Annotated in this window: 43 protein-coding genes and 3 pseudogenes (1 of these 46 running past the window's edge); 22 read left to right on the top strand and 24 right to left on the bottom strand. The window is 73.4% G+C overall.

The annotated features are described in order from the left end of the window. Positions 1–603: the beginning of an MFS transporter gene (locus ACBR40_RS26405; protein ID WP_371250475.1), read on the bottom strand. Its footprint begins 723 nt before the window's first position; only the first 603 of its 1,326 coding nucleotides appear in the window; its start codon is at positions 601–603; its stop codon lies beyond the left edge, outside the window. Positions 604–694: 91 nt separating this feature from the next. Further along, positions 695–862, bottom strand: coding sequence for a hypothetical protein (locus ACBR40_RS26400; protein ID WP_344219486.1), 168 nt, complete (start codon positions 860–862; stop codon positions 695–697). A 439-nt stretch (positions 863–1,301) separates the two neighbouring features. On the opposite strand from ACBR40_RS26400, the gene ACBR40_RS26395 reads away from it, so the two are divergent. Both ACBR40_RS26395 and ACBR40_RS26390 read left to right on the top strand, forming a co-directional pair. Further along, positions 1,302–6,692: a type I polyketide synthase gene (locus ACBR40_RS26395; RefSeq protein WP_371250474.1), complete on the top strand. Its 5,391-nt coding sequence runs from the start codon at positions 1,302–1,304 to the stop codon at positions 6,690–6,692. Between the two features lie 107 nt (positions 6,693–6,799). Beyond that, positions 6,800–7,546, top strand: a complete 747-nt coding sequence (locus ACBR40_RS26390) for an SDR family NAD(P)-dependent oxidoreductase (RefSeq protein WP_371250473.1) — start codon at positions 6,800–6,802, stop codon at positions 7,544–7,546. Between the two features lie 102 nt (positions 7,547–7,648). On the opposite strand, the gene ACBR40_RS26385 is transcribed toward ACBR40_RS26390, so the two are convergent. Next, complete coding sequence (locus ACBR40_RS26385; RefSeq protein ID WP_371250472.1) at positions 7,649–13,990, bottom strand: PKD domain-containing protein; 6,342 nt, start codon at positions 13,988–13,990, stop codon at positions 7,649–7,651. A 509-nt stretch (positions 13,991–14,499) separates the two neighbouring features. Beyond that, positions 14,500–15,489, bottom strand: a complete 990-nt coding sequence (locus ACBR40_RS26380; RefSeq protein ID WP_371250471.1) for a BtrH N-terminal domain-containing protein — start codon at positions 15,487–15,489, stop codon at positions 14,500–14,502. An 81-nt stretch (positions 15,490–15,570) separates the two neighbouring features. Between ACBR40_RS26380 and ACBR40_RS26375 the strand changes: the two genes are divergently transcribed. Beyond that, on the top strand, positions 15,571–16,494 hold the full coding sequence (locus ACBR40_RS26375) for an NADP-dependent oxidoreductase (RefSeq protein WP_371250470.1): 924 nt from the start codon (positions 15,571–15,573) through the stop codon (positions 16,492–16,494). A 62-nt stretch (positions 16,495–16,556) separates the two neighbouring features. Here the strand turns inward: ACBR40_RS26375 and secD are convergent, their stop codons facing one another. Both secD and ACBR40_RS26365 read right to left on the bottom strand, forming a co-directional pair. Continuing rightward, on the bottom strand, positions 16,557–18,824 hold the full coding sequence (gene secD, locus ACBR40_RS26370) for a protein translocase subunit SecD (protein WP_371250469.1): 2,268 nt from the start codon (positions 18,822–18,824) through the stop codon (positions 16,557–16,559). A gap of 40 nt (positions 18,825–18,864) precedes the next feature. Next, positions 18,865–19,245 (bottom strand): hypothetical protein, encoded by a 381-nt coding sequence (locus tag ACBR40_RS26365; protein WP_371250468.1) that lies wholly within the window; start codon positions 19,243–19,245, stop codon positions 18,865–18,867. 139 nt (positions 19,246–19,384) lie between these two features. On the opposite strand from ACBR40_RS26365, the gene ACBR40_RS26360 reads away from it, so the two are divergent. From ACBR40_RS26360 to ACBR40_RS26340, 5 genes are all read left to right on the top strand, one after another. Next, complete coding sequence (locus tag ACBR40_RS26360) at positions 19,385–19,768, top strand: hypothetical protein (protein ID WP_344219502.1); 384 nt, start codon at positions 19,385–19,387, stop codon at positions 19,766–19,768. Positions 19,769–20,036: 268 nt separating this feature from the next. Then, entirely contained in the window at positions 20,037–20,789 is a 753-nt protein-coding gene (locus tag ACBR40_RS26355) for a rod shape-determining protein (protein ID WP_344219504.1), read from the top strand. A 39-nt stretch (positions 20,790–20,828) separates the two neighbouring features. Continuing rightward, complete coding sequence (locus ACBR40_RS26350) at positions 20,829–21,173, top strand: TraR/DksA C4-type zinc finger protein (protein WP_344219506.1); 345 nt, start codon at positions 20,829–20,831, stop codon at positions 21,171–21,173. Between the two features lie 40 nt (positions 21,174–21,213). Beyond that, a complete protein-coding gene (locus tag ACBR40_RS26345; protein ID WP_371250467.1) occupies positions 21,214–22,809 on the top strand; it encodes a PucR family transcriptional regulator in 1,596 nt (531 codons plus the stop codon). Positions 22,810–22,938: 129 nt separating this feature from the next. Further along, positions 22,939–24,183 (top strand): FAD-dependent oxidoreductase, encoded by a 1,245-nt coding sequence (locus tag ACBR40_RS26340; RefSeq protein WP_344219510.1) that lies wholly within the window; start codon positions 22,939–22,941, stop codon positions 24,181–24,183. Between the two features lie 10 nt (positions 24,184–24,193). Here ACBR40_RS26340 and ACBR40_RS26335 read toward each other — a convergent pair whose 3' ends face one another. Together ACBR40_RS26335 and ACBR40_RS26330 are read right to left on the bottom strand one after the other, a co-directional pair. After that, entirely contained in the window at positions 24,194–24,856 is a 663-nt protein-coding gene (locus tag ACBR40_RS26335; protein ID WP_344219512.1) for a response regulator transcription factor, read from the bottom strand. A gap of 4 nt (positions 24,857–24,860) precedes the next feature. Beyond that, positions 24,861–25,910, bottom strand: coding sequence for a histidine kinase (locus ACBR40_RS26330; protein ID WP_371250466.1), 1,050 nt, complete (start codon positions 25,908–25,910; stop codon positions 24,861–24,863). A 204-nt stretch (positions 25,911–26,114) separates the two neighbouring features. On the opposite strand from ACBR40_RS26330, the gene ACBR40_RS26325 reads away from it, so the two are divergent. Together ACBR40_RS26325 and ACBR40_RS26320 are read left to right on the top strand one after the other, a co-directional pair. Further along, positions 26,115–26,390, top strand: coding sequence for a hypothetical protein (locus ACBR40_RS26325; protein ID WP_371250465.1), 276 nt, complete (start codon positions 26,115–26,117; stop codon positions 26,388–26,390). Positions 26,391–26,620: 230 nt separating this feature from the next. Beyond that, positions 26,621–27,859 (top strand): annotated as a pseudogene (locus ACBR40_RS26320) (proton-conducting transporter membrane subunit); the annotation flags it as partial. Positions 27,860–28,183: 324 nt separating this feature from the next. On the opposite strand, the pseudogene ACBR40_RS26315 reads toward ACBR40_RS26320, so the two are convergent. Beyond that, positions 28,184–28,249 (bottom strand): annotated as a pseudogene (locus tag ACBR40_RS26315) (hypothetical protein); the annotation flags it as partial. A 249-nt stretch (positions 28,250–28,498) separates the two neighbouring features. Here ACBR40_RS26315 and mbhE point away from each other — a divergent pair. From mbhE to ACBR40_RS26280, 7 genes and pseudogenes are all read left to right on the top strand, one after another. Further along, the gene (gene mbhE, locus ACBR40_RS26310; protein ID WP_371250625.1) at positions 28,499–29,632 is read left to right on the top strand and encodes a hydrogen gas-evolving membrane-bound hydrogenase subunit E; all 1,134 of its coding nucleotides are present in this window, start codon (positions 28,499–28,501) and stop codon (positions 29,630–29,632) included. Continuing rightward, positions 29,629–29,985 (top strand): annotated as a pseudogene (locus ACBR40_RS26305) (Na(+)/H(+) antiporter subunit C); the annotation flags it as partial. The gene mbhE and the pseudogene ACBR40_RS26305, both read left to right, overlap by 4 nt. Before the next feature lie 83 nt (positions 29,986–30,068). Further along, positions 30,069–31,583 (top strand): Na+/H+ antiporter subunit D, encoded by a 1,515-nt coding sequence (locus tag ACBR40_RS26300; RefSeq protein WP_371250464.1) that lies wholly within the window; start codon positions 30,069–30,071, stop codon positions 31,581–31,583. Beyond that, positions 31,580–32,176, top strand: coding sequence for a Na+/H+ antiporter subunit E (locus ACBR40_RS26295; RefSeq protein WP_371250463.1), 597 nt, complete (start codon positions 31,580–31,582; stop codon positions 32,174–32,176). Before ACBR40_RS26300 ends, ACBR40_RS26295 begins: the two co-directional genes overlap by 4 nt. Further along, on the top strand, positions 32,173–32,442 hold the full coding sequence (locus ACBR40_RS26290) for a monovalent cation/H+ antiporter complex subunit F (protein WP_364457291.1): 270 nt from the start codon (positions 32,173–32,175) through the stop codon (positions 32,440–32,442). Before ACBR40_RS26295 ends, ACBR40_RS26290 begins: the two co-directional genes overlap by 4 nt. After that, entirely contained in the window at positions 32,432–32,803 is a 372-nt protein-coding gene (gene mnhG / locus ACBR40_RS26285) for a monovalent cation/H(+) antiporter subunit G (protein ID WP_371250462.1), read from the top strand. Before ACBR40_RS26290 ends, mnhG begins: the two co-directional genes overlap by 11 nt. A 53-nt stretch (positions 32,804–32,856) precedes the next feature. After that, positions 32,857–34,914 carry a SpoIIE family protein phosphatase gene (locus ACBR40_RS26280; protein ID WP_371250461.1) on the top strand — a complete coding sequence of 686 codons (2,058 nt, stop codon included), beginning with the start codon at positions 32,857–32,859 and terminating at the stop codon, positions 34,912–34,914. Positions 34,915–34,925: 11 nt separating this feature from the next. Here ACBR40_RS26280 and ACBR40_RS26275 read toward each other — a convergent pair whose 3' ends face one another. Beyond that, positions 34,926–35,474 carry a YciI family protein gene (locus ACBR40_RS26275; protein ID WP_371250460.1) on the bottom strand — a complete coding sequence of 183 codons (549 nt, stop codon included), beginning with the start codon at positions 35,472–35,474 and terminating at the stop codon, positions 34,926–34,928. A 136-nt stretch (positions 35,475–35,610) separates the two neighbouring features. On the opposite strand from ACBR40_RS26275, the gene ACBR40_RS26270 reads away from it, so the two are divergent. After that, positions 35,611–35,985, top strand: a complete 375-nt coding sequence (locus ACBR40_RS26270; protein ID WP_371250459.1) for an STAS domain-containing protein — start codon at positions 35,611–35,613, stop codon at positions 35,983–35,985. A 14-nt stretch (positions 35,986–35,999) separates the two neighbouring features. Here ACBR40_RS26270 and scpA read toward each other — a convergent pair whose 3' ends face one another. Genes scpA through ACBR40_RS26245 form a run of 5 tightly spaced genes read right to left on the bottom strand, consistent with a single transcriptional unit; the run spans position 36,000 to position 43,363 of the window. After that, positions 36,000–38,105 carry a methylmalonyl-CoA mutase gene (gene scpA, locus ACBR40_RS26265; protein ID WP_371250624.1) on the bottom strand — a complete coding sequence of 702 codons (2,106 nt, stop codon included), beginning with the start codon at positions 38,103–38,105 and terminating at the stop codon, positions 36,000–36,002. 26 nt (positions 38,106–38,131) lie between these two features. Further along, complete coding sequence (locus ACBR40_RS26260; RefSeq protein ID WP_371250458.1) at positions 38,132–39,817, bottom strand: methylmalonyl-CoA mutase subunit beta; 1,686 nt, start codon at positions 39,815–39,817, stop codon at positions 38,132–38,134. Further along, positions 39,814–41,562 (bottom strand): biotin carboxylase N-terminal domain-containing protein, encoded by a 1,749-nt coding sequence (locus ACBR40_RS26255; protein WP_371250623.1) that lies wholly within the window; start codon positions 41,560–41,562, stop codon positions 39,814–39,816. The genes ACBR40_RS26260 and ACBR40_RS26255 overlap by 4 nt, the downstream gene beginning before the upstream one ends. A 2-nt stretch (positions 41,563–41,564) precedes the next feature. Next, on the bottom strand, positions 41,565–41,792 hold the full coding sequence (locus ACBR40_RS26250) for an acyl-CoA carboxylase subunit epsilon (protein WP_371250457.1): 228 nt from the start codon (positions 41,790–41,792) through the stop codon (positions 41,565–41,567). A 32-nt stretch (positions 41,793–41,824) separates the two neighbouring features. Next, complete coding sequence (locus tag ACBR40_RS26245; RefSeq protein ID WP_344206426.1) at positions 41,825–43,363, bottom strand: acyl-CoA carboxylase subunit beta; 1,539 nt, start codon at positions 43,361–43,363, stop codon at positions 41,825–41,827. An 89-nt stretch (positions 43,364–43,452) separates the two neighbouring features. Between ACBR40_RS26245 and ACBR40_RS26240 the strand changes: the two genes are divergently transcribed. Beyond that, complete coding sequence (locus tag ACBR40_RS26240) at positions 43,453–44,130, top strand: TetR/AcrR family transcriptional regulator (protein ID WP_344206425.1); 678 nt, start codon at positions 43,453–43,455, stop codon at positions 44,128–44,130. Here ACBR40_RS26240 and ACBR40_RS26235 read toward each other — a convergent pair. The 5 genes from ACBR40_RS26235 to ACBR40_RS26215 form a co-directional block, all read right to left on the bottom strand. After that, entirely contained in the window at positions 44,127–44,879 is a 753-nt protein-coding gene (locus ACBR40_RS26235; RefSeq protein ID WP_371250456.1) for an enoyl-CoA hydratase/isomerase family protein, read from the bottom strand. The two genes, ACBR40_RS26240 and ACBR40_RS26235, sit on opposite strands and share 4 nt — an antisense overlap. 20 nt (positions 44,880–44,899) lie before the next feature. Continuing rightward, positions 44,900–45,931 carry a TIGR03617 family F420-dependent LLM class oxidoreductase gene (locus tag ACBR40_RS26230; protein ID WP_371250455.1) on the bottom strand — a complete coding sequence of 344 codons (1,032 nt, stop codon included), beginning with the start codon at positions 45,929–45,931 and terminating at the stop codon, positions 44,900–44,902. 27 nt (positions 45,932–45,958) lie between these two features. After that, positions 45,959–47,527, bottom strand: a complete 1,569-nt coding sequence (locus ACBR40_RS26225) for an AMP-binding protein (RefSeq protein ID WP_371250454.1) — start codon at positions 47,525–47,527, stop codon at positions 45,959–45,961. Between the two features lie 115 nt (positions 47,528–47,642). Then, entirely contained in the window at positions 47,643–48,560 is a 918-nt protein-coding gene (locus tag ACBR40_RS26220) for an SDR family NAD(P)-dependent oxidoreductase (protein ID WP_371250453.1), read from the bottom strand. Positions 48,561–48,662: 102 nt separating this feature from the next. After that, positions 48,663–49,502 carry a MaoC/PaaZ C-terminal domain-containing protein gene (locus tag ACBR40_RS26215; protein WP_364464349.1) on the bottom strand — a complete coding sequence of 280 codons (840 nt, stop codon included), beginning with the start codon at positions 49,500–49,502 and terminating at the stop codon, positions 48,663–48,665. Between the two features lie 226 nt (positions 49,503–49,728). Here ACBR40_RS26215 and ACBR40_RS26210 point away from each other — a divergent pair, with 226 nt between their 5' ends. The 3 genes from ACBR40_RS26210 to ACBR40_RS26200 all read left to right on the top strand — a co-directional run bounded on the left by ACBR40_RS26210 (position 49,729) and on the right by ACBR40_RS26200 (position 53,306). Beyond that, positions 49,729–51,372 (top strand): MFS transporter, encoded by a 1,644-nt coding sequence (locus ACBR40_RS26210; RefSeq protein WP_371250452.1) that lies wholly within the window; start codon positions 49,729–49,731, stop codon positions 51,370–51,372. After that, positions 51,369–52,526, top strand: coding sequence for a thiolase (locus tag ACBR40_RS26205; protein WP_371250451.1), 1,158 nt, complete (start codon positions 51,369–51,371; stop codon positions 52,524–52,526). The genes ACBR40_RS26210 and ACBR40_RS26205 overlap by 4 nt, the downstream gene beginning before the upstream one ends. Positions 52,527–52,673: 147 nt before the next feature. Beyond that, complete coding sequence (locus tag ACBR40_RS26200; protein WP_329578008.1) at positions 52,674–53,306, top strand: TetR family transcriptional regulator; 633 nt, start codon at positions 52,674–52,676, stop codon at positions 53,304–53,306. Positions 53,307–53,319: 13 nt separating this feature from the next. Here ACBR40_RS26200 and ACBR40_RS26195 read toward each other — a convergent pair whose 3' ends face one another. From ACBR40_RS26195 to ACBR40_RS26180, 4 genes are read right to left on the bottom strand one after another with little or no spacing between them, the layout of a single operon-like run. Continuing rightward, a complete protein-coding gene (locus ACBR40_RS26195; protein ID WP_371250450.1) occupies positions 53,320–54,081 on the bottom strand; it encodes an SDR family NAD(P)-dependent oxidoreductase in 762 nt (253 codons plus the stop codon). 31 nt (positions 54,082–54,112) lie between these two features. Then, positions 54,113–55,342 (bottom strand): CaiB/BaiF CoA transferase family protein, encoded by a 1,230-nt coding sequence (locus ACBR40_RS26190; RefSeq protein ID WP_371250449.1) that lies wholly within the window; start codon positions 55,340–55,342, stop codon positions 54,113–54,115. Then, complete coding sequence (locus tag ACBR40_RS26185) at positions 55,342–56,553, bottom strand: CaiB/BaiF CoA transferase family protein (RefSeq protein ID WP_371250448.1); 1,212 nt, start codon at positions 56,551–56,553, stop codon at positions 55,342–55,344. The genes ACBR40_RS26190 and ACBR40_RS26185 overlap by 1 nt, the downstream gene beginning before the upstream one ends. Continuing rightward, the gene (locus ACBR40_RS26180) at positions 56,550–57,632 is read right to left on the bottom strand and encodes an NAD(P)H-dependent flavin oxidoreductase (protein WP_371250447.1); all 1,083 of its coding nucleotides are present in this window, start codon (positions 57,630–57,632) and stop codon (positions 56,550–56,552) included. Before ACBR40_RS26180 ends, ACBR40_RS26185 begins: the two co-directional genes overlap by 4 nt. Between the last annotated feature and the right edge of the window lie 39 nt (positions 57,633–57,671).

The following is a 57,671-nucleotide window of genomic DNA, read 5'->3' as shown; positions in this document are numbered from 1 at the left end:
CGACGCCGGCCGGTGTCCGCGCGTCGCCAGGGAGATCACGACAGCGAGGACGAGGAACGTGGCCGCGTCCAGAAGATAGATGGTGACGAAGCTCTGGGCCGAGGAGAAAGTCACCGTGAACGCGGCCAGCAGCCCCCCGGCGCTGAGCCCGACGTTGAGGGAGGCGTGCCGGACGGCGAACACCTGCGAGCGCCGGTCGGTGGGAACCGACGTGCCGACAAGCGCCTGGAAGGACGGCTCGGTGATCGCGGCGCCGAGCCCGTACAGGCCGGCCGCGAGGAATCCCTGCCAGGCCGACCTGACACCGATCATCGCCGCCGTGCCCGCTGCCGCGAGGACGAGACCGGTCACGGCGGGCCACCGCGCTCCGAAGCGATCCGTCAGCAGGCCGCCGACGGGATTTCCGACGAGTCCCATGGCCGCGACCGTCGAGAGGATCGGCCCGGCCGTGCCGAGCTCGATCCCGCGCACCTGATTCAGGTAGATGAGGAAGAAGGGGAGGGTCAGCCCGGTGCCGAGCGCGGAGACGGCGTCGCCGCCGAGGATGAGCCACGCCCGCTGGGGAAGTTGTGGAATCAGGCCGCGCACCGGCACCGATCGCATCTGTCGTTCTCGCCTTCTCCTGGGTCCGAGGCGGGCGGGAGGCGTTCGCGCCGGAGCGCCGGCCCGCCCGCCTCGGACTGCTACATGCGGGTCAGGCGAGGACGGTCTCGTTGTGGTTGAGGCTCAGGCCAGGAGTGTCCGTCACGACGGTCTCGTTGTGATTCATGATCAGGCCGGGCGTTGCGTCGTCCTGGGGGCGGTCCTCCCGCAGGACGGTCTCGTTGTGGTTGAGGCTCAGTCCCGGCTCGATGAAGGGCATCGTCACTCTCCTTGTGAAACGGCTCGGCCCGGAGTGCCGAGCCGATCGGTTGAGACCCCGTCAGGCTGAGCCGCCGCGCTCACGATCCGCTTGTCGTCCTTGGGCGTCCTGGGATTCGTTTGCCGACGGCGCCGGGCGGGCCGGGCCTCCGGACTCGCCGCGCAGCAGCACCGTGACGTACCTGTGACCAGGTGCGCCCGGCCGCTGACAAGGTCATCTGCTTGTCCGCAAGAGCCCCAAGCCGTTTCCCTGTGCCGGCGGGCATCGTGGTCCGTGCCCGGAGGACTGCTCCAGGGGAGAGACCTCCGTCGGCGCATTGCTCGGCGGCACGACAGGCTCGCCTCGCCCCCACCCCGTGCTCTCCATGACCGCGCCGCCTTCCGGTGTGCGCCCGTGGACTCCTCAGCTTTCCGTCACCAGCAACAAAGGGGCCTCCAGGATGACTTCGATCGGCGAAGCTCAGCCCGTTTCCGAACCGATCGCCGTGATCGGCATGGCCTGCCGGCTGCCCGGCGCCCGTTCCCCGCAGGAGCTGTGGGAACTGCTCCGCCGCGGGGAGAACATGATCACCGAGGTCCCCCCGGACCGCTTCCCCGTCGAGGAGGTCTACCACCCGGTTCCCGGCACCTCGGGGAAGCTGTCGTCCCGCTACGGCGGGTTCGTCACCGGCGTCGACCAGTTCGACGCGGAGTTCTTCGGCATCTCGCCGCGGGAGGCCGCGGCCATGGATCCGCAGCACCGCATGATGATGGAGGTGGCCTGGGAGGCGTTCGAGGACGCCGGCCTCACGCTCGACCAGATGCCCGGCCTGACCGGGGCGGTCTTCACCGGCGTCATCACCAGCGACTACTGGGACCGGCAATCGGGTGTTCCCGACAAGCTGGACGTCCACACGGTCACGGGCAGCACCCGCGGCGGCAACGCCGGTCGCATCTCCTACGCCCTGAACCTGTCGGGCATGAGCGTGGCCCTCGACGCGGCCTGCTCCTCCTCACTGGTGGCCATCCAGCTCGCCGTGCAGTCACTGCGTGCCGGATCATGCGACCTGGCCTTCGCCGGCGGGGTCAACCTCATCCTCACCCCCGACCACGCGATCGGGTTCTCGCAGGGGTCGATGATGGCGCCGGACGGCCAGTGCAAGACCTTCGACGCCCGCGCCGACGGCTACGTCCGCAGCGAGGGGGCGGGAGTCGTCGTGCTGAAGACCCTCACGCGGGCGCTGGCCGACGGCGATCGGATCCATGCCCTGGTGCGTGGCGGCGCCGCCAGCAACGACGGCCACGGGGAGAGCTTCATGGCCCCCCAGATCGCCGGGCAGTCGGCCGGGCTGAAGGCGGCCTACCGCGACGCGGGGGTGGACCCGCTGAGCGTCGCGTACGTGGAGGCGCACGGGACCGGCACCAGCGCCGGCGACCCGGTGGAGATCACCGCTCTGGACGCGGTCCTCGGCCGGGGCCGGCCGGCCGATCGGCCGCTCCTGGTCGGCTCGGTCAAGACCAACCTCGGCCACACCGAGGGCGCGGCCGGCGTGACCGGTTTGATCAAGAGCGTGCTGTGCGTCAAGCATGGCTGGCTCCCGGCCAGCCTCAACTTCACCATCCCCAATCCCGCGATCGATTGGGACCGCCTGCGGGTGCGGGTCTGCGACACGGGCCGGCCGTGGCCGGAGGGGTCCGGCCCTCGGCGGGCCGGGGTCAGCAGCTTCGGCATCACCGGCACCAACGCCCACATCGTCGTGGAGGAGCCGCCGGCCACACCTCAGGCGCCCGCCGAAGGCGACGACCGCCCGGTCCTGCTGCCGCTGTCCGCACGCAACCCGAAGGCGCTGGCCGCCCTGGCCGGACGCTACCGCGACCTGCTGCGTACCGGCTCCGCGCCGCTGGAGCAGGTCGCCGCCGCGGCCGGCGTACGGCGCACCCACCACGACTTCCGGTGCGCGGTGGTCGCGGGCACCCGGGAGGAGGCCGCCGCCAGGCTGGACGCCTTCGCCGCGGACGGCCCCTCGGACGGGACGTACAGCGGCGAGACCGAGACCGGCCGGACGGCGGAGCGGCGCCGGACCGCCTGGGTGTTCCCCGGGCAGGGGGCGCAGTGGGCCGGCATGGGCCGTGACCTGCTCGACAGCGAACCGGTCTTCGCCGAGACGATCGCCTCGTGCGAGCGCGCCATGCGGTCGTACGTCGACTGGTCGCTGACCGACGAGCTCACCGCGGCTCCGCAGACCTCCCGGCTGACGAGGGCGGACGTGGCCCAGCCGGTCATCTTCGCGGTGCAGGTGGCGCTCGCCCGCCTGTGGCGCTCCTGGGGCTTCGAACCCGACGCGGTGATCGGGCACTCGATGGGCGAGGTGGCCGCCGCGCACGTGGCCGGGATCCTCGACCTCGACGACGCCGCCCGGATCATCTGCGGCCGCAGCGGGCTCGCCCGCTCCATCGCCGGTGGGCACGGCGCGATGGCCGCCGTCGAGTTGCCGTACGAGCGCGCCCGGGAGCGGGTGGCCGGGTACGGCGGCAGGGTGGTCGTGGGGGTGAGCAACAGCCCCACCTCGTGCGTGCTCGCCGGCGAGCCGCGGGAGATCGACGCCATCCTGCGCGACCTGGACGCCGAGGGCGTGTTCGGCAGGCGGGTGCAGGTGGACTTCGCCTCGCACAGCCCGCAGATGGATCCGCTGCGCGAGCCCCTCCTTGAGCTTCTCGCCCCCCTGCGCCCCCGAGAGGGCGACATCCCGCTGTGCTCCACGGTCACCGGCCGCTTCCTGCGGGGAGGGGACATGGACGCCGCCTACTGGGTCGACAACCTGCGCGAGCCGGTGCTGTTCGCCGACGCCGTCCAGCAGCTGGCCGAGGCGGGGTTCGACACCTTCGTCGAGTTCAGCCCTCATCCCCTGCTGGCCAGGGCGGTCCGGCAGAACCTGCACCACACCGGCCGGGACGGGATCGTGGTCACCGCCCTCACCCGTGACACGCCCGGCCGTACTTCCCTGCTGGAGGCCGCGGCCGAGCTGTACGTCGCCGGCCGCAAGGTGGACTTCGCCCTGATGCAGCCCTACGGCCCGCACCACGTCGCCCTGCCGGGCTACCCGTGGCAGCACCGGCGCCACTGGAGACACGCCGACCCGGCACGGGCCGCACGTGGGCCCGCCGGCCCGGACCGCACCGGCCACCCGATCACCGGCACGCCGCTGCGGCTGGCGCCCGACGACCACCTGCTGTGGGACCTCGAACTCGACCTCGATCGGCTGCCCTACCTGAACGACCACCGCGTGCACGGGATGCCGATGCTGTCCGGCACGACCTACCACGAGCTCGCTCTCGCGTCGGGCCAGGACGCCTGTCCCGACCAGCCCTTCCAGGTGGAGGACCTGCTCATGGAACGCGCGCTGTTCCTGACCGCCGACACCCCCCGCCGCCTGCAGGCCCGCCTGGACGCGGCGGCCGAGGACGGGAGCCGCCGCTGGGCGTGCTTCGCCGCCGAACCCGGCTCCTCCCCCGGCGCGCCCGCGCAGTGGATCCGGCTCGCCGCCGCGCTGCTGCGCCCGTGCCCGCCTGACCCGCGGGACGGCGTGGCCGACGTGCCCGACCTCACCGGTCACTCCGAGCCGGTCGACGTGGCCGCGCACTACGCGGCCCAGCATGATCGTGGCATCGAACAGACCGGGCCGTTCGCGGGCGTGGCCGCCCTCCGCCGGGCCGATGGAGCCGTCGCCGCCGAGCTCACCGTGCACGACGACATCGCGGGCGACCTGGAACGTTACGTCTTCCATCCGGCGTTGCTGGACTCGGCCCTCCAGCCGGTGATGACCCTGCTCGGCGACACCGGCGCCGCACAGGACACCTACCTGCCGGTGCGCACCGCGCGCTGCCGCGTGCACGCCCGGCCGGAGGCGGGCCGCCGCCTGTGGTCGCGCGCCGTGCGGACGTCCGCGCCGCTCGACGACGACCTGGTCGAGTTCGACGTCCTGATCGGAGACGAGACCGGCCGGCCGCTCGCGACCGTCGAGGGCTTCCGGCTCAGGAGGCTGGTCACGGATCCGCCCGAGGTCGCCGAGCAGAAGGCGCGGCGGCTGCTCCACGGGGTGGAGTGGACGGAGCTGGAACCGCTCACCGGCCCGGCGGCGGAGCGGGCGAACTGGCTGGTCGTGGCCGACGGCTCCGCCCTCGGGGCCCGGCTGCGCGCCACTCTCGCCGCACGCGGGGATCACACCGTCCTGGTGCAGCCGGGCGACGGCTACCGGCGACTCGGCCCCGACCACTACCAGCTGGATCCCGCGTCGGAAGCCGACTGGAAGAGGCTCGTCGAGCAGCGGGAGCTCGACGGCCTCTGGCCGCCGAAGGCGTTCGTGCACCTGGCCGCCGCGGACGCCCCCGGCTGGGGAACGGGCTCCCTGGAGAGCTCTTTCGACGTGCTGTGCCTGGTCAGGGCCATGACCACCTTCGGCCTGCAGCCCGCTTCCCGCCTCTGGCTGGTCACCACCGCCGCGCAGGCCCCGAACGGGACCGGCGACGTCGACCCCGGACAGACGGCCGTATGGGGCCTCGGCCGCGTGGTTCCCTACGAGCACCCCGAGCTGCGCTGCTCGATGGTCGACCTCTCCCCGGACCCGGGCCCCGACGAGCTTCGCGCCCTGCACGCCGAGATCAGCGCCGACGGGGCGGAGACCGAGATCGCCCTGCGGGGCGGCCGCAGGTACGCCGCGCGGCTCCGGCACCGGCCGCTGCCCGCCGCGCGTCAGGTCCCCGTCCGCTCCGACGCGACCTACCTCGTCGCCGGCGGGTTCGGCGGCGTCGGTCTGCTCACCGCCGAATGGCTCGTCCGGCACGGCGCCCGCCACCTCGTACTCGTGGGCCGGACCGGCGCGCCGGCCGAGGCCGCCGATCGGATCGCCGCGATGACCGACCACGGCGTGCGCGTCCACCTCGCCGCGACCGACATCACCTCCCGGGCTCGGCTGGCCGGCCTGCTCGACGAGATCGGCCGGACCATGCCGCCTCTGCGCGGAGTCGTCAACTCCGCCGTCGTCCTCGACGACGGGACGCTCGCGCAACTCGACCGCACCCGCTTCTTCACCCCGATGCCGCCCAAGGTGGACGGGTCGTGGAACCTGCACGAGCTCACCCGCGACCTGCCCCTCGACTTCTTCCTCCTCTATTCCTCCGCGGCCTCCCTGATCGGTTCGCCGGGCCAGGGCAACTACTCGGCCGCCAACGCCTACCTCGACGGGCTGGCATGGCATCGGCGGGCGAACGACCTGCCCGCCCTCAGCGTCAACTGGGGGCAGTGGAGCGGCACGGGACAGGTCGCCAAGGCCGGCAAGGACCTCCGCCTGGATCAGCGCGGTTTCGCCGGGTTCGATCCCGCAGACGCCCTGACGGCCCTCGAGCGCCTGCTCACGGACCCGCCCGCCCAGGCGGGCGTCATGTCCTTCGACCCCGTCATATGGACGCACTACTTCCCCGCCCTGCGCTCCTCCTCTCTCTTCAGCGAACTCGTGGCGGACTCCACACCGGACGCCGCCGACGCATCCCGGCTGACCCGCGGCATGCTCGCCGAGCACGACGCCGCAGCCGCGGCACGCCTCGTCACGGCCTATCTCTGCGCCCAGATCGCGGACATCGTCCAGCTTCCCCGGGAGCAGGTCGGCCCGGCGCAGCGCCTGCACCGGCTGGGCCTCGACTCCCTGATGGCGGTCCAGTTGCGCAACCGCGTCACGCTCGACCTCGACGTCACCCTGCCGACCGCGGTGTTCCTGCAGGGCCGCTCGATCGGCGACCTCGCGGCGGTGGTCCTCGACCACCTCGGGTCCTTCCCGGCCCGGCCAGAGCACCCCTGAACCGGCCGGAGGAAGCCGGGCGCCGGGTCGGCGCCCGGCTTTCCCGTCCCGGCACCACCGTAGGAACCAGCCTCCCGCGAGCAGACCGGGAGAAAGGCAGCAGCAGCATGAACGGACTCACAGGCAAGGTCGCGCTGGTCACCGGTGGATCGCGCGGCATCGGCGCAGCGACGGCCCGCACGCTCGCCGGCGACGGCGCGGACGTGGCCGTCAGCTACACGACCTCGGCCGGCAAGGCCGAGGCGGTGGTGGGCGAGCTCCAGGCCAAGGGCGTGCGCGCGGCGGCGTTCAGGGCCGACCAGGCCGACCCTCGCCAGGTGGAGACACTGATCGGCGCGGTCGTGGAGCGCTTCGGCCGGCTCGACATCCTGGTGAACAACGCCGCCGTCTTCGTGCTGGGCCCGGTCGGCGGGCCCGCCGGCGACGCCGCCGCGTACGCCCACCAGGAGGCGGTCAACTACAGCGGCGTGGTCGCGACCATCCGCGCCGCGACCAGGGTGATGGAGGACGGCGGCCGGATCATCACGGTCGGCTCCGTGGTCAGCGTGCGCGCCGGATGGCCGGGCGTCGCGGACTACGCCACGACCAAGGGCGCCGCGGCGGCCTACACCAGGGCGGTGGCGCGGGACCTCGCGCCCAGGGGCATCACCGCCAACGTCGTCCAGGTCGGCTGCGCCGACACCGACATGAACCCCGCCGACGGCGTGTACGCGCCCGGGTTCCTCCCGGGCATCGCCCTCGGCCGTTACGCCCGTCCCGAGGAGATCGCGGCCCCGATCGCGTTCCTCGCCGGTCCCTCCGCCTCCTACATCACCGGGGCCGTGCTCAACGTCGACGGCGGCTTTCTCGCATAGGCGAGGACGCTGCGGCGCGACCCTCACCACATCACGAAGACCCCGGCGGGTTCGCCCGGCGGGGTCTTCGTGGTCTGCGAGAGCGGCGATGGGGCGGGGCTGTCAGTTCCGGCCGCTGATCCGGATGATGCCGGTCACGGTCGGCGGCGGGCCGGTGCGCTGGTTGTCGTAGACCAGCTCGCCGTTCTTGCGCCACGCCCTCAGCCTGAGCTGGTCGGTGCGGTCGAACGGCTTGCCGGAGTCGACGGCTGTGATCTCGAACGTGACGTCCGTGGTGCCGTTGACTCTCCCACTGCCGCGCACGATCGCCTTGCCGCCCCCGGCCGCGAGGACCGTGAAGGCGGTGTCGCGGAGATGGAACCCCGGAGCCTGGTAGCTCAGCTCGCCGGCGGGCGTGGTCGTCTTGCGCGGGTAACCGGCGGCGACGGCGAACGCCGCCGCGCCCGCCCTGTCGCAGGCGGAACTCAGCTTGCAGGAGCCGCCCGGCGAGGCCACCACCCCCGCGCCCACCAGCGAGCCGGCCGGGTCGTACACGATCACGTACGCCTTGTCACCCCCGGCGGTGTCCACCGTGGTGGTGGCGCCGTCGTCGTCGGTGACCGTCACCGCGATCGGGTGACGCCCGGCCTTGGTGAAGGTGTGCGTACGGGTGACCGTGCCCTTGCCCTCGTGCTCGGCCACCGCCGCGTCCACCGTCTGGCCGTCGACGGTCCACGTGGCCGTGTGGGTGTCGGCGGTGCCCTGGTCGGTGAAGGACGCCTTCAGCGCGATCGGGGCGCCCACCGCGACGACGGCGCCGGCGGCCGGTTCCTCCAGTTTCACCTCGGGGGCGGCGTTGGCGGCCTTGACCTTCAGCTGCGCGGTGCCGGTGGCGCCCTTGTCGTCGGTGACCGTCACCGTGACCGTGCGCTCGCCGTCGTCGGCGAACACGTGCTTCAGCCCGAGCTGCTCGCCGTCCACGGGCAGCGCCTGGGGTCCGGTGCCGTCGCCGTGGTCGACGCTCGCGCTCCAGGCGGCCGAGTCCGGGTCGGTGACGGTCGCCTCACCGGTCCACGCTGCCCCCTCCGTGATCGTGCCGGGCCCGGACAGCTTCACCTGAGGGGCCTGGTTGGGCGTCTGCGCGGGGACGACCGTGGCGGTGAAGCTCGCCGAGGTCTGCAGGCCGCCATTGTCGCGGACCGTCACGGTGACCGAGTAGGTCCCGGCCGTGGCCCACTGGTGCTCCAGGGTGATCTCCTGCCCGGCCGGAGTCACCGGCACCGCGCCGTCGCCGTAGTCCACCGTCGCCGTCCAGGAGGTGGAATCGGGGTCGGAGAAGGACACCGTCCGGTGCAGCTTCTCGTTCACCGTCAGCTTCACGTCTCCGCCCGCGGTCACCACCGGCGCGGTGTTGGCGGCCGGTTCGTCGTCGATGACGTAGTCGATGCCGCCGCTGTCGGTTCTGTCGCCCTTGCTGTCGACGACTCCGATCATCGCGATGCCCACGAACGGTTCGTCGAAGGTCCTGGTCGCGGTGACGGTGCCGCCACCACCACCGGCCTTCGGGGTCACCTGGGCCTTGACGACGGATCCGTCGCCCCACTCCACCACCGCGGTATGGGTGTCGGTGGTGTCGGCGTCGGTGAACGGCACGCTCAGGGTGAACGGCTTGCCCACCTCACCCCGCAGCGGGGTCGTGGTGTCCGGGGTCTCGACGACGGGGGCGTTGTTGGCCGCGATGCCCTGGCCGGACAGGGTCACCACATAGGACGGCTGGCCGCCGTCGGTGGTGATGGTGAGTTTCCCGCTCGCCGCTCCCACGTGGGTCGGAGCGAACGTCACCCCTATCGTGCACTTGTGCGCCGGCTCAAGCCGCACCGGGCAGTCGTTGGCCTGCCGGAAGGGGCCCTCGGTGGCGACGGCCGTGACGGGCATGGACTCGCCGCCGCGGTTGGTCAACGTCACCTCCACCGGGTAGGCGCTGGTCGCGCCCACCCGGACGGGATCGGCGAAGTTGATCCCGGAGCGGTTCAGCGCGTGCAGGACCGTGGCCGTGGCCTCGGCCTGGTTGTCACCGAGCTCGGGGTCGGTGACCGCGAGGCTGGAGGCGCGGGCCCGCGTCGCGAGTGCGGTGCCTTCGGCGGTGCCGGAGGGGATCGTGGCGGTCACCGTGACGGTGGCGCTCCAGCCCGGCTCCAGGACCTTGACCGTGTCGCGGAATCCGCCGCCGCCCTTGAGAGCGGTGCACAGGCCCCGTGAGGTCTCGCACGCCGCCGTCCCCGCGGCCGGAGGGACGAGCACGTCCAGCCGGACGTCGGTCGCGGGGTCGGGCCCCTTGTTCGTCACCGTGCTGCTCCACGTGACGGTCGCACCCGGACCGGGCTCGGCCGGCGAGACCGTGTGGGTCACCTTCAGATCCGCACGGGCGGTGGACGGAGTCAGCAGGAACGACCGCTCCTCCCGGCCGGACTCCCCGCTGAGGACGCCCCGCGCCAGGATCTGGCCCGAGGAGTTGACGTCCCACACCGACGTCACGGTCATGCACGGGTCGTTCAGATGGGCACACTTCGGCAGGGGAAGCAGGTCCTCCAGGTTGTAACGCCGCCCGTCCAGCCAAAGGGTCGGTATGTCGGTCTTCGGCGCACCGGTGAAGCCGGCCACCAGACCGTGGTCGTTGACGGCCAGGGCTATGCCTTCGCCGAGGTCCGTGCGCTGACCGTCCTTCCAGGCATAGGCGTGCGTGGTGCTCCCCTCACGCGTGCTGCAAGTCGCCTGGCCGACCACCTGGCCCGTGGCGTTCACGTCGTGCGCGCTGCCGCTTTTGTACTCGCACTCCGGAAGCTCGAGCGGCGTGGTCCCGCCGTTCTGGAAGAGGGCAGGTTGCCACCTCACGGGGATGCCGAGGCCGTCCCGTGCCGTCACGTACGCGCCCGCGACGGCGCCCTTGCCGTTGATGCGGTCGCTCCCGCCCTGGAGGGCGGAATACGCCCCGTACGGCGGCGTCGCCGGCAGTTGCTTGGCGGTCCCGTTGGTCCACATCACATGGTCGGCATTCCTGTTCCACCTGTCCGTCCAGCCGAACACCTGACCACTGTCGTTCAGGTCCGCGGCTCCGCTGTTGGGCGACGAGTCGTGCCCCGGATGCAGGTCCGTGACCGAACCGCCGCGATAGACCACCGCATGCCGCCAGGACCCGTTGTCCTCCCACTTGTGAGCCCAGCCGGACACGTCGCCGGCCTCGTTGATGCCCGTGGCGCCCGACGGGCAGCGGGCCTTGCCCGAACCCTCACACGACAGGCCGCCCAGGTCGGTGAACACACCGGCCTCCCAGCGCACGGCCCGGTCGTCCTCGTGCCCGATATAGCTCTCCACCGTGGCGGCGACCTGACCACGGTCGTTGAGCGCGACCGCCTTGGTCTGATCGGCCTTGTAGCCGGGCAACGCGCCCAGCTCAGTCACCGCGTACGACCCGAACTTGGCCACCACCGTGTGGGCGCGGTCCATGGTGATCGTCAGCGTCCCGGGGGGCCGCTCCCTGCCGTCGACGATCCATCCCAGTGGGATGCGTCCGGCCTCGGCGGTGGCGGTCACCGTCACCACAGTCCCGGCGCGATAGGCATCCCGCGCCGGCGACGCGGTCACCGAGCCACCCGGCTGCGCCGACAGCTCCAGCTCGAACTCGCGCGTGTCGACCTTCTGGATCTTGACGGCGTCCTGCGCGGTGCGCATGCCGGCGGGCGTGCCGGCGCGGACGCCGACGCTGTACCCGCCGTCCGGGAGCGCGTCGGTCGTGGCGCCGTAGACACCGTCGCCGGCCGCGCCGTCATCGCTTCCTCCGTCGTCCTTCAGGATCACCTCGTGGCGGCCGGAGTCCTCGTCCATCAGGACGGCCCGCACGTCGGCCCCGGCGACCGGCTTCCCGTCATCGGTGACGGCGGCCTTCACCTGGGCGCGGCCGTCTTCCGACGACTGCCGGGACTCGACCGTCACCTTCACCGGGTTCCCCGCGACCCAGGCGACCAGGGCCGCCTCGACCGGCCCTGCGGCCGTATTCGTGATCTCCAGCTTCCACTGGCCCGCCGTCGGCCTGGAAACGCTCAGCCCCTGGACGGGCTGCTCGGCGTCCTCGCTGCCGGCGTCGTACCGCGCGGCCGGCTTCCCGGACGGGTCGCGCAGCAGCAGCCCGACGGTCGGCGGCAACGCTCCGGTGACCCCGAACCCCGTGCCCGCCGGGACCTCCAGCGGCACGGTCGCCGTCGTGCCCGCCTCCACCCTGACCGAGGGCGCGGCGAACGTCGAAGCCGCACCGGCGCCGGCCTCCGTCCCGGACCGCGCGGCGACGCCCTTGCGCAGCGACTCCACGCCACCCGGATTGCCGGTGTTCACCAGCGTCGACGAGAGCCGCGGGACGACGTAGTCGCGGAAGTCCGGCCACGATTCGGTCATTTCCGTGTGAGCGGTCTGGGTGTAGGGGATGTCGGTGTAGGTGAACTGGGCGCTCGACTCCGGGACGTACCGGTCGCCGTCCTCGCCGTCCTGCCAGGGGAGGTAACAGGGCACGGGCCGGCCCACACCCACGAGGTTGGAGGCCGTGACCCCCTTGAGGTCGTTGACCTTGCGATTGAAGATCTCGTCCACGTACGGCACGCTCACCTGCTGCGTGGCCGGCATGAAGGGGACGGGATAGTTCCACAACGCCAGATCCATGAGCCTGTCCGCACAGGGCGACCCCCTGTTGGGGGTGCCGAGCTGGATCATCCGGCTCACCACCGGCTTGCCGTCCGGCGAGTCGGGCATCTCGGTCTGGATGTACTGCCGGGTGATCAATCCGCCCATGGAGTGGGCGACGACATCGACGTGGAAAGCGCCCGTCCCCCTGCGCAGGGCCTCGATGTAGACCGCCTCCTGCACGGCGTTGTCCCTGAGGGTCCCGGTGCGTTCAAGGGGGTTCGACGCGTTACCGGTGTGAAGTTCGCCGGGAATTCTCCCGTCGCCGACCGCGTACCCCTCCAGCAGGGGACTCACTTTCTTCATGAGCGCCGGATAGGTGCCCCATGCCTTCTGCGCGTCACTCATGTAGCCGTGCACCAGGGCCACGGGTTTGGGCCGGACCTTGTAGGGTTCGGTGCGTCTGTCGTGAACGAAGCCACCGGCGACGAGCGTCGCGGTCACTCTTCGCGATGAATTCACCTGGCCCTTGTGCCAGGCGAAGCCCGCGGTGTCCCAGATCACCTCTTCCGTGACGGACTCTCGAGGATCGAGGATCTCGTCGATCTCCCCGCCGGGCAGAGTCTTTCCGGACACCTCCTCGACCAGGCGAAGCCGTGTGGACACGGGGCGGTCACCGCGGTTCAAGATCGAGACGGAGACGCGGACCCGGTTGCCGTCGATCGTCTCCGCCTCCGGCACCTCGACCCACTCCTCGGACGGGTAGATCTGCGTCGCGAAGGTGAGCGAGTGGATGACGGGGTCGGCGTCCCCGAGGTCGAGCAGGAAGGCGTGGTCGAGGCTCTCTCCCGGAGGTATCCCGACGCCGGTGATCTGGCCGAGGTCGTTGATGTCGGTGGCCCTCTTCAGGGTCCAGCCCGGCACCAGGGTGTGCAGGTAGATTCCGACATTGTTCTCGAACAGGCCGGCATGGAGCCAGCCCTGCTTGTCGTACATCCTTCCCACGCCGGTGCCGGTGTTGTTGAGCGCATCCACCATGCCGCCGAAGGGTGTGTCCATCGGCTGAGCCCTGCCGTTCTCGTCCCAGATGAGGGGGACGTAACCGCCGTTCTCGTCCGTCCCGTAGCCGGCGACCTGACCGCGGTCGTTGATGTCGAAGGCCACGGTGGAGTCCTTGTACTCCAAACGGTCCCGCCTGACGTCGATGGGCTCGCCGGGCCTGGTGCGAAAGGCGCGGTACCTTTTGTCGTACTTGTCGGTGTTCGTGTCCATGCCGCCGGCAACCTGCCCGCGCTCGTTCAGCGAGGAGGCATCCACCCTCTGGTCTTTGTACGCCGAGAGTCTCAGTACGGAGCCGTCCGGGTCGCGGATCCAGTCGGGGCCGACGACCTGCCCCTTGTTGTTGATGGCCCTGGCCAGGCCCGGTTCGATGCGGGTGGCCTTGCCGTCCTTGAAGAGGAAGGACGGACGGCCGTCGAAGGTGCCGACCACGGCGCCGTCGTCGTTGACGTCCATGGCGACGCTGGAGCGCACGTCGGCGCCGAGGCTCGCGTGGACGTCGACGACGGACCCGGCGCTGTACAGGGCGGCTCTGCCGCCCCCGTTGGTGGGCTCCCAGGGAGCCGCGGCGACCTCGCCCTTGTTGTTCATCGCCGTGACGACGCCCATGTTGCTGTTGAGGGGGCCGAGGTCGATGATCCTGGCTTTGGAGGCGGTGTGCGCCGCCTCGCTCGTGGGGGACGGTGACGGCGCGGGCGCGGCGACCGCGGACGGGGGCAGGGCGAGGGGACCGAGCAACGCGATGATCGCGGTAAGCGTTATCCGACTTGCGCGAGCACGGCTGAGCGACCAGGTCAAGGAAGACTCTCCGAAGCTGCTGCCACGCGCCGGGCGCGGCATGGGACGAGGACGGTGCGCGCATCCCTGGGGCCAGGTGGGCCACGACCGGCCGGTTCTCCAGGAGGAGGACGAGCGTGTCCCGCCCTTCTGGGACTGTTGGGGTGAGAGTGGCGCATCGCCCTTGTGGATCGCCTGATCCGCTTGGATGGCCTCGGTCCGGCTTGCCGCGCAGGTCACAGACATGTCCGAAGTCGCGGGAACCCGGGCACGACCCTGCGCGACCCGGCCCTGCTCACACAGCCGCAGCACCCTCAGGCCGCGGCGGCGCCGCCCCGGCCGGCCAGGGCGTCGCGTGCGCCGGGAAGGCCGGAAGCGACGGTACCGCGCGTCATGTCCGCCTTCGGCAGGCCGCCGGTGCTGGTGGCGCCGCCGGTACTGCTGCTGGGACGCACGGGCGGGCCACGGCCTCAGCGGCCGGCCTGTGACAGTGCCGTCATGGCGTCGTGTTCGATGCGGGCGAGGTCGCGCAGGAGCGCGGCGGCCTGGTCCAGCGGGCCGGTGTCGCCGCTCTCCCCCGCCTTGGTGATCAGCGCGGCCACGTCCGTCCACAGGCCCGCAGCGGAGGCGTACAGGTCGTGCCCGGTGCGGAGGCGGGCGTCGCCGGTCAGCAGGACGCACTCGCCCAGGAAGTCGCGGTAGAGGGCGCGGAACAGCGCCCCGCCGGTGCCGGCCCCCTCCATGAGCAGGGCGGCGCGCGGAAGGTCCTGTCGCGGGTCGGCGGCGCGCCGCAGCCAGCCGGGCACCCGCTCGGCCGTCTTGGCGATGCCGCGGTGGCCCAGGTTCGCGATGGGGGCGGCGAGGAAGGCGTCCGCGCACTGCCTGACGGCGGGGAGGATCTGGTCCTGCCAGCGCGGGGGACGCGCGGGCAGGGCGAGGGTGAAGGAGCGGTTCCTCGCGGTCATCGGGCCGCGTTCGGCCCGCGCCCGCGCCAGGCTCTCCCTGCCGGTACGCACCGCGCCCCCCTGCTGCCCGGTGTCCACCAGGAAGGCGTCGTGCTCGTCGTAGCCGTACATGGCGACGACGTGGCCGCCGAAGTGCACCTTCGTCCGGAAGTAGTCCAGGTGGTAGGAGTCGAGCTGGAGGCCGACCGGCCGGCCCGCGTCGACGACGGCCGCCGCGTTCTCCCACGCCTTGCGCGGCGAGGCCGTCTCCTTGACCTCCAGCGCCAGCCCCAGCCTGGCGGCCAGGTTTCTGGTGAGTTCGAAGGGTTTCACCCGCCCCGCTAGGAACGGGAACGGCATCCCCTTGCCGTCCCAGTAGAGGAAGGATAGGCCGGAGCCGAGCCCGAACAGCATCGGCTCGCTCAGGTCGAGCCCTTCGTGCCGCAGCAACACCCCGAGCGTCGTCGTCTCGCAGTGGTGCGTGCCACGGGCTTCGATGTCCTGCAAGATGGTCATGTCTCTCCTTGGCGCTCAGCGGTAGCTTGGGGTCTCCCACGGGGGGAGAGTCCAACCGCGCCGCCCGGAGGAGGAGGACCCATGCGGGCCGTCACCGTACGAGATCGATCGGCCGGTCCTGCGGGGCTCCGCCTCACGGAGGAGCCCTTCCCGCACGCCGCCGAGAACGACGTCATCGTACGCGTGCACGCCGCCGGCTTCACCCGCGGCGAGCTCGACTGGCCGGCGACATGGCAGGACCGGGCGGGCCGCGACCGCACGCCGAGCGTGCCGGGGCACGACGTGTCCGGCGTCGTGGCCGAGCTGGGTTACGGCACGACGGGGCTGACGGTCGGCCAGCGCGTGTTCGGGCTGACCGACTGGGCGCGCAACGGGTCGCTGGCGGAGTACGTCGCCGTGGAGGCCCGCAATCTCGCGCCGCTGCCGGCGGACGTCGAGCACACCGTGGCCGCCGCGCTGCCGGTGTCGGGGCTGACCGCGTGGCAGGGGTTGTTCGAGCACGCGCGCCTGGCCGCGGGCCAGACAGTCGTCGTCCACGGCGCCGCGGGCGCGGTCGGCTGCCTCGCGGTGCAGCTCGCGCGCGAGGCGGGCGCGCGGGTGGTCGGCACCGGCAGGGCCGGCGACGGTGATCTCGTCCGCAAGCTCGGGGCGCACGCCTTCGTCGATCTGGACGGCGGCTCCCTGGAGGAGGCCGGTCCTGCCGACGTGGTGTTCGACGTGATCGGCGGCGACGTGCTGGACCGCTCGGCCGCGCTGGTCCGTCCCGGCGGCACGCTCGTCACGATCGCCCGCCCGCCCACGGTCCGGCCGGAGGACGGCCGGGCGATCTTCTTCGTCGTCGAACCCGACCGGGCGCGGCTCGCGGACCTGGCCCGGCGGGTCCGGGACGGGCGGCTCAGCCCGGTCGTCGGAGCCGTACGCCCTCTGGAGGAGGCGCCCGACGCCTTCGCGCCCGGTCGGCGCGTCCACGGCAGGACGATCATCCGGGTCGTGGAGGGCTGGTAGCCACTCCCCTGTAAGGGGAAGCCGCGCCGTCACGGACGGCGCGGCTTCGTGCTGCGTGGCTGTTACAGGACGGCGCCCGTGCCCTCGCGCCGGCGGGTGCGCGGCGCGGGCGGCTGGGGCGGGGGCTGCTTGCTGAAGCGCTCGAACTCGATCGCGAGCGGCCCGGCCACCAGGGACGACGACGCCGTGCCGACCACGATGCCCACGATGAGCGCGATGGCGAAGTCCCGCAGCGTGTCGCCGCCGAAGAAGGCCAGCGCGGCGAGGATGAACAGCGCGCCGAGCCCGGTGTTGACGGTCCGCGGCACGGTCTGCAGGATCGCCGTGTTGACGATGCCGGCGAAGCGGCCCTGCCGCTTGCCCTGCCACAGCTCGCGGACCCGGTCGAAGACCACCACCTTGTCGTTGATCGAGTATCCGATGATGGTCAGCATGGCCGCCAGGAAGACCCCGTCGATGGGCTTGCCGAGCCAGGCGAACAGGCCGAGCACGGCGAGGGTGTCCACGACGAGGGCCAGCACCGCGGCGGCGCCGAACGTCCAGCGGAACCTGAAGGCCAGGTACACGAGCTGGGCCGCGAGCGCCACGGCGAGCGCGATGAACGCGTTGCGGCGCAGCTCCTCGCCCAGGCTGGGGCCGATGAGCTCGTCGCGTTGCTTGGTCACCTCGCCGAAGCGGGACTCCAGCGCCTGCTCGATCGCGACGACGTCGTCCGCGCTGACCTGGCCGGCCCGGATCGACACGGCGTCGTCGGAGACGGTGACGCTCGCTCCCGGGTGCCCGGCCCCGGCCACGGCCTGCCGCGCCGCGTCGGCGTCCACCGCCTGGGTGGTGGTGAACTCGACCATCCGGCCGCCGGTGAACTCGATGCCGAAGTTGAGCCCGTGCGCGACGAGCCCGGCCACGGCGGCGGCGACCAGGAGCGCGGCCCCCGCCAGCCAGCGCCGCCCGGCCCCCATGAGGTACGGGTTGCGGCGCGTGATCCACGTCCTGACCCGGCCCTGCGTGGTCAGCCCGGACAGCCGGGCCAGCCGCGGCCCGGACCGGGCGACGAGCAGGTGGGTCAGGACGCGGGTGATGAGCATGGCCGAGGCGAGCGAGGCGAGGACGCCGACGGCCAGCGTGACGCCGAAGCCGCGCACCGGTCCGGAGGCCAGCCAGAACAGCAGCCCGGCGGCCAGCAGCGTGGTGATGTTGGAGTCGGCGATGGCGCTCCATGCGCCCTTGAAGCCCCGGTCGAGGGCGTGCCGCAGGCCCCGGCGCGGCGCGCGGGCGTACTCCTCGCGGGCCCGTTCGAAGACGAGCACGTTGGCGTCGACCGCCATGCCGATCGCCAGGACGAACCCGGCCAGTCCCGGCAGCGTGAGCGTCGCCCCCAGGGCGAGCAGGGCGGCGTAGGACAGCAGCCCGTAGGCGGCCAGCGCGATCGTCGCCATCAGCCCCGACAGCCGGTACATGACGGCGATGAACAGCGCGGTGAGCAGCACGCCGGCGATGCCCGCCTTGGCGCTGGCCTCGATGGCCTCGGCGCCGAGGGTGGGGCCGACGGTCCGCTGCTCGATCAGGGTGAGCGGGACGGGCAGGGAGCCGCCCTTGATCAGCACGGCCAGGTCGGTGGCCTCCTGGAAGGTGAAGGAGCCGGTGATCTGGGTGCTCCCGCCCGGGATGCCGACCCGGCAGGCGAGGCCGGTGTCCACCTGCGGCGAGGAGATGATCTCGTTGTCCAGGACGATGGCGACGCGTCGCCGGGGGTCGCCGGGGGCGTGGCAGGCGGCGTCGCCGGTCAGCTTCTGCCAGGCGTCGGCGTCGCGGAAGTCGACGTTCACGGACCAGGCCGGTCCCTGCTGCGGGTCGTTGCGGGCTTCGGCGTCGGTGACGCCGTCGCCGGTGATCACGGCGGGGCCGAGCCGCAGACGCTGCCCCGACTCGTCGGGCAGGGCCGGTCCGGACTCGCCGGTGTGCGGGGCGGGCTCGCCGGCCTCACCGGACACGGAGTGGAAGGCGAGCTGGGCGGTCTTGCCGATGACGGCGGCGGCCTGGCGCGGGTCGAGCACGCCGGGCAGTTCGACGATGATGCGCCGCTCGCCGGAGCGCAGCAGGGTCGGGTCGACCACGCCGAGCGCGTCGGCACGCCGGCGCAGCACGTCGAGGGCGCGGTCGGTGGACTCGCCGTCGGCCTTGACCGTGGGCGAGTCCTGGGTCTCGAAGACGAGCTGGGTGCCGCCGCGCAGGTCGAGGCCGAGGCGTGGCGAGTTCATCACCGTGAGTAGTGATGCGGTGACGACGAGAACGAGCGCCGCCACCGCGCGCCAAACGGGCGCGCGTGACATGAAAGCCTCCACGGGCTGTCGAAAAAAGGGAAAAAGGACGTCAGCGCGTCGTGGAGGGCGGCGCCCGTGCCGGAGCGAGGCGACCGGCCGGCCGTGGCTCCGGGGCGGGCGCGTCGGCGGGGCCGGCCATGGGCAGCGCCCGCGGGCCGGGCTGCCCGCCGGTGGGCAGCACGGCCAGCCACAGCGGCAGCACGGCCGCCGCGCCGCGCAGCGGGTGCGGGCGCAGCAGGGCGGGCACGCCCCGGGCCTGGTGCGGCCCGAGCAGCACCAGGTCCTGGTTGTCATGGGCGGCGGGGCTGCCCCACCACCACCCGGCGGAGGCCACGGCGGTCGCCGCGGACGCGGGCGGGTGGATGCCGGGCCCGGGGCCGAGGAGGAAGGCCGACAACAGGAGCAGGACGGCGGACAGTCTGCTGCGCACGTCTCCTCCTGTCCGGGCATGAAGGGGTAAGGGTAATGAGTGGGTAAGGGGTAATGCGTGGGTATTGCGGGCCACGCTACCCGCAAGCCGCCGGGACGGGAAATGTCATTTTCCTGTGGCGTGGGCTATGGTCGGGCCTGTGAGGGGACCGTGGAGAGCATCGCGAGGGTCCATCGCGCCGACCGGCGTGATGGCCCTGGTCGTGCTGTCCTTGGTCGCCCTGTCGCTGCTGCCCTCGGGCGTCCTCGGCTGGGCGGGCGGCTCGTCCGCCGCGCAGGCGGCCGCCGCTCCCGTGTGGAGCGTGGGCGGCCTCGACGCCGACCCCGAGGGCCTGCCCCCGCAGGGCAACAACGTGTGCGAGCACCACGTGCTGTCGCTGTGGCCGCCGCTGCGCGGCGCGAGCCAGGACACGCTCGCCCATCTGGCGCTGTCGCCGTCGCCGGGCTCCGACGCGGACGCCTTCCGCGATCCGCAGCAGCTCGCGCACCGCACCGCGGGCTCGCGCAGCCCGCCGGCCGTCTAGCCGACGTCTTCCCCGACGGGCTCCACGGCCACGTACGCCGCGGAGCCTGACCGCGCGTCCACACATCCGCCCGTCGCGTCCGTCCCCGTGCCTGTGCCCACCCGGTGAAGGCGGCGGGTGCCGTCGCGCGTGCCTGTGAGGCGTTCTCCGACCGTCCGTCCCCAGGGCGGCCGGCCCCTGTGCCGGACCGCCGTTCTCCACCGACTTCGCCCAGGAGCGGATCATCGTCATGCCTGTTGTCAGTTCAGCGCCCGCCGGAATGAGCGCGGTGCGGCGTTTCCTGGCGCTCGATCTCGGCACCGCGCGCACCCGGTCACTGGCCGTGGGCGGGCACGCCATCGCCGACCGGGCGTCGGCGGTCATGGGGCGGCCGTCCGGTTCCGGCTCGCCGGACGTGGTACGGCCGCTCCGGCACGGCATGGTGGCCGATCCCGGCGCGTGCCTGCGGCTGGTCCGCCTGGTGGTGCAGGACACCCGGCTCTACGACGGCCGGCCGCCGGCGCGGGTGCTGGCCGGGGTGCCGCTCGCGGCGTCGCCGAGCGACCGCCGGGCGGTGCGGGTCGCGGTGTCCGAGGCCGCCGGCTGCGAGGTGACGCTGGTGGAGGAGCCGCTGGCGGCCGCCGTCGGCGCCGGCCTGGACGTGCTCGACCCACGGCCGTGCCTGGTGCTGGACGTCGGGGCGGGCATCGTCGAGGTCGTGGCCATCAGCGAGGGCGTCGTCGTGGACGCGGCCGCCCTGCAGCTCAGCGCCACGACCGGGCTGGGGCTGGCGGCGTACGCGCTGGAGGGCGTCGTCGACATGACGGCGGGCCTGGTGCGCAGGCTGCCGGCCGTACGCGCCCGCGGCCTGCTGGTCACCGGCGGCGGCGCGCGCGAGGACCTGCTGCTGCGCCGCCTGCGCGGCACGTTGCGGCTGCCGGTCGAGGTGGCCGCGCAGCCGCAGTACGCCACCGTCCGCGGCCTGATGCGGCTGTGCCTGCAGCCGGACCTGGCGGCGGGCCTCGCCTCCGCCGCCCACTGATCTCCAACGACGAACACGTCATCGAAGAAAGGACCCACCATGATCGAGAACGTGCTCCCGGGGGCCCACCTCAGCACCGTGCAGCTCCAGTCGCTCCGCGAGGACCTGCAGGAGCAGCTCGAACAGCGCAGCCGGCAGCTCGACGCGCTGCGCGAGCAGGAGCGCGACGGCAGCGGCGCCGACGGCACCTGGCAGGAGCTGCTCGCCTCCATCACCGCCGCCGAGCGGGCCGTCGCCGAGCTGTCGCAGGCCTACGACCGGCTCGCGGACGGCACCTACGGCCGCTGCGCCCACTGCGAGCGGGGCATCCCGTTCGAGCGGCTCAAGGTCCGCCCGCTGGCCCGCACCTGCATCGACTGCCAGCGCAGGCACGAGGCCGCGTGACCTTCGGGAGCGCGGCCCCTTCCACCCATCGGAGGTGATCATGATCACGCTGGACCGCCTGGTCAACGTGCTCGGCGGGTACGGGGTCCGGCTCTGCGGCCGCCCCGAGGCCCGTTCGGCCGTGCTGCGCAGCGTCGCCATGCCGGACGCCACGGACCGGCACGTCACCGGCGACCTGCTGCTGGCCGTCGGCGCGTCCTCGCCCGCGGAGGCGGTGCGGTGGGCGGCGGCGGCGCAGGCCACGGCGGTCCTCGTACGTCCTCCCGAGGGCGGCGGCGCCGAGCAGGACGCCGCCGCGCTCGGGGACCGGCACGGCGTGGCGGTCCTGCTGGCCGACCCCGCCGTGTCGTGGAGCCAGCTCGCCGGCGTGGTGTACGGGCTGGTCCTGGAGAGCAGGGAGACCGCCTCGGGGCGGGGCCCGACGGACCTGTTCGCCCTCGCCGACAGCCTCGCCGACGTCATCGGCGGGGCGGTCACCATCGAGGACCGGCACTCGCGGGTCCTCGCCTACTCCCGCAGCCAGCAGGCGGGCGACCCCGCCCGGCTGGCGACCATACTCGGCCGGCGCGTGCCGGAGCGGCTGCGCGAGCGGTTGCAGCGGCGCGGGGTGTTCGCCCGGCTGGCGGCGACGGACGAGCCGGTGTTCGTCGCGGCCGACGACGAGCAGGGCCTGACCGGGCGCATGGCGGTCGCCGTGCGGGCCGGGCGCGAGCTGCTCGGCTCGGTGTGGGTGAGCTGCGCGGCCCCGCTGACCGGCGAGCGGCTGCGCGCCCTCGCCGACGGCGCGCGCGTGGTGGCGCTGCACCTGCTGCGCTCGCGCGCCAGCGCCGACCTGGAGCGGCAGGTGGAGTCCGACCTGGTCGGCCGGCTGCTGGAGGGCGGCGCCGACGCGGCGACGTCGGCCAGCAGGCTCGGCCTGGCGCCGCGCGCCATGCGGGTGGTCGCCGTGCGCGCGTTCACCCCCGACGACCGTCACGCCGCGCTGCTGCTCGCCTTCGAGCAGGCCACGACCGGTTTCGGCTGGTCCAGGCCGGGCCGCAGCGCGCTGCTCGGCGACACGCTCTACACGCTCCTGCCCGGCGAGGAGGCAGAGACGGCCCGGCAGTGGGTCAGGGACCTGCAGGCGGAGTTGCCCGCGCCGGTCCGCGTCGCGGCCGGGATCGGTGCGCCCGCCGAGGTCACGGACCTGCCCGCGGGCCGCCAGGAGGCCGACGAGTGCCTGGCGCTGCACGAGGGCGCGGGGGCGGGCGGTGGGCTGGGTGCCGGGCTGGGCTCCGGCCCGGGTGCCGGCCTGGGTTCCGTGCCGCCCGCCTACGACGAGTCCTGGGACGAGATCCTGCTGCTGCGGCTGCGCGCCGCCGCGCGCGGCGGGCGGACCCCGGCGCGCGGCCCGGTGAGCACCCTGCGCCGGCACGACACGCTGCACGGCACGCGGTTCGTCGCCACGCTGCGGGCCTGGCTGGAGAGCCAGGGCGACCTCGCCTGGACCGCCGAGCGCCTCGACGTGCATCCGAACACCGTACGCAACCGGCTGCGCAAGATGAACGAGCTCACCCCGCTGGACCTGGACGACCCCCGCCAGCGCCTGGCCATGACCATCATGCTGGCCGCGTCCGGCGACGACGACCGGCCCTGAGACGCCCCCTTCCGTTGTGCGCGCGCCACAACGGGAGCGCCGAAATTGTCGTCCGGCCACAACGCCGCAGGTCGCCGCAGGGGCCATCCTGGCTGGGACAGCGAGAGTCGTTCTACGTCGGAGGGTGGCATGGTCGGCAACTGGCCGCGTTCGGTGATCGTGGTGGGCGCGGGCATCGTGGGCCTGTCCACCGCGTGGTTCCTGCAGGAGCGCGGTGTCCAGGTCGACGTGGTCGACCGCGGCGGCCTGGCGGCCGGCGCGTCCTGGGGCAACGCGGGCTGGATCGCGCCGGGCCTGGCCATCCCGCTGAACGAGCCGGCCGTGGTGCGCTACGGCCTGCGCTCGCTGCTCGACCCGGCCGCGCCGCTGCACGTGCCCGCGACCCTCGACCCTGGGCTGTGGACGTTCCTGACCCGCTTCGCGGCCAACAGCCGCTGGCGGTCGTGGACCCGCGCGGCCCGCGCCAACCTGCCGCTCAACGACGAGTGCGTGGAGGCGTACGAGGTGCTGGCCGGCAGCGGCGTGTCCGCGCCCGTGGTCGCGGCGCCGATCACCGCCGCGTTCCGCACCCGCGCCGAGGCCGAGGGCCTGCTGCGCGAGCTGCGCAGGCTGGAGGCCATCGGGCAGCGCGTCGAGCACGCCGTGCTGGACGGCGAGCGGCTGGCCGAGCAGGTCCCGCTCGCCGGCGAGGCGCTGACCACCGGGGTGCGGATCGACGGGCAGCGCTACGTGGACCCGGGCGCGTTCGTGCACGCCCTGGGCCGGGCCGTGATGCGGCGCGGCGCGACCGTGTACGCCGTCGAGGTCGACGACGTGCGCACCGACGGCAGGAAGGCGATCGTCAGCTCGGCCAAGGGCACGGTGCTGTCCGCCGACGCGGTGGTGCTGGCCACCGGCGCGTGGCTGCCCCGCCTGGCCGGCAAGTGGGGCGTGCGCGTCCCGCTGCGCGCGGGCCGCGGCTACTCCTTCACCGTGCCGGTCGAGCGTCCCGTCCACGGGCCGGTCTACCTGCCCGGCGTGCGCGTGGCGTGCACGCCGTACCAGGGCGGGCTGCGGGTGGCGGGCACCATGGAGTTCCGTGACCCGGACGCGCCGCAGGTGCCGGCCCGGCTGGAGGCCCTCATCGCCTCCGTACGGCCGCTGCTGCGGGGCGTGCGCCTCGACGAGCGCAGCGACACGTGGGTGGGGCCGCGCCCGGTCACCGCCGACGGCCGGCCGCTGGTCGGCGCGACGACGGCCCCCACCGTGTACGTGGCGGGCGGCCACGGCATGTGGGGCATGGCGCACGGCCCGATCACCGGGCGGCTGCTGGCCGAGCAGATCACCACGGGCAAGCAGCCCGGGGCGCTGGCCGAGTTCGACCCCCTCCGCTGACCGGCAGGGGTCAGGGCTCGACCAGGCCCGCCCTGATGGCGTGCCTGGTCAGCTCCAGCCGGTCGCGCAGGCCGAGCTTGGCCAGGATGTTCGCCCGGTGCCGTTCGACGGTCTTGACGCTGATGACCAGGATGCCGGCGATGTCCTTGGAGGAGTGGCCCTCGGCGATGAGCTTGACGATCTCCTCCTCGCGCGGGGTGAGCACGGTGTCGGGCACCGGCTCGCCCTGCCGGTGCCGCTGGAGGTAGTCGCGGATGAGCGCGGTGATCGCCCCCGGGTAGACGAACGGCTCGCCGCGCATGGCCGCGCGGCACGCCTCCAGCAGGTCGCGGTCGGCCACCGACTTGAGCACGTAGCCGCTGGCGCCGGCCTTCAGCGACTCGAAGAAGTACTGCTCGTTGTCGTACATCGAGAGCATCAGCAGCCGGACGCCGGGCGCGCGGCGGGAGATCTCGCGGGCGGCCTGGATGCCGGTCATGCGCGGCATCGCGATGTCGAGGATGGCCAGGTCGATCGGGACCTGGCCGCGGGTGGCCAGCTCGACGGCCTCGGCGCCGTCGCCCGCCTCCGCGACGACGGTCAGGTCGGGCTCGGCGTCCAGGATGAGCCGCAGCCCGTGGCGTACGAGGGCGTGGTCGTCGGCGAGCAGGATCCGGGTCGGCTGCGCTTGCATGCACTCACTCTCGCGAATCGGCGGCTTCGGGGACGGGGATGGGCACCGTGAGGCGTATGCGGGTGCCCCGCGTGGGCGCGCTCTCGATGGCGAGGTCGGCGCCGATGAGCATGGCCCGCTCGCGCATCCCGCGGATGCCGGCGCCCTCGCGGATCGGGCCGCCCACGCCGTCGTCGGTGATGCGCAGCACGACGGCCCCGTCCTCGGCGCGCAGCGACAGCTCCACGTGGGTGGCGCGGGCGTGCCGGGCGATGTTGGTCAGGCACTCCTGGGCGATGCGGTAGATGACGAGCTCGGTGTCGCCGCTCACCTGCGGCAGCCGCGAGTCCAGCAGCCGGGTCACCGTCGCGCCGCTCAGCGCGGAGAAGTCGGTGGCCAGGGAGTTCATGGCGCTGATGAGCCCCAGGTCCTCCAGCGGGCCGGGCCGCAGCCGGCGGGCGACCCGCCTGACCTCGTCCAGGCTGGAGCGGACCGTCTCCTGCGCCGCGCGCAGCTCGTCGCACAGCTCCGCGGGCGCGCGGTCCACGACGCGCTTCAGGGTGAGCAGGACCGCGGTGAGGCTCTGCCCGATCTCGTCGTGCAGCTCCCGCGCGATGCGCTGGCGCTCGCCCTCCTGGGCGGCGAGGGCGTGGGCGGCGCTGGAGCTGCGCTCGGCCTCCAGCCGGTCCAGCATGGCGTTGAAGGTGTCGATCAGGTTGCCGAGGTCGCCGTTGCCGCTGGAGGCGATGCGGTCGCTGGAGCGCACCAGGTCGACCCGCTCCATGAGGACGGTCAGCGCGCCGAGCGGGGCCAGGCTGGTGCGCAGCACCAGCGCGTTGGCGGTGAGCATCGCCGCGAGGCCGACGGCGAGGATCGGCAGCTCGTTCAGCAGGACCGGCGAGGACACCGTGGCCGGCGACAGCGCCAGCGCGGTCAGCCCGGTGGCGAAGACGAGCCCATTGAACAGGAACAGGCGCCGGAACAGCGCCGACGCCGGCGAACGCGGCGCACGCGGCGGCGTCCCCCGGCGCGTCTCCCGGTGTGCCTCCTGGTTTCCGCTGGTCGGCGAGCTCATGTCTCCAGCCTCACCGACGCCGCCGGGATCTGTCCAACCAGCGGCCGCTTCCGTGGCCAGCTACATGGTGGCCACCCCCGGAAATGGGTGTTGGACCCGATGGTGCCGCCGACGGCCCGCGACGACACTGGAAGCAGGGCGGATCCGCCCACGCACGCTGCCGAGGCGGCCGCACGACCATGCGACGAAAGGAGCTGTTCAACCGTGCACATCACGCACGCTACCGTCCCGGGCATCGGAACCGTCCACCACCTCGACACCCGGGAGGGCGACCGCCTCGCCGTCATCGTCTCCCGAACCGGGCAACACTCCCTGGTCCTGTACGACCGAGCCGATCCCGACACTCCGGCCCACACCGTGGATCTCGACCAGCAGGAGGCCGACCAGCTCGCCGACCTGCTGCACAGCCGCCCGCTCACGGACCGGCTGAGCGAGATCGAGCGGCGCCTGGCCTCCCTCGTCCCCGAGGCCCGCTCGTAAGCCGGCAACACGTCATCTGAGGATCGGAGACCGAGGATCTACCCCGAGCGACGCCTTCCTGCCCGGATTCCGCCGCCCGCCATCGCCGCACCCGCCACCGCCGCACCCGCCACCGCAGCACCCGCCACCGCCGCACCCGCCACCGCAGCACCCGCCACCGCCACCACTGCCGCACCCGCCGCCGCCCTCTCGTCCGCCGGAACGCCTTTCGCCGCCCTGACGGAGCCCCCATGAGCGCACCGCACCTGCTGCTGGGCGCGCCGGGAGCGCTCCTGCTCGTCGCCGCGCACGCGCTCGCCGCCGTGGCCGCGCCCCTCGCGGTCCGCCGGCTCGGCCGGCGGGCCCTCTACCTGCTGGCGGCGGTCCCCGCCGCGTCGCTGGCGTGGGCGCTGGCCAACACCGGCCCGATCCTCGCCGGCCGCGCCGTCGCCGGAGCTTATCCGTGGGTGCCGGGGCTCGGCCTCGAACTCGCCGTCCAGGTGGGCGCGCTCGGCTGGCTGATGATCGTGCTCGTCGGCGGGGTCGGCGCGCTGGTCCTCGCCTACAGCGCCCGCTACTTCGCCGCCGGGGACGACCGGCTCGGGCGCTTCGCCGCGCTGTTCGTCGCGTTCGCCGGCGCCATGCTCGGGCTGGTCGTCAGCGACAACCTGCTCGTGCTGTACGTGTTCTGGGAGCTGACCACCGTCCTTTCGTACCTGCTGATCGGCCATGACGCGGCCCGGCGGGCGAGCCGGGCGGCCGCGACGCAGGCCCTGCTCGTCACCACGCTCGGCGGGCTGGCGATGCTGGCCGGTTTCGTCATGCTCGGGCAGCACGCCGGGACCTACCGGTGGTCGCAGCTCGCCGGGGCGCTGCCGGACGGCGCCTATCTGACGGTGGCGCTGCTGCTCGTCCTGCTCGGCGCGCTCAGCAAGTCGGCGATCTTCCCCTTCAGCTTCTGGCTGCCCGCCGCCATGGCCGCGCCCACCCCGGTGAGCGCCTACCTGCACGCGGCGGCGATGGTGAAGGCCGGGGTGTTCCTGACCGCGCTGATGACGCCCGCGTTCGGCGAGGAGACGGCGTGGCGGGCGGTGCTGCTGGTCGCCGGCACGCTCACCATGCTCGTCGGCGGGTGGACGGCGTTGCGGCAGCACGACGCGAAGCTGCTGCTCGCCCACGGGACGGTCAGCCAGCTCGGGCTGCTCATGGCGGTGTTCGGGGCGGGGAGCCGCGACGCGGCGCTCGCGGGCACGGCGATGCTGCTGGCGCACGCGCTGTTCAAGGCCACGCTCTTCCTCGTCGTCGGCGTCGTGGACCGCTCGACCGGCACCAGGGACCTGCGCGAGCTGAGCGGCCTCGGCCGGCGTGCGCCGTGGCTGGCGGCGGTCGCCGTCCTCGCGGGGGCGTCGATGGCGGGGCTGCCGCCGACGGCCGGGTTCGTCGCCAAGGAGGCGATCTTCGAGGCGCTGCTGCACGGCTCGGCGGTGGAGCGGGTCGTGCTCGGCGGACTGGTGCTCGGCTCGGCGCTCACCGTGGCGTACACGCTGCGGCTGCTCCGGGGCGTCTTCGCCACCAAGCCGGCGGTGACGCCCGCCCGGCCGCGCCGGATCGGGTGGGCCTTCGCGGGGCCGGCGGCGGTGCTGGCCGTGGCCGGGCTCGCGGTGGGCGGGTTCGCGCCGGCGGTGGACCGGATGCTGGCGGTGTACGCCGACACCGTGTACGCCGGCGCTGTGTACGCCGGCGCCGCACAGGCCGGCGCCGTCGGCGATGGGCAGGCTGACGCCGCGCAGATCGGCGCCGCGCAGGCCGGCACAGCGCAGATCGGCGCCGCGCAGGCTGACGCCGTGCAGATCGCTGCGGCGCAGAGCGGGGACGGGCACGCGATCGTGGTGCCGTACCAGCTCGCGCTGTGGCACGGGTTCACGCCCGCGCTGGGGCTGAGCGCGCTGGCGCTCGCCGTGGGCGCCGGGCTGTTCCTGCTCGCCGCCCGCTTGCCCGGCGGGGTGCGGTCCACCGGCGCCCGGGCCTACGACCGGGTGCTGACCTGGGTGGGCCGGCTCGCGGTGGAGCTGACCGGGGCCACCCAGCGCGGCTCGCTGCCGTTCTCCCTCGGCGTCATCCTGCTCGTCATGGTCGCGCTGCCCGGCGGGGTGATGCTGGCCGGGCGGCCGTGGTCGGCGGAGGGCCGCGCCTGGGACACGCCCGCGCAGGCGGTCGTCGCCGCCGGGGTGATCGTCGCGGCGGTCATCGCCGTCCGCGCGTCGCGCCGGCTCACCGCCATGATCCTGGTCGGGGTGACCGGTTACGGCACCGCCGTGCTGTTCGTCCTGCACGGCGCGCCCGACCTGGCGCTGACGCAGTTCCTGGTGGAGACCGTCACCATCGCGATGTTCGTGCTCGTGCTGCGCCGCCTGCCGCCCAGGTTCTCCCGGCGGCCCAGCCGGCGCGGGCGCGCCGCGATCGGCGTGGCCGTGGGCGTGGTCGCCGCCGGCATGGCGTACGCCGCCACGAGCGCCCGGCAGGCGGAGCCGATCTCGTCGGGGTTCGCCGACCTGGCGGTGTCCTACGGCGGGGGCGACAACGTCGTGAACGTCATCCTCGTCGACATCAGGGCCTGGGACACCATGGGCGAGATCGCGGTGCTCGTGGCGGCCGCGACCGGCGTGGCCAGCCTGATCTTCCGTGGCAGCGCGGCGCTGCGCCGGCGTACGGGCAGCCCGGGGCCGGCGTCCAGGACGCCGGTCGCGGGACGGTGGCTCGCCACCGCGCCGCGCCCGGCGACCGAGGGCACCTCGATCATCCTGCAGGTGGTCACCCGGCTGCTGTTCCACGTCATCGTGCTGCTCTCGGTCTACCTGCTCTTCTCCGGCCACAACGCCCCGGGCGGCGGGTTCGCCGCCGGGCTGGTCTGCGGGCTCGCCCTGACCGTGCGCTACCTGGCCGGCGGCCGGGCGGAGCTGAACGCGGCCGCGCCCGTCGACGCGGGCGCCGTGCTCGGCGCGGGCCTGTTCGTCTCGGTCGGCACGGGCGCGGCGGCGATGCTGCTGGGCGGGGACGTGCTGCAGAGCGCGACGCTGGACCTGAGCCTGCCGGTGCTGGGCGAGGTCCACCTCGTCACGTCGGTCTTCTTCGACATCGGCGTGTACCTCATCGTCGTCGCCCTGGTGCTGGACATCCTGCGCAGCCTCGGCGCCCCGATCGGGGCCGACGACATCTCCATGGACGACTCCTCAGTGAAGACGATGAAGGAGGAACCGGTGTGACCCCGAACCTCACCTACGTGGTCACCATCGGCGTGCTGTTCGCCGCCGGGGTGACCCTGCTGCTGGAGCGCAGCCTCACCCGGATCCTGCTGGGGGTGATCCTGCTCGGCAACGGCGTGAACCTGCTGATCCTCACGGGCGGCCAGGCCGGCACGGCGCCCATCGCCGGCCTCGCCGGGCAGGAGGGGATGAGCGATCCGCTGCCGCAGGCGATGGTCCTCACCGCCATCGTCATCACGCTCGGCATGACCGCGTTCCTGCTCGCGATGGCCTCGCGCACCTGGCTGCTCACCGGGCACGACGAGGTGCAGGACGACGTCGAGGACCGCCGGATCGTGCGGCTCGCCGAGCAGGACGCGGACCTTCCCGACGGCATCGGCAGCCTCAACAGCGTCAACGGCGGCGATCCGCGGCGCGGCCACGTGACGGAGCCGCCATGACGACCGCCCTCGTCCCCCTGCCGGTGGTGATGCCGCTGCTCGGCGCGGCGCTGACGCTGATGCTGGCCCGGCGCCCGAACGCGCAGCGGGCCGTCAGCCTCACCGTGCTCGGCGCGGGCCTGCTCGTCGCCGCCGCCCTGCTGGTCCTCACCTCGCTCCACGGCCCGCTCGTCGTGGAGGTGGGCGGCTGGACGGCGCCGCTCGGCATCGTCCTGGTCGCCGACCGGTTCGCCGCGCTCATGCTGGTCGTCTCGGCGGCCGTCACCCTCGCCGTGCTGGTGTACTCCATCGGCCAGGGGCTGGCCGACGGCGACGAGGAGACGCCGCTGTCGGTGTACCACCCGACGTATCTGGTGCTCACCGCGGGCGTCACCACCGCGTTCCTGTCCGGTGACCTGTTCAATCTCTATGTCGGTTTCGAGATCCTGCTGGTGTCCAGCTACGTGCTGCTCACCCTCGGCGGCACGGAGAACCGCATCCGGGCCGGCACGACGTACGTCGTGGTCAGCCTGCTCTCCTCGATCATCTTCCTGACCGCCATCGGGCTCGTCTACGCGGCCACCGGCACGCTCAACCTCGCGCAGCTCGCCGGGCGGCTCGACGTGCTGCCGGACAACCTGCGGCTGATGCTGCAGGGCATGCTGCTGCTCGCGTTCGGCGTCAAGGCGGCGATCTTCCCGCTGTCGGCGTGGCTGCCGGACAGCTATCCCACCGCTCCTGCCCCGGTGACCGCGGTCTTCGCCGGTCTGCTGACCAAGGTCGGTGTGTACGCGATCATCCGTACCGAGACGCTGTTGTTCCCCGGCGGGCGGACGGGCGGCCTGCTGCTGGCGGCGGCGCTGCTGACGATGCTGGTCGGCATCCTCGGCGCGATCGCGCAGTCCGACATCAAGCGCCTGCTGTCGTTCACGCTGGTCAGCCACATCGGTTACATGTTGTTCGGGGTCGGGCTCACCACCGTGCTCGGCCTGGCCGCGGCGATCTTCTACGTGGTGCACCACATCCTGATCCAGACGACGTTGTTCCTCGCCGTCGGCCTGGTCGAGCGGCGCGGCGGCAGCACCGTGCTGGACCGGCTCGGCGGGCTCGCGCGTGTCTCGCCGCTGCTCGGGGTGCTGTTCCTCGTCCCCGCGCTCAACCTGGCCGGCATCCCGCCGTTCTCCGGGTTCCTCGGCAAGACCGGGCTGCTGCAGGCCGGGGCCGCGCAGAGGCACCCGATGGCCTGGGCGCTGGTGGCGGGCGGGCTGCTGACGAGCCTGCTCACCCTCTACGCCGTCGCCCGGGTGTGGAACCTGGCCTTCTGGCGCGCCCCGCGCACTGATGAGGACGGGCGGAGCTCCGTCGTGACGCTTCCCGCGCTGATGGTCACCTCCACGGCCGCGCTGGTGGTGCTCGGCGTGGGGCTCACCGCGGTCGCCGGGCCGCTGTTCGACCTCAGCGGCGCGATCGCCGGCGACCTGCTGGAGCGGGTCCCGTACGTGCGGGGCGTCTACCCGGGCGGCGCGCCATGAGCCCCGCGCCGCTGAGCCGGCGCGACCGGCTGCGCAACCGGGCCGTCGCCGTCGCCGTGCTGGTCACCGTGTGGTGCCTGCTGTGGGGCTCGTTCACCTGGGCGAACGTCCTCGGCGGCCTGGCCGTCGCGGCCGTCGTCCTCGCCGTGTTCCCGCTGCCGCCGGTGACGTTCTCCGGGCGCGTCTCCCTGCCGGGGGTGCTCCGTTTCGTCCTGCGGTTCCTCCTCGACCTGGTCGTCTCCAGCGTGCAGGTGGCGGCGCTGGCGTTCCGGGTGGGGCACCGGCCGAGCAGCGCGGTCATCGCCGTGCCGCTGAAGGTGCGCTCGGACCTCAACCTCACGTTCACGTCCGTGGCCCTGTGCCTGGTGCCCGGCAGCATCGTCATCGACGTCGACCGGGCCACCGGCACGCTGTACGTGCACGTCCTCGGCGTCCGCGACCGCGCGGAGGTCGAACGGTTCCGCCGGAGCATCTGGCGGCTGGAGGAACGCATCATCGCCGCGGTCGGGTCCGCGGCCGAGAGGCGGCTCGTCGCCGCGCCCGACCCCGTCAGCCCGCAGTCGTCCGCCGACAAGAAAGGCACCCGCGTATGACCGTCGTCGCCGTCATGGCCACCGTCCTGCTCGCCTGCGCCGGGGTGCTCGCCCTGGCGCGGATCGTCCGCGGCCCGTCCGTGCTCGACCGGATCGTGGCCACCGACGTGCTGCTGGCGGTCATCGTCGCGGCCGTCGCCACCGCCGCCGCGGCCGGGCGCGACGCGACGACGCTGCCCGTGCTCCTCGTGCTGTCCATCCTGGGCTTCACCGGCTCGGTGAGCGTGGCCCGCTTCGCCGTGAGGAGCCGCCGCGATGAGTCCTGACAGCCTGCTCGACACGGCGCTCGACACGGTGCTCGACACGGCCGCCGTGGTGTGTCTCACCGGGGGCGCGCTGCTGTGCCTCGCGGCCGGGGTCGCCCTGGTCCGCTTCCCCGACCTGCTGTCGCGCATGCACGCGGCCACCAAGCCGCAGGTGCTCGGCCTGCTGCTGGTGCTGCTCGGGTGCGGGCTGCGGCTGCGTACGGGCGTGGACGTGACGACGCTGGTGCTCATCGGCGCGTTCCAGCTCGCGACCGCCCCCGTGGCCGCGCACATGGTGGGCCGGGCGGCGCTCAGGGAGCGGCGGCCTGACCCGGAGCTGCTGGTGACGGACGAGCTGCCCCCGCGCGAGGACCCATCCTGACCTGCGTCTTCGCCGCGTCCCCGGGTAGGTGAATCCGTCGGGGGGAGGTGGTCATGGGCGCCGTCGACGAGCGCGAGGACAGCGGGCTGGGGTTCGAGATGCTGGACCCGGCGCCGGTCGGCGTGGCGGTGACGCGCGGCCCGGAACACCGGCTGGTCTACACGAACGCCCGCTACCGGTCGCTGTTCGGCGGGCCCGGCGGCGCGGCCGAGATGGAGGACGTGTTCGCCGACTTCATGCGCCGCTACTACCGCCCGCAGTTCGACGAGGTCTACCGCACGGGCGAGCCCATCGTGGCCACGGCCGAGCCGGAGCTGCCGATGGTCAGGCGTCCCGGCTCCGAGCAGCGGTACTTCACCTCCAGCCTGTCGCGGATCGTCTTCGGCCCCGGCGACCACGGCGTGCTGGTGGTGGTGCTGGAGGTGACGGACCAGGTCGCCGCCGACCGCGAGATGGCGCTCCTCGCCGAGCAGCGCCGCCGCGTCCTGCGCCGGTACGAGAGCCTGATGCGCATCAGCGCGGAGGTCTTCTGGGTGACCGACAGCGACGGCAAAGTGAGCGAGCGGAGCCCGAGCTGGGAGCGGCTGAGCGGCCAGACGTGGGAGGAGTACCGCGGCGACGGCTGGCTGCGGACGATCCACCCGGACGACCGGCCGGACATGGAGCGGTCCTGGAGCGAGGCGGTCGCCTCCTCCAGCGCTCTGTGGGAGCACGTCTACCGGCTGCGCATGCCGAGCGGCGGCTACCGGCACTTCCAGATCCGCGCCGTGCCCGTCCGCGAGGACGGTGAGGTCGTGGAATGGGTGGGGTCGAGCACCGACATCGAGGAGCAGTGGAACGAGCAGCGGCGCAAACGCCTGCGGGACCGCGCGGCGGCGGCCACGGTCCGGCTGCGGAGCCTGCAGGAGATGCTGGGGGCGCTGGCCGAGGTGATCGTGCGGGAGATCGCCGACGGGTGCGGCGTCTACCTCGTCACCGACCTCACCGACCAGCGGCACGGCGGCGCGCCGTTCGTCGTCGAGCGGATGGCCACGGCCGCGCGTCCCGGCCTGGTGCGGCTGCCGCCGTACAGCGAGGAGCGGCTAGGCGGGGGCAACGCGTTCGTGACGGCGGTGCGCCGGCGGCGGCCCCTGCTGAGGGCCTTCCCCGCCGGAGCGCCGCCGCCCGACGTGGTGCCCGGGGGCACGCTGCCGTGGCTGGTCGCGAACGACGCCAACAGCGTGCTGATCCTCCCGGTCGTGGTGGACGGGACGGTGCCCGCCGTGGTCGCCGTCGTGATGTGCGGTGACCGGCCGCCGGTGAGCCCGGACGACATCTCGCTGCTGCTGAGCATGTTCGACCATGCCCATGACGCGCTGAGCCGGGCGATCCGGTTCCAGCGGGCGCAGCAGGTGGCGCTGGCGCTGCAGTACAGCCTGCTCGCCGAGCCGCCGCACGCGGACGACCTGCGCATCGTCGCCCGCTACCGGGCGAGCCCGAGCGCGGCGGAGGTGGGCGGCGACTGGTACGACTCCTTCCTCCTGCCCGACGGCGTCCCGGTGGTGGCGATCGGCGACGTGGCCGGGCACGACCTGAGCGCCGCCGTCTCGATGAGCCAGATCCGCAACATGCTGCGGGCGCTCGCCATGGACCGCTGCGAGCCGCCGGGCGAGATACTGTCCCGGCTCAACCTCGCGATGGACTCGCTGGTCGGCGAGGTGATGGCGACCTGCGTGTACGCCCGCGTCGAGCCTTCGGGCGACGCCTACCGGCTGCACTACGCGGTGGCCGGGCACCCGCCGCCGCTGCTGGTCACGCGCGACGGCGAGGGCCGCTTCCTGGAGGGGGGCCTCAGCCCGCTGCTCGGCTTCCCCCACGGGGAGCCGAGGCCGTCGCAGGTGGAGCCGCTGCCGCCGGGGAGCACGCTCCTGCTCTACACCGACGGCCTGGTCGAGCGGTCGGGCGAGCACCTGGACCGGGGCCTGGAACGGCTCAGGTCGGCCGCCGCGTGCGTCGCGGAGCAGCCGCCGGACAAGTTCTGCGACCATCTGCTGAGCGCGTTGCCGACGACCGGGCTCGACGACATCGCCGTCATCGCCGTGCGGACGCCGCACCCGGACGTCCGGCAGTGAACCGGCGGCCGCTAGCGCCGCCCGCCGAAGTCCCAGTCGTGGACCTCGACGTCGGCGTACCGGCCGGCGGTCAGGAGGGCGCGGGCCTCGTCCGGGCCGGCCGCCCGGACCAGGGCCGCCGTGCCGAGCCAGAAGGCGCCGTCGTCGGACAGCAGCGGCCCGTACGCGATCAGGTCGTCCTCCCCGGCGGGCGGGTCGAGGTCGGCGGGGCGGCCCGAGCCGAGGCCCAGCACGAGATAGCGGTCGCCGCTCTCCCGCCCGCCGGGGAACTCCCACATCGTGCGCCCCAGCACGTTGCGCCAGCGCCGCAGCAGCACGTCCCGGTAGACCCCGGCCTGGTAGTTGGGCTCGTCGAAGGCGAACGCGCGGGCGGCGACGGGGTCCGGCAGCTCGACGATGTGCACGCTGCCCGTCGCCGTCTCACCGCCGGGCGCCAGGGTCGGGCCGCGGGCGATGAGCTCCGCCTCGTACCGGTCCATGTAGGACCAGTGCTCCTCCGTCAGCTCGGCGCGCAGCGCGGCGGAGCGGGGACGATCGCGGTGGTAACAGAAGAACTCCATGGGACGAGTGCCTACCACGAGCAGGACGGAAGGTGCATTCTAGAAGAATCTATGACGAAGACTCTTTCGTGCATCCGGCTTCGGGCGTAGTCTTCGGTTGACGAAGGTTGAACCACCCCCTGCGACAGGCCGCCTCATGCCTCTTCTGAACGTGCATTGCCGGCCACTCCCGACCGGGATCCTGGTCACGGTCACGGGTGAGCTGGACGTCACCAACGCCGCCGAGCTGGAGTCACTTCTGGAAGGGGCGACGCCGCCCGGCGAGCCGATGGTCCTCGACCTCGGCGGGCTGACCTTCATGGACTGCGGCGGCCTGCACCTGCTGATGCGGCAGCAGGACCGGCTGCGCCGGCAGGCGGCGCGCCTGCACGTGGCCGCCGTCCACGGCTCGCCCGCGGTCCTGCTGCGGATCACCGGCGTAGGGGACGCCCTGACCCTCCATGCCAACCTGGGGCAGGCGCTCGACGCGGTGCGCCGCGAGCGCCCCTCCCCGCTCCGGGAGTCGTGCTGACTCCGCTCTGATCGTCACGCGGGCTGGTGCCCGAGGCGGGCGGACAGCTTGCCCAGCAGGCTCAGGGCCGCGTCGGCGATCACGGTGCCGGGCAGGAACACCTCCGCCACGCCGGCCTCGTGCAACGCCGGCACGTCGCCCGGCGGGATGACGCCGCCGACCACGATCATGATGTCCTCGCCACCGGCGGCGGCCAGCGCCTCGCGCAGCGCGGGCACCAGCGTCAGGTGCCCGGCGGCCAGCGAGGACACGCCGACCACGTGCACGTCGGCGTCCACGGCCTGACGGGCGACCTCCTCCGGCGTCTGGAACAGCGGGCCGACGTCCACGTCGAAGCCGAGGTCGGCGAAGGCTGTCGCGATCACCTTCTGGCCGCGGTCGTGCCCGTCCTGGCCCATCTTGGCGACCAGGATGCGCGGCCGGCGGCCCTCGTCCCTGGCGAAGGCGTCGCTCGCGGCGCGGACCGCGTCGGCGCCGGAGCCGAGCTCACTGCGGTAGACGCCCGAGATGGTGCGCACGCCGGCCTGGTGGCGGCCGAAGACCCGCTCCAGGGCGTCGGAGATCTCCCCGACGGTGGCGTGGGCGCGGGCGGCGTCCACGGCCAGCGCGAGGAGGTTGGCGTCCCCGGCGGCTCCCGCCGTGAGCGCGTCGAGGGCGCGGCGGACCTCCTCGGGGTCGCGCTCGGCGCGGAGCCTGCGCAGCCGTTCGATCTGGGTGGCGCGCACCGCGGTGTTGTCGACCTTGAGCACGTCCACGGGCTGGTCGCTGGCGGGCCGGTAGGTGTTGACGCCGATGACCGGCTGCGTGCCGGAGTCGATGCGGGCCTGGGCGCGGGCTGCTGCCTCCTCGATGCGCAGCTTCGGCAGCCCGGCCTCGATGGCCCTGGCCATGCCGCCGGCCGCCTCGACCTCCTCGATGTGCTGCCAGGCCCGCGCGGCGAGCTGGGCGGTGAGCGTCTCGACGTAGTGGGAGCCGCCCCACGGGTCGATCACCTGGGTGATGCCCGACTCGTGCTGCAGGACGAGCTGGGTGTTGCGGGCGATGCGCGCGGAGAAGTCGCTCGGCAGCGCGAGAGCCTCGTCCAGGGCGTTGGTGTGCAGCGACTGCGTGTGGCCCTGGGTGGCGGCCATCGCCTCGACGCAGGTGCGCACGACGTTGTTGTAGACGTCCTGGGCGGTCAGGGACCAGCCGGAGGTCTGGCTGTGCGTACGCAGAGCCAGCGACTTGGGGTCCTTGGCGCCCATGTCCCCGACGATGCGGCTCCACAGCAGGCGGGCGGCCCGGAGCTTGGCGACCTCCATGAAGAAGTTCATGCCGATGCACCAGAAGAACGACAGTCGCGGCGCGAACGCGTCGATGTCGAGCCCCGCCGCCGTGCCCGCCCGCAGGTACTCCATGCCGTCGGCCAGGGTGTAGGCCAGCTCCAGGTCACAGGTGGCCCCGGCCTCCTGGATGTGGTAGCCGGAGATGCTGATCGAGTTGAACTTCGGCATCTTCTCGCTGGTGTAGGCGAAGATGTCGGAGATGATGCGCATCGAGGGGGCCGGCGGATAGATGTAGGTGTTGCGGACCATGAACTCCTTGAGGATGTCGTTCTGGATGGTCCCCGTGAGCTGCTCCGGCTTCACCCCCTGCTCCTCGGCCGCCACGATGTAGAGGGCGAGAATGGGCAGGACGGCGCCGTTCATGGTCATCGACACCGACATGCGGTCCAGCGGGATGCCGTCGAAGAGGATGCGCATGTCGGCGATCGAGTCGATCGCCACCCCGGCCATGCCGACGTCGCCCGCCACGCGCGGGTGGTCGGAGTCGTAGCCGCGGTGGGTGGCCAGGTCGAACGCGACCGACAATCCCTTCTGCCCGGCCGCGAGGTTGCGCCGGTAGAAGGCGTTGGAGTCCTCGGCCGTGGAGAAACCCGCGTACTGGCGGACGGTCCACGGGCGGGTGACGTACATCGTCGGGTACGGCCCGCGCACGAAGGGGGCGATGCCGGGGTAGGTGTGCGGGTCGTAGCCGTCCGCCTCCACCGACGTGTAGACCGGTTTGACGGGGATGCCCTCGGGGCTGTCCCAGGCCGGCGCGCCGGTCGAAGGCGGCGCGTGGCGCCGGGAGCCGGTCAGGCCGAGGCCGCGGAAGTCGGGGATCGTCACGCGGTCACCTCCGAAAGGGTCGTGCGGAGGACGTCGAGCACGTCGCAGCCCGCGTACAGGTGGGCGTCCACGCCGTCGTGCCGGTCGCGTCCGGCCAGCCAGATCCAGCGCGCGCCCGCCCGGCGGAGCAGCGCGGCGGCGTCGGCGGCCTCGGCGGCGTACCGGCGGTCGGCGGCGCACAGGCAGGCGACCACGGCCCCGCTGGCGGCGAAGTCCCCGGGCGCGCCGGTGACCGTCTCGACGCCGCCGGCCTCGAACAGGCCGCGCGCGAACGCGAGCCGCGCGGCGTGCTCGGCCGCCGGGCCGAGCGTGGCCAGGAACACCCGCGGGCGGGCCTCGCCGGCCTGGTCGAGCAGGTCCTCGAAGTCCTGGGCGTGGCGGACTCGCGGCAACGCCTCCGCCGCCGGGCGTGGGGTGTGCGTGCGGGCGGGCGGTCTCCACGCCGGGTCGGGGTAGCGGCTCACGCCGACGATCGGTGGCCTCAGCCGGGCGAGGTCGCGGGCGCGGCGGGCGCGGGTGGCGGCCAGCCGGTCCGCGACCAGGGTCCGGGCGGCGGTCATGCCGCCGGCCTCCTCGATCTCCTGGAACCACTCCCACGCCTTCTCGGCCAGGTCGGCGGTGCGGCGCTCGACGTACCAGGAGCCGCCCGCCGGGTCGAAGGTCCGCGCCACGTGGGCCTCCTCCACCAGCAGCGTGGAGGTGTTGCGGGCGATGCGGCGGGAGAAGTCGTCCGGCAGGCCGAGCGCGTCGTCGAACGGCCGCACCGTCACCGCGTCGGCCCCGCCCACCCCGGCGGCGAAGCAGGCGAGGGTGGTGCGCAGCATGTTCGTGTACGGGTCGCGGCGGGTCATCATCGCGGCCGAGGTCACCGCGTGCTGGTACTGCGCGGGCGGCGCGTCGCACACCTCCGCCACCCGCGCCCACAGCAGCCGCGCGGCCCGCAGCTTGGCGATCGTGGCGAACTGGTCGGCGGTGGCGGCGTAGCGGAACTCCAGCAGGCCGAACGCCTCCCCGGCCGCGATGCCGTCCTCGGTGAGGCTCCGCAGGTAGGCGAGGCCGGTCGCGATCGAGCAGCCCAGCTCCTCGGCGTCGCTGCCGCCCGCCTCGTGGTAGGGCGTGGCGTCCACCGTGATCGCCCGCATGCCGGGCAGGCGGTCGGCGCGGAGCCGCGCGAGCCGCCCCAGCCCCGACAGGTCGGGCGCCGCGCCGGAACGGGCCGCGTCGCCGAGCGGGTCGGCGCCGAGACAGCCCCGCAGCGCGCCCGCCCGGTCGCCGGCCAGCGCGACCAGCGCCTCCGCCGCCTGCCAGGTCCGGGGGCCGGCGTCGAGCACGATCGAGATCAGGTCGAGGTGCACGCCGCCGAGGACACGGGGCAGGTCCTCGGGGGCGACGGCGAGCCAGAGGGAGTCGGCGCCGTTCTCCAGGTCGGTCATGACCGCCTCGGGGTCGGCGGTCTCGTGGCGCTGCCGCACCTCCCACGGCCGGCCGGGCTCGCGACCGGCGGAGGGCGGCAGTCCTGGCCCGGCGGGCAGGTCGGCGGCGTCGTACAGGGGGGCGAGGGTGACGCCGTCGTAGGTGGCGGTCGCCAGGGCCTCCTCGGGGGAGGTGACTTCTTTGCCCGATTTGCGCAGGACCTCCTGCGCCAGCTCGCGCCACCGCTCCCTGCTCACGACGGGGCTCACGAGGGGTCCTTGATCTCACAGATGGCCGCGCCGGCCGCCACCGTCGCGCCGACCTCGGCGGCCAGTCCGAGCACGACCCCGGCGCGGTGCGCGGTGAGGGGCTGCTCCATCTTCATGGCCTCCAGCACCACGATCGGGTCGCCCTCGGCCACGGTGTCGCCGTCGGCCACGACGACCTTGACGATCGTGCCCTGCATCGGGCTGACCAGGGCGTCGCCGCCGGCCGCCGACGCCGTCTGCTTCCTCGCGCGGCGGCCGGCCGCCGGCTTCCTCGGGGCGGCGACGGGCGCGGCGCCGAGCCCGGCCGGCAGGGCGACCTCCAGGCGTTTGCCGCCCACCTCGACCGTGATCCGCTCCAGGACGGGCGGCTCCCCGGCCGCGGCCTGGCCGGCGTAGGGGGCGATGCGGTTGTCGAACTCGGTCTCGATCCAGCGGGTGTGCACGGCGAACGGCTCGGCCGTGAACGCCGGGTCGGTCACCACGGCCCGGTGGAAGGGCAGCACGGTCGGCATGCCCTCGATCTCGAACTCGTCGAGGGCGCGGCGGGCGCGCTCCAGCGCCTGGGCGCGGGTGGCGCCGGTGACGACGAGCTTGGCGGTCAGCGAGTCGTAGTCGCCGGGGACCGTCTCGCCCTGCTCGTAGCCGCTGTCGAGGCGGATGCCCGGGCCGGAGGGGGCGCGCCAGCGGGTGATGGTGCCGGGCGCGGGCAGGAAGCCCCGGCCCGCGTCCTCGGCGTTGATGCGGAACTCGATGGAGTGGCCGCGCAGCGGCGGGTCGTCGTAGCCGAGCGTCTCGCCGCCCGCGATGCGGAACATCTCGCGGACCAGGTCGACGCCGGCGACCTCCTCGGTGACCGGGTGCTCGACCTGGAGGCGGGTGTTGACCTCCAGGAAGGAGACGGTGCCGTCCTGGCCGACGAGGAACTCGCAGGTGCCGGCGCCGACGTAGCCGGCCTCGCGCAGGATGGCCTTGGAGGACTCGCGCAGCAGCCTTTCCTGCTCGGCGGTGAGGAAGGGGGCCGGGGCCTCCTCGACCAGTTTCTGGTGGCGGCGCTGGAGCGAGCAGTCGCGGGTGGAGACCACGACGACGTTGCCGTGGGCGTCGGCCAGGCACTGCGTCTCGACGTGGCGGGGCCGGTCGAGGTAGCGCTCGACGAAGCACTCGCCGCGCCCGAAGGCGGCCACCGCCTCGCGGACCGCGGACTCGTACAGCTCGGGGATCTCCTCCAGGGTGCGGGCGACCTTCAGGCCGCGCCCGCCGCCGCCGTACGCGGCCTTGATCGCGATCGGCAGGCCGTGCTGCTCGGCGAAGGCGACGACCTCGTCCGCGCCGGAGACCGGGTCCTTGGTGCCGGCGACCAGCGGCGCGCCGACCTTCTGGGCGATGTGCCTGGCCTGCACCTTGTCGCCGAGCGCGGCGATGGCGGCGGGCGGCGGGCCGATCCAGGTCAGCCCGGCGTCGATGACCGCCTGCGCGAAGGCGGCGTTCTCCGACAGGAAGCCGTAGCCGGGGTGCACGGCGTCGGCGCCGCTGCGGGCGGCCACGTCGAGCAGCTTGGCGATGTCGAGGTAGGTCTCGGCGGGCGAGCGTCCGCCCAGCGCGTACGCCTCGTCGGCCAGCCGCGCGTGCAGCGCGTCGCGGTCGGGGTCGGCGTAGACGGCGACGGAGCCGAGGCCCGCGTCCCGGCAGGCGCGGATCACGCGGACGGCGATCTCCCCGCGGTTGGCGACCATCACTTTGCGCAGGCTCACAGACGTCCTCCCAGGTTCCAGCTCGACTCCCGCCAGCCGCGCGGGCCTCGGGCGAGGGGGTGGCGCGGCATGCGCCAAAGGTGGGTCACGGGCCGGGCGGCGGCGGGCTCCGGCCGGGCGGCGTGGGTGGCGTGGACGGCCACGACGAGCGCGGCCAGCTCCTCCGGCGAGGGCGCGCCCCTGACCACCGTCAGGGCGAGGGCGTCGTTCACAGGGCCGTTCACAGGGCCGTTCACAGGGCCGTTCACAGGGCCGTTCACAGGGGGATGTTCCCGTGCTTCTTGGGCGGCAGGGCGTCACGTTTGTTGCGCAGCAGGCGCAGCGCCCTGGTGACCTCGCGGCGGGTCTCGCTCGGCCGGATGACCGCGTCCACGTAGCCGCGTTCGGCCGCCAGGTAGGGGGTGGCAAGGGTGTCCTCGTACTCGGCGACCAGTTCGGCGCGCAGCGCGTCGGGGTCGTCGGCGGCGGCCAGCCGCCTGCGGTGCAGGACGTTGACCGCGCCCTGCGCGCCCATGACCGCGATCTGCGCGGTCGACCAGGCCAGGTTGACGTCCGCGCCGAGGTGCTTGGAGCCCATGACGTCGTACGCGCCGCCGTACGCCTTGCGGGTGATCACGGTGACCAGCGGGACGGTGGCCTCGCCGTAGGCGTAGAGGAGCTTGGCGCCGCGCCGGATGATGCCGTTCCACTCCTGGCCGGTGCCGGGCAGGAAGCCGGGCACGTCCACCAGCGTGAGCACGGGGATGCCGAAGGCATCGCAGGTGCGGACGAACCGGGCGGCCTTCTCGGAGGCGTCGATGTCGAGCGTGCCGGCCAGCCGCATCGGCTGGTTGGCGACGACGCCGACGGGGCGGCCCTCGACGCGGCCGAAGCCGACCACGATGTTGGGCGCGAACAGCTCCTGCGTCTCCAGGAACTCGCCGTCGTCCAGCAGCGCGGTGATGACCTCGTGCATGTCGTACGGCTGGTTCGGCGAGTCCGGCACCAGCGCGTCGAGGGCCAGGTCGTCGGCCGTGAGCGTCAGGTCGGCCTCGGCCGCGGGGTGCGCCGGCTCGTCGAGGTTGTTGTCCGGCAGATAGGAAAGCAGCGCCCGCACGTAGCCGAGCGCGTCCTCCTCGTCGCTCGCCAGGTAGTGGGCCACGCCGCTGCGCGCGTTGTGCACCCGGCCGCCGCCCAGCTCCTCGAACGTGACGTCCTCCCCCGTCACCGTCTTGATGACGTCGGGGCCGGTGACGAACATGTGCGACTGCTCGTCCACCATGACGGTGAAGTCGGTCAGCGCCGGCGAGTAGACGTGCCCGCCCGCGCAGGCGCCCATGATGAGCGAGATCTGCGGGATCACGCCGGAGGCGCGGATGTTGCGGCGGAAGATCTCGCCGTACAGGCCGAGCGAGACGACGCCCTCCTGAATGCGGGCGCCCGCGCCCTCGTTGATCCCGACGATCGGGCAGCCGTTGCGCATCGCGAGGTCCATGACCTTGCAGATCTTCTGCCCGTACACCTCGCCCAGCGAGCCGCCCGCGACCGTGAAGTCCTGGGAGAACACGCACACCTGGCGGCCGTCGACGGTGCCGTAGCCGGTCACCACGCCGTCGCCGTACCCGAGCGAGCCCTTGGCCAGGGCGTCCAGCTCCACGAACGAGCCGTCGTCGAGCAGCCGCTCGATGCGCTCGCGGGCGGTCAGCCGGCCCTTGGCGTGCTGCTTGGCCGCCGCGCGGGCCTCGCCCACGTGAACCGCTTCGTCCAGGCGTTCCTTCAGACGGGCCAGGCTGCCCGCGGTGCCCTGCGCTGCCATTCACCACCACCCGATAAGACCCAGTTTCAGGTTCACGGTACTCAGTCGCGCGGTGCGGGACAACCCCTAAGTTCCGTCACAATGGCCGGGTGCCGACACCGCCCATCCGCCAGCGCCTCGCCGAGGCCGCCGTGACGCTGTTCGACGAGAACGGCTACGACGCGACCACCGTCGACGACATCGCCGCGCGCGCAGGCGTCAGCCGCAGCACGTTCTTCCGCCACTACCGCTCCAAGGACGACGCGATCTTCCCCGATCACGACGCGCTGCTGACCAGGATCGACGCCCGGCTGCGCGCCTCGACGGCGGGCACCGCGATCGTGGCCATCACCGACGCCGTCCGCATCGTGCTCGCCCACTACGTGGACGACGCCGAGGTCTCGCTGCGCCGCTACCGCCTGGTCCGCGAGGTGCCCGCCCTGCGCGACCGCGAGATCGCCAGCGTCGCCCGCTACCAGCGGCTGTTCCGCGAGTTCGTCGGCGCCTGGCTCGGCGACTCGCCCGACGCCGGGCTGCGCGCCGAGCTGATGGCCGCCTCCGTGGTGGCGGCCCACAACCAGGTGCTGCGCGGCTGGCTGCGGGCCGGCGGGACCTACGACCCGAGCGGACCCCTGGACCACGCGCTCGGTTACGTGATCGCGACCTTCCGCCAGCTCGAACAGCCGCGCGACAGCGAGCAGGTGGTGGTCGCCACCTTCAGCCGCTCGGCCTCGCCCCAGGCCGTGATGGCCGCCATCCAGCAGCACCTGGACGCCGGCCCCGGCTAGCGGTTGCGGAAGACCGGCGGCCGTTTCTCCAGGAAGGCGCTGATCGCCTCCCTGGTGTCCTCGGTGGCGCCGTTGAGGTTCTGCGCTGCCGCCTCGCGCAGGGCGCTCTCCCTGAAGTCGCCGCTCGCCGCCAGGTTGAGCAGCTCCTTGGTCTGCGCCAGCGCCAGCGGCGCGAGACCCAGCAGCTCGCGCGCCCACTCCCCCGCCCGCGCCAGTGCCGTGCCCTCCGGCACGACCCTGTTGAGCAGCCCGAGGTCGTGCACCTCGCGCGCGGACAGGATCCGGCCGAAGAAGGCGAGCTCCTTCGCCCGGTGCAGGCCCACCATGTGGGTCAGCAGCCACGTCCCGCCGAAGTCCACCGACAGGCCGCGCCGGGAGAAGATCTGCGAGAAGCGGGCCGTCTCGTCGGCGACCGCGAGGTCGCAGGCGAGCGCCATGTTGAAGTCGGCCCCGACCGCCGCCCCCGACACGGCGGCGATCGTGGGCTGGGGCAGGTCCCGCAGCGCGAACAGCGCCTCGTTCACGATCCGCATCGCGCGCCGCGGCGGGTCGCCGGAGCCCTGGGCGCTCAGGTCGGCCCCCGAGCAGAACTCGCCGCCCGCGCCCGTGAGCACCAGGACGCGGTCGTCGGCGCGGGCCGCGACCTCGCCGAGCACCCGGGTGAGCTCGATCCAGCCCTCTCGTGTCATCGCGTTCTTCCTGGCGGGGCGGTTGAGCGTGACGGTGACGACGCCGCCGTCGCGCTCCACCAGGAGGTCCCCGGACCCCATCAGGGCCGGCCCGCCGCGCGCAGCGTGGCGAGGGCCGCGCCGAGGTCGGCGTCGGACGTGCCCGGCGGCGGCTGGAGCGCGACCTGGTCGACCAGGCCGCCGAACCTGCGCGCCACCTCCGCCGCCACCTCCGTCAGCGACCCGCTCACGCAGAAGGTGTCCAGCACCTCGTCGTCGATCAGGTCGGCCATCCGGTCCCAGCGGTCGGCCTCGGGCCGCACCGACAGCGCGTGCAGCCGCTGGTGCAGGTCCTCCCAGCCGTGCAGCGCGAGGACGCCGCGGTAGGCCGGGGTGGAGCCGTAGAAGGCGACCCGGCCGCGCAGCACCCGCCGCTGCCGCTCGACGTCCTCGGCCGGATCGAGGACGTGCACGAACCCGGGGCAGTGGACCACGACGTCGGAACGGTCCCGCCCGGACCGGGCCAGCCCCTCCTCCAGCGCGGGCAGGGTGATCTCGCGGAAGTACCGCTCGGTGCTGAACCCGTGCGGGATCAGCCCGTCGGCCACCTCGCCGGCCAGCCGGGTCATGAGCGGGCCGACCGCGGCCAGGTGGATCGGCGGGTTGCCGTGCGGATGCGGCTCCGGGCGGAAGGTCGCGGTCATGAGGGTGTGCCGGTAGAACTCCCCCTCGTGCCGCACCTCCTTGCCGGTGTTCCAGTCGTCCCAGATGGCGCGCAGCGCCGTGACGTACTCGCGCATCCGCGCCGCGGGCCTGCTCCACTCCATGCCGAACCTGCGGGTGATGTGCGGCCTGGTCTGGGTGCCGAGGCCGAGCACGAACCGGCCCCCGGAGAGGATCTGCAGGTCGTTGGTCACGTACGCGAGCGCCATCGGCGTCCGCGCGAAGGCGACCGCGATGCCGGTCGCCAGCCTGATCCGGCTCGTCGCCGGGACGGCCAGCGCCAGTCTCAGGAAGGGGTCGTGGTCCACCTCCGCGCTGGAGATGGTGTCGAAGCCGGCCCGCTCGGCCCGGGCGGCGAAGGCGGCCACCTCCGCCGGCGGCCCGGCGGCCACATGCACACTCGTCTGCAACGGCGTCTCCTGTCCTTCCCTGCCGGGTCAGCCGGCGTAGAGGTCGCGGAGCTTGCGGCGCTGCAGCTTGCCGGTCTCCGTGCGGGGGAAGTCGGAGCGGAACTCGTACCGTCTGGGGATCTTGAACGAGGCCAGCAGCCCGGCGCAGTGGGCGCGCAGGTCGGCGGCGAGGTCGTCGCCGGGCACGGCGTCCTCGGTGGGCTGGATGACGGCGAGCACGCTCTGCCCCCAGTCGGGGTCGGGGACGCCGATGACCGCGACGTCGGCGACCGCCGGGTGCGTGATGAGGGCCTGTTCGATCTCCGCCGGATAGATGTTCACGCCGCCGGAGATGATGAGGTCGGTACGCCGGTCGAGGAGGAAGACGTAGCCGTCCTCGTCGAAGTAGCCGTAGTCGCCGACGGTCGACAGGTCGCCGCGGCGGCTGGCGGCGGTCTTCGCCGGGTCGTTGTTGTACTCGAAGGTCGGGCCGGCGCCGGGGATGCCGAAGTAGATGACGCCCGCGGTGCCGGTCGGCACCTCGTTGCCGTCCTCGTCGAGGATCTTGACGATGGTGTTCGGCGTCGGCCGGCCGACCGTGCCGGGCTTGCGCAGCCACTCCTCCGAGCCCACCAGGGAGACGCCGCCCTCGGTGGAGGCCAGGTACTCCCACACGACCGGGCCCAGCCACTCGATCATCTGCTGCTTGATCGGCACCGGGCACGGCGCGCCCGCGTGGATCACCGCCTCCAGGCTGGACAGGTCGTACTTCTCGCGCACCTCCTGCGGCAGCCGCAGCATCCGGTGGAAGTGCGTGGGCACCATGTGGACCGTGGTGATCCGGTGCTTCTCGATGGCGGCCAGCACCCCCTCGGGGTCGAACTTGCCCTGGATGACGACCGTGTGGCCGAGCTGGAGGAAGGCGAAGGCGTGGCCGCTCGGCGCGGCGTGGTAGATCGGCGAGCACACCAGGTGCACGCCCTTGTCCATGGTGACCTCGTAGCGGGCGCACAGGCCGCCGTACAGCGCGCCGAGCACCGGCTCCGGCTCGGCCTCGGGGTAGAGCAGGCTGCGCACGCCCTTGGGGTTGCCGGTGGTGCCCGAGGTGTAGCCCATGCTGCCGCCGAAGCGGCGCTCTTCCGGCGCGTCGTCCGGCTCGCCCGCGCCCAGCTCCGGGTACGGCAGCCAGCCAGGCACCTCGCCGCCGATCACGTACCGGTGCTCGGGCAGCGACTCCAGCGGCAGCGTGGCGGCCTGCTCGGCGTCCATGACCAGCAGCCTGGCGCCGGAGTCCTTGATGATGTAGAGCATCTCGGCGGGGGTCAGCCGCCAGTTGACCGGGACGAAGAACATCCCGACCTGCGCCGTGGCCAGCATCACCTCGAGGTACTCGTGCCCGTTGTGCAGGGCGACCGCGACGCTGTCGCCGTTGCCGAGCCCGTGGGTGCGCAGGGCGCGCGAGACGCGGTTGACCCGCGACAGCAGCTCGCCGTACGTGAGCATCGACCCGTCGGGGTCGATGATGCCGGGCCGGCCGGGGTCGGCCGCGGCGATCTGGTAGAAGCCGACGGGCTCCGTGGTGGGGTGAGGCGTGGTCGGGTGAGTGGTAGAGGACATCGTGCGTCTCTCCCTGTCCGGCTTGACCGATGAATGCGATCCCCGTTGCGATTCCCGTTGCTGGGTCCCGTTGCTGGGTCCCGTTGCCGGGTCCCGCGTCCCCCGTGCGGCTCCGTTACCGGGGCAGCTGCGCCATGAAGATCGACGGGTGCAGCCCGTCGGCCTTGGGGCGGAACGACTTGGTCAGCTTCTCCCCGAGGTCGGCGAGGTCCCAGGGGCCGTCGGAGGAGACGGTCTCGACGACCTCCGGGTTGTTCCACAGCCGGACGTCGTACCCGGAGGCGCCGAGGGTGCGGCCCGACAGCCAGCCGGACTCGGTGCCGGCGAGGTAGGTGACGATCGGCGCGATGTTGTCCGGCGACATGAGCTCCTCGGCGGCGGGGTCCTCGCCGAGCTTCTTGTCGTCGGGCACGGTCGCGGTCAGGCGGGTGGCCGCGCCGGGGGCGATGGCGTTGGCCGTCACGCCGTAGCGCGCCAGGCCGTTGGCGAGCGAGGCGGTCAGGCCGATGATGCCCATCTTCGCGGCGGCGTAGTTCGGCTGGCCGGGCGAGCCCTGCAGGGCGGAGTCGGAGGTGAAGTTGATGATCCGGTAGTGGCCCTCGGGGTTGCGCTGCTGCCGCCAGTACGCGGCGGCGGGCTTGATGGTGCTGAAGTGGCCGCGCAGGTGCACGCGGATGACCGCGTCCCAGTCCTCCTCCGGCAGGTTGAAGATCATCTTGTCGCGGAGGATGCCGGCGACGTTGACGACCACGTCGAGCTGCCCGTAGTTCTCCAGCGCCAGCTCCACCAGGCGCCGCCCGGTCGCGGTGTCGGCGATGTCGCCGGCGTCGGAGACGGCCTGGCCGCCGAGGTCGTTGATCTCCCTGGCGATGGCCTCGGCGGGGCTGGTGTCGCCGCCGGAGCCGTCCGGGCCCGCGCCGAGGTCGTTGAGCACGAGCCGCGCGCCCTGCTGGGCGAACATGCGGCTGATGGAGGCGCCGATGCCGCGTCCGGCGCCGGTGACGATGGCGACTCTGCCGTCAAGTGATCCCATGGGGGTGTCCTTCCGCAGACGGAGGGGTGGAGGGGGTGCCGTGCGCGGCGCGCACGGTCAGAGGATGGCGCGTGGCGCGCACGGTCAGCACGGTCAGCGCGGTCAGAGGATGACCGCCGTGCCGTGGTCGATGACCGGGGTGCCGCTCTCGTCGGTGGTCTGGAACCGTACGTCGGTGCCGTCGGCCCAGATCGACACCGTGATCGTCTGACCGGGGAGTATCGGCTTGGTGAAGCGGGCGGACATGGCGCGGAACCGCTTGGGCTCCGAGCCGGCGACCGTGTGCAGCAGCGCCCGGCCGGTGAAGCCGTAGGTGCACATGCCGTGCAGGATCGGCCGGGGGAAGCCGCCCCGGCCGCTGAAGGACGGGTCGGTGTGCAGCGGGTTGCGGTCGCCGGTCAGCCGGTAGAGGAGCGCCTGGTCGGCGCGGGTGGTGTAGGTGACGACGTGGTCGGGCTTGCCGGTGGGCCGCTCCCAGGTGGTGCCGGGGCCGCGCTCGCCGCCGAAGCCGCCGTACCCGCGGAAGAACAGGGAGGTGCGGATCTTCGCCAGCGGCCCGCCGCCGGGGACGCTGGAGACGCTCTCGGTGGCGATGATCGCGCCGGAGCCCTTGTCGTACACGCCGACGATCTCGCCCGTGGACTCGACCTCGCCGGCGACCGGGATGGTGTCGAACAGCTCGAAGGCCTGCTCGGCGTGGAGCATCTTGGTGAGGTCGAGGTCGCCGGGCAGGGCCATCCCCGCGCCCATGGCCACGTTGCAGAACGTCGGGAGGACCTGCTGCGGCGTGCCCGCGGTGTTCTCGGTCGTGAACTGCAGCTCCGCGAGCGGGTCCTCCTGGCCGGCGCCGACCGCGATGGCGTAGAGCAGGGCGTCGTCGGAGGTCCAGGATCTCGTGAGGGGTTCGCTCTTGCGGCCGACCAGCGATGCGTCGATGGGCATGGAACCTCGATTCGTGAACGCTCGGAAGACCTGGTCCGGGAGTCGCCGCCCGGCCCGATCAGGTGCCAAGTGAAACACGTTACGACTGAACCGGCAAGGCTTGGCAGGCTCTTGACATCGGAGAGTTCAGCTCCAACCCTGTCAATAAGCAGAACATGTTGTCTTTAGCCGGGTCCGGGCCGCCGGCCCGGCCGCCACCTGCCGGAGGACCTGAAATGGCTGTGCGGTGAGGCGCTTCCGGGCGCTGCCCGCCGATCTGCGGATCTCCGCCCTTATCGCGTTCGTGGTCGCCCTCGGCTTCGGCGTGATCGCGCCCGCCTTGCCGCTGCTCGCGGCGGAGTTCGGCGTGGGCAGCGCGGTCGTGGGGGCGGCGATCAGCGCGTTCGCGGTGGTCCGGCTCGCCACCGCCGTCGTCAACAGCCGCTTCGTCCAGCGCTTCGGCGAGCGCCGGGTGATCGCCTGGGGACTGTGGCTGCAGGGCGCGACGATGATCGTCGCCAGTTTCGCCCCCGACTTCACGCTGCTCATCACCCTGCGGGCGATCGGCGGGATGGGCAGCTCGGCCTTCACCATCGCCGCCATGTCGCTGGTCCTGCGCACGGCGCCGCCGGACGCGCGGGGCAGCGGCATCAGCACGTTCCAGCTCGGCTTCATGCTCGGCGCCATCGCCGGGCCGGCGGCGGGCGGCGTGCTCGCCGACGTGAACCCGCGCCTGCCCTTCCTGCTGTACGGGGCCACCCTGCTCGTGGCCGCCGCGATCTCGCAGCTCAAGCTCTCCCCCGGCGTCCCGCCGCCCTCCGGGCCCCGGCCCGCCGGCGCCCCGTCGGCGGAGACCGGGCCGCTGCCCCGCGGCACGTACGTCCGCGCCTTCACCGCGGCCCTCGTCGCCAGCTTCACCGTCGGCTGGCTCTTCTACGGCCTGCGCAACTCGACCATCCTCGTGTTCGCCACGGACGAGCTGGACAGCAGCGGCACCTTCATCGGCGTGGCGATGCTCGGCACCGCCGTCACCCAGGTGATCTCCGTACGGGCGTTCGGCCGATGGGCCGACGCGCGCGGCAGGCGGCCCGCGATGATCACCGCCGGCGTACTCGGCTGCGTCGCCGTCGCGCTGCTCTGCCTGCCGCCCGGCGAGGCGGTCTTCCTCGCCTCGATGGCGCTGCTCGGCGTGGCGGGCGGCGGGCTGTCGGCGACGCCCGCCGCCCTCCTCGCCGACATCAGCGGCAGCAGCCCCGCCAGGAACGTGGCGTGGTTCAACATGTCGTCCGACGTCGGCGCGATCATCGGCCCGGTCGCGGCGGGGGCGGTCGCCGACGCCCTGTCCTTCCAAGCCGCCTTCCTCATCACCACGCTGATCCTCGGGGTCGTCGTGGTCAGCTCGGCGGCGATGCGCGAGACGCTCGCCGCCCCGTCACCTGTGAGCCCCTCTGTGGAACCATCCGTGAAAGGAACCGCCATGCCCGGCCCGGCACCCGTGCCCATCCCGGAGACACTCCCCTTCTGGGAGGGCGCCGCGAACGGCGAGCTGCGCGTCCAGCGCTGCGCGTCCTGCGAGCGGCACTACTTCTACCCGCGCCCCTTCTGCCCCGCCTGCGGCTCGGCGGACGTCGCGTGGACGACCGTCAGCGGCGCGGCCCGGCTGCTGTCGTACGTCATCAACCACCGCCCCCTGCCGCCCTTCGACCCCGCCACGCCGGTCGTCGTGGCGCTGGTGGAGCTGGCCGAGGGGCCACGCCTCATGACCAACATCGTCGGGGTGCCGCCCGAGCCCGAGCATCTGGAGCTGGACATGCCGTTGCAGGTCTGTTTCGTCGAGCGGGGCGAGCACACCCTGCCCGTGTTCGCCCCCGCCGGGGAGGTGGCCCGATGACCTCGATGCACCACGGCGACATCGCCATCGTCGGCGCGGCGGAGACCACCGACGTCGGCATCCGCCCCGACCTGTCCGTCCTCGGCCTGCACGCGGAGGCGGCACGCAACGCCCTCGCCGACGCGGGGCTCACCGCCAAGGACATCGACGGCGTGGCCACCGCGGGGCCGCTGGCGCTGGAGGTCTCCCACCACCTCGGCATCGAGCCCCGCTGGCTCGACGGCACCATGGTCGGCGGCTGCAGCTTCATGCTGCACGTCCGTCACGCCGCCGCCGCCATCGCGGCCGGCGCCGCCGACGTCGTGCTCGTCACCCACGGCGAGTCCGGGCGTTCCCGGGTCGGCGTGGCGCCCTGGGCGCCCAACCCGGCCTCGGCGACCGGGCAGTTCGAGGCCGTCTACGGCGCGCAGACGCCGTACTCGACCTTCACCCTGCCCGCGCTGCGCTTCCTGCACGAGCGCGGCATGACCCGCGAGCACCTGGCGCACGTCGTCGTGGCGCAGCGGACGTGGGCGCTGAACAACCCGCGCGCCTTCCGCCGCAAGCCCACCACGGTCGAGGAGGTGCTGGCCGGGCCGCCCATCGCCTACCCGTTCACCAGGGACATGTGCTGCGTGGTGACCGACGGCGGCGGCGCGCTCGTGCTCACCACCGCCGAGCGCGCCAGGGACCTGCCGGGCGGCGACCGCGCAGTCTACCTGCTCGGCTCGGGCGAGTCGGCCGAAGGGCCCCTCGTGTCGCAGATGGCCGACCCCGGCTCGTTCGCGGCCTTCCGCAAGGCCGGGGAGGAGGCGTTCCGCACCGCCGGCATCTCGCGCGCCGACGTGGACCACCTCATGGCGTACGACGCCTTCGCGCACGTGCCGCTCTACATGCTGGAGGACCTCGGCTTCGTCGGGCACGGCGAGTCGGGCGACTTCGTGGCGGAGGGCAACACGATGAAGGGCGGCTCGCTGCCGATGAACACCAACGGCGGCGGCCTGTCCTACACCCACACCGGCATGTACGGCATGTTCGCCATCCAGGAGGCCGTGCGGCAGCTCCGCGGCGAGGCCGTGGAGCAGCTCCCGAAGGCGGACATCAGCTTCGTGCAGGGCGTCGGGATGTTCTTCGCGGCGGCCGGCAGCCTGGTGCTCTCCCGCCATCAGGGCTGAGCCCCCGGCGGCGGCGCCGGGAGCCTGTCCCGGCGCCGCTCGGGCGCTCATGAGAACGTGTACTCTTTAGTACCAGCTTTGCAGCCGCTGACCCCAGGCCGTCAGCGGGCTCTCGTGTCCTTCACCCACAGGGAAAGGGGGTCCGCCATGACGCGGGTCAGCAGGAAGGGCCGCACGCCCGAGGCGCGGGCCTTCCGTGCGGAACGTGTTCTTGATGCCGGGATGGCCCTGGCCACCCGCGGCGGCTACGACGCGGTCCAGATGCGCGAGGTGGCGAGGATCGCGGAGGTCGCCCTGTCGACCCTCTACCGCTACTACCCGTCGAAGGACGCCCTGCTCGCCGCGGCCATCCAGGTGCAGCTCGACGAGCTGCGCAAGGACATCGTGCAGCGTCCCCCTCGGCAGCGGACGCCGGAGGGGCGGGCCGCGGAGGTGCTGCACCGGGCCTTCCGCGCGATGCAGTACAACCGCGGCTGGGCGCACGCGGCGCTCAGCGCGTACCACATCCCCAAGCCGCTCGGCGAGCGGCGCGAGGAGACGCCGCTCCTGGCCGAGACGCCGCCGCCGACCAGCCTGGCCGAGCTGATGGGGCGTGCCGCGTGGGGGCCCGACCACCGCATCACGACCGCCGAATACCGCGCGCTGCACATGCTGGAGTCGCTCTGGAACAGCAGCGTCATCGGCTGGCTCAACGACCAGCTCACCCCCGAGTACGTCGAGGAGCGGATGAAGTTCGCCGCGCGGCGGCTGCTCATGCCGGAGCCCGAGACCGGCAGATAGGCCCCGGCGGAGCTCAGCGCGCGCCCTGGCCGTCGTCGACCTTGACCACGGTGCCGGTCACGAACTCCGAGTGCGGGGACACCAGGTAGAGCAGGGTGCTGTCGAGCTGGCGCGGGTCGCCCATGCGGGCGCGGGGGAAGAACCGCGACGGGTCGCCGCCGATGCGCCGCACCATGCCGTCCATTATCTCCGAGGCGAACGCGCCCGGCGCGATGGCGTTGACGTTGATGTGGAACTTCGCCCACTCGACCGCGAGCACCTCCGTCATCCGTACGACGGCGGCCTTGGTCACCGAGTAGAGTGCCGCTCCCCCGCCCCGGTACTCGTAGGCGCCCATGGAGGAGACGTTCACCACCCGGCCGCCGGTCCCGGCCGCGATGAGCCGGCGCGCGAAGTCGCAGGAGAGCAGCCAGGGCGCGCGCAGGTTCGTCCCCAACACCCGGTCCACGAGGTCGACGGGCATCTTGGTGGCGTGCTGGGCGTCGGGGATGCCGGCGTTGTTGACCAGGATGGTGGCGGTGCCGAAGCGTTCCTCGGCCGCGTCCAGCAGGCCGCCGAGCTGGTCGTCGTCGGTGAGGTCGGCGGCCAGCGGCAGGCAGGCGCCGCCGGCCGCGGCGATCTCGTCCGCGAGCTCGCCGAGCCGGTCCGCGCGCCGGGCCACGGCTACCACGGAGGCTCCGTGCTCGGCGAGGGTGACGGCGAAGCGCCGCCCGAGTCCCGAGGAGCATCCGGTCACGACGGCGGTCTGCCCCGTGAGATCGACGGTCTGCGGCATGGCTCTCCTTCTTCCTGCTTCCACGTGCGGTTCAGTCCAGGACCTGCTCGACGGCGCCCTCGGCGACGAGCCCGGCGACCTCGTCCGGCGCGAACCCCAGGAGCTCGGCGAGGACCCGCTCGTTGTCCTCGCCGAGCAGCGGGGCCGCCTTGGTGACGCGGTACGGCGTGAGCGACAGCTCAGCCTGGGCGCCCTCGTACGGCATCGTCCCCATGACGGGGTGCGGCTGCGGACGGAAGTAGCCCCGGTGCGCCACCTGCGGATCGGACCGCAGGCCCCGGGCGTCGTGCACCGGCCCCGCGGGCACCTCCGGCTGGAGCGTCCCGACGACCTCGGCGACCGTCCTGGCGGACGTCCACGCGGCGAGGGCCCGTTCCAGGCGGTCCTCCTGCTCCTTGCGCCCGGACAGGGTGGCGAGCCGGGGATCGGCCGCCCACGCGGGCTCCCCCAGGGCGCGGCGCAGGGCGTTCCACTGCTCGTCGCCGGTCACTGCGATGGCGACCCACCGCTCCCTGCCGTCCTCCGGCAGGCACGGGAAGACGCCGTGCGGGGCCGCCGCGCGGTCGCGGTTGCCGTCGCGGGTCGCGACGTGGCCGGTGAGCTGGTGGTCCACGAGTTCCGGCGCGAGGAACATCAGACCGGTCTCCATCTGGGACAGGTCGATGTGCTGCCCCTCGCCGGTGCGGTCGCGGTGCTCCAGGGCCGCGAGCACGGCCACGGCGGCGAAGCGCTGGCCGATGAAGTCCGTGTACGCCCCGTACGGTGAGCCGGGGTCGCGGTCGGGCCACCCGGTCAGCTCGCAGAACCCGGACATGGCGGCGAGCACCGTGCCGAACCCCGCGAACCCCCTGCGCGGGCCGGTCTGCCCGTTCATGGACGTCGAGAGCATGATCAGGGAGGGGTTGACCGCGCGGAGCCGGTCGTAGCCGAGCCCGAGCCGGTCCATCACGCCGGGCGTGAACGCCTCCACGACGACGTCGGCCCAGGCCGTCAGCCGGGCCGCGACCCGCCGGCCGCCGTCGGTGGACAGGTTGACGCCGAGGCCGAGCTTGGAGGCGTTGTAGTCGGCGAAGAACTGCGAGCGGTTGAGCCCCGGCACGCCGTCCTTGAACGGCGGCGCGGTGCGCAGCACGTCCACGGAGCGGGTGCTCTCGGTGCGCACCACGGTGGCGCCGTACTCGGCCAGGTAGCGCGTCGTCAGCGGGCCGACGCCCACCCAGGACGCGTCCCACACCTTGACGCCGTCGAGCGGTCCGCCCATCAGATCGTCCCTTCGCCGCGGTGGCGGGACAGCTCCTCGGCGGACAGGCCCGCTTCGTCCCGCCACACCGTCTCGTTGTCCGCGCCGGGCCCGGCGACGTGGCCGGCCCCCGCGAGAGGGCTGGCCGGCAGCCGGGCCCACACGCCGGGGACGCGCAGGTCCCCCAGGGTCAGGAAGTAGTCGCGCGCGGCCAGCTGCTCGTCCGCCATCAGGTCCGCCACCGTGTTGACCGGCGCCACCATGAGCCGGCGCGCCAGCGCCTTGCGGGTCAGCTCCGCCTTGGTCTCGGTCAGGAAGTACGCCGCCAGCGCGCCGGTCAGCAGCCCGGGGAACGACGGGTCGTCCGCGGCGAGGTCGGGCGAGGCGAGCCGCGCGGCGTCGTACGCGGCCAGCCGGGGCGGCAGGAAGCCCTCATCGCGCAGCCAGCCGACGTACCCGGCGGGGCCGGGGCCGAAGGGGACGGTGGCGAGGACGTGCCCGTCGCGGCAGCCGAACAGGTGGCGGTAGGGCTGGCCGGGGCCGGGCGCGCCGAAGGAGGCCCGGTCCACCACCGAGCCGTCGGTGTAGGGTCCCGGCACCGCGTTCATCAGGGTGCGGATCGTGGCGAGCTGCGCCGAGACGTCCACGTGCTGGCCCCGGCCGGTGCGCCGGGCGTGGCGCACCGCGGCGAGGGTGTGCACGACCGCCTCGGCCGCGGCGTGCAGGAAGTACTGGCCCGAGCTGATGCGGACGGGCGGGCGGTCGGGGTCGCCGTTGGTCCACACCGCGCCGCCCGTGGCGGCCACGACGAGATCGGCGGCGGCGTGACCCGCGTAGGGGCCGGTCCGGCCGAACGGGGTGACGCTGACCAGCACCAGGCGCGGGTTCACGGCGGACAGGGCGGCGTGGCCGAGACCCCGTCCGTGGAGGGTCTCGCGCTCGTACGACTCGATGACGACGTCGGCGGCGCGGGCCAGCCGCAGGAACAGCTCGCGGGCGGCCGGCCTGGCCAGGTCCAGCGTCACCGAGCGCTTGCCCCGGTTGAAGGCCGGCCACGCCGGGTTGGGCCGGCCAGGGGGCGCGCCGACCCGCCGGTCGAACCGGGCGGGATCGCCTCCGGGCTGCTCGACCAGGGTGACCCGCGCGCCGAGGTCGGCCAGCACCCGCCCGCTCAGCCAGGCCCGCTCGGTGGTCAGATCGAGCACCCGCAGCCCTGCCAGCGCCCCGCTCACCGCGCCCCGCCGGGCGTCGAGCCGGGCCCGGCCGTCCGCGCGGGACCGGCCATCCGCGCGGGACCGGCCATCCGCGCGGGACCGGCGGCCAATGCCGGCCCGGCGGTCAGGACAGGCTCGGCGGTCAGGGCGTGGGTGGTGCGGGCGGCTTCGGCGTACTCGGCGGCCAGCCGGTCCACCAGGTCGGCGACGGTGGGGACGTCGCGGACGCCGGAGACGGAGTGGCCGGCGCTCCAGATGTCGCGCCACCTCTTGGGCGCGCCACCGTCGCGGCCCTCCAGCGCCGCCATGGAGAACCGTTTCGGCCCGAGCCCGAACTCGGCCGGGTCGAGCCCCTGGGCCAGCAGCGACCGCCGCAGCAGGTTGGTCTCCAGCCCCGAGAGGGCGTTGGTGAGGTGGATGTCGTCGAGCTCGCTCTCGACGACGAAGCTCTTGTACCGCTCGTCGGCGCGCGCCTCGCGGGTGGCGATGAAGCGGGTGCCCATGTAGCCGAGGTCGCACCCGAGGGCCCGCGCGGCGAGCAGGGCCTGCCCGTCGGCCTGCCCGCCGGCCAGCGCGACGATCCCGTCGAAACGCCGCCGCACCGCCCGGACGAACGCGAACGGGTTGGCGTTCCCGGTCTGGCCGCCCGCGCCCGCGGTGAGCAGGATCAGGCCGTCCGCCCCGGCGTCGATGGCCCGCTCCGCGTGGCGCACGGTGGCCACGTCGCACCAGACCTGGATCCCGGCCGCCCGCAGGGCGGGAGCGACGGCGGCGGGCGAGCCGACGGAGGTGATCACCGCGGCCGGGCGGTGCCGCAGGATGACGTCGAGGTCCTGCTCCAGGCGGGGGTTCGAGCGGTGCACGATGAGGTTGGGCACGCACGGCGCGGCGTCGGGGCCGCAGGCGGCGGCGATGCGGTGCAGCCACTCGTCCAGCTCGCCCTCGGCCCGGCAGTTGGCCGTCGGGAAGCTGCCGAAGACGCCCGCCCGGCAGGCGGCGATCACCAGCTCGGGGCCGGAGACGAGCAGCATGGGCGCGGCGACGAGCGGCAGCCGGGCGCGTTTCAGCAGGGCACGGCGGTCCACGTCAGCGGTCAAAGGATCACCTCAGGAGGTAGAGCCGCGGGGGGGGGCCCC

Source organism: Nonomuraea sp. AD125B (genome assembly GCF_041402765.1).
Classification (GTDB): Bacteria; Actinomycetota; Actinomycetes; order Streptosporangiales; family Streptosporangiaceae; genus Nonomuraea; species Nonomuraea bangladeshensis.
The sequence above is the reverse complement of the archived record's forward strand: the minus strand, read 5'-3'. Positions and strand labels throughout refer to the sequence as shown.

Coding starts and splice junctions, on each gene's coding strand:
- ACBR40_RS26195 (WP_371250450.1), bottom strand. CDS start 54,081: ATGCCGCAGACCGTCGATCTCACGGGGCAGACCGCCGTCGTGACCGGA.
- ACBR40_RS26190 (WP_371250449.1), bottom strand. CDS start 55,342: ATGGGCGGACCGCTCGACGGCGTCAAGGTGTGGGACGCGTCCTGGGTG.
- ACBR40_RS26280 (WP_371250461.1), top strand. CDS start 32,857: ATGGGCGCCGTCGACGAGCGCGAGGACAGCGGGCTGGGGTTCGAGATG.
- ACBR40_RS26400 (WP_344219486.1), bottom strand. CDS start 862: ATGCCCTTCATCGAGCCGGGACTGAGCCTCAACCACAACGAGACCGTC.
- ACBR40_RS26200 (WP_329578008.1), top strand. CDS start 52,674: ATGACGCGGGTCAGCAGGAAGGGCCGCACGCCCGAGGCGCGGGCCTTC.
- ACBR40_RS26245 (WP_344206426.1), bottom strand. CDS start 43,363: ATGGCAGCGCAGGGCACCGCGGGCAGCCTGGCCCGTCTGAAGGAACGC.
- ACBR40_RS26220 (WP_371250453.1), bottom strand. CDS start 48,560: ATGGGATCACTTGACGGCAGAGTCGCCATCGTCACCGGCGCCGGACGC.
- ACBR40_RS26330 (WP_371250466.1), bottom strand. CDS start 25,910: ATGAGCTCGCCGACCAGCGGAAACCAGGAGGCACACCGGGAGACGCGC.
- ACBR40_RS26345 (WP_371250467.1), top strand. CDS start 21,214: ATGATCACGCTGGACCGCCTGGTCAACGTGCTCGGCGGGTACGGGGTC.
- ACBR40_RS26380 (WP_371250471.1), bottom strand. CDS start 15,489: ATGACCATCTTGCAGGACATCGAAGCCCGTGGCACGCACCACTGCGAG.
- ACBR40_RS26350 (WP_344219506.1), top strand. CDS start 20,829: ATGATCGAGAACGTGCTCCCGGGGGCCCACCTCAGCACCGTGCAGCTC.
- ACBR40_RS26300 (WP_371250464.1), top strand. CDS start 30,069: ATGACGACCGCCCTCGTCCCCCTGCCGGTGGTGATGCCGCTGCTCGGC.
- ACBR40_RS26270 (WP_371250459.1), top strand. CDS start 35,611: ATGCCTCTTCTGAACGTGCATTGCCGGCCACTCCCGACCGGGATCCTG.
- ACBR40_RS26225 (WP_371250454.1), bottom strand. CDS start 47,527: ATGTCCTCTACCACTCACCCGACCACGCCTCACCCCACCACGGAGCCC.
- mnhG (WP_371250462.1), top strand. CDS start 32,432: ATGAGTCCTGACAGCCTGCTCGACACGGCGCTCGACACGGTGCTCGAC.
- ACBR40_RS26290 (WP_364457291.1), top strand. CDS start 32,173: ATGACCGTCGTCGCCGTCATGGCCACCGTCCTGCTCGCCTGCGCCGGG.
- ACBR40_RS26390 (WP_371250473.1), top strand. CDS start 6,800: ATGAACGGACTCACAGGCAAGGTCGCGCTGGTCACCGGTGGATCGCGC.
- secD (WP_371250469.1), bottom strand. CDS start 18,824: ATGTCACGCGCGCCCGTTTGGCGCGCGGTGGCGGCGCTCGTTCTCGTC.
- ACBR40_RS26275 (WP_371250460.1), bottom strand. CDS start 35,474: ATGGAGTTCTTCTGTTACCACCGCGATCGTCCCCGCTCCGCCGCGCTG.
- ACBR40_RS26205 (WP_371250451.1), top strand. CDS start 51,369: ATGACCTCGATGCACCACGGCGACATCGCCATCGTCGGCGCGGCGGAG.
- ACBR40_RS26395 (WP_371250474.1), top strand. CDS start 1,302: ATGACTTCGATCGGCGAAGCTCAGCCCGTTTCCGAACCGATCGCCGTG.
- ACBR40_RS26335 (WP_344219512.1), bottom strand. CDS start 24,856: ATGCAAGCGCAGCCGACCCGGATCCTGCTCGCCGACGACCACGCCCTC.
- ACBR40_RS26215 (WP_364464349.1), bottom strand. CDS start 49,502: ATGCCCATCGACGCATCGCTGGTCGGCCGCAAGAGCGAACCCCTCACG.
- ACBR40_RS26295 (WP_371250463.1), top strand. CDS start 31,580: ATGAGCCCCGCGCCGCTGAGCCGGCGCGACCGGCTGCGCAACCGGGCC.
- mbhE (WP_371250625.1), top strand. CDS start 28,499: ATGGTCGCGCTGCCCGGCGGGGTGATGCTGGCCGGGCGGCCGTGGTCG.
- ACBR40_RS26375 (WP_371250470.1), top strand. CDS start 15,571: ATGCGGGCCGTCACCGTACGAGATCGATCGGCCGGTCCTGCGGGGCTC.
- ACBR40_RS26340 (WP_344219510.1), top strand. CDS start 22,939: ATGGTCGGCAACTGGCCGCGTTCGGTGATCGTGGTGGGCGCGGGCATC.